The organism is Pseudoalteromonas sp. A25 (assembly GCF_009176705.1).
Lineage (GTDB): Bacteria > Pseudomonadota > Gammaproteobacteria > Enterobacterales > Alteromonadaceae > Pseudoalteromonas.
Genome location: NZ_AP021846.1, coordinates 799,042 through 856,712 on the forward strand (window position 1 = coordinate 799,042; position 57,671 = coordinate 856,712).

At 42.5% G+C, this 57,671-nt stretch carries 50 protein-coding genes and 11 tRNA genes (2 of these 61 only partly in view); 49 read left to right on the forward strand and 12 right to left on the reverse strand.

Annotated features, from left to right (window positions below):
- The 8 genes in view from GDK41_RS03585 to ung are tightly spaced (at most 19 nt apart) and all read left to right on the forward strand, a layout consistent with a single transcriptional unit that may run on beyond the window.
- A protein-coding gene (locus GDK41_RS03585; protein ID WP_152085129.1) for a FecCD family ABC transporter permease crosses the window boundary here: on the forward strand, nt 1–935 show its 3' portion. It extends 58 nt beyond the left edge of the window; 935 of the gene's 993 nt are visible here — the last part of the coding sequence; its start codon lies beyond the left edge, outside the window; the stop codon is at nt 933–935.
- Between the two features lie 19 nt (nt 936–954).
- On the forward strand, nt 955–2,022 hold the full coding sequence (gene cobT / locus GDK41_RS03590) for a nicotinate-nucleotide--dimethylbenzimidazole phosphoribosyltransferase (protein WP_152085130.1): 1,068 nt from the start codon (nt 955–957) through the stop codon (nt 2,020–2,022).
- Between the two features lie 13 nt (nt 2,023–2,035).
- Nucleotides 2,036–2,788, forward strand: coding sequence for an adenosylcobinamide-GDP ribazoletransferase (locus GDK41_RS03595; RefSeq protein WP_152087503.1), 753 nt, complete (start codon nt 2,036–2,038; stop codon nt 2,786–2,788).
- A complete protein-coding gene (gene cobU / locus GDK41_RS03600; RefSeq protein ID WP_152085131.1) occupies nt 2,785–3,330 on the forward strand; it encodes a bifunctional adenosylcobinamide kinase/adenosylcobinamide-phosphate guanylyltransferase in 546 nt (181 codons plus the stop codon). The genes GDK41_RS03595 and cobU overlap by 4 nt, the downstream gene beginning before the upstream one ends.
- Nucleotides 3,327–4,826, forward strand: coding sequence for a cobyric acid synthase (locus GDK41_RS03605; protein ID WP_152085132.1), 1,500 nt, complete (start codon nt 3,327–3,329; stop codon nt 4,824–4,826). Before cobU ends, GDK41_RS03605 begins: the two co-directional genes overlap by 4 nt.
- On the forward strand, nt 4,823–5,434 hold the full coding sequence (gene cobO, locus GDK41_RS03610; RefSeq protein ID WP_152085133.1) for a cob(I)yrinic acid a,c-diamide adenosyltransferase: 612 nt from the start codon (nt 4,823–4,825) through the stop codon (nt 5,432–5,434). The genes GDK41_RS03605 and cobO overlap by 4 nt, the downstream gene beginning before the upstream one ends.
- Nucleotides 5,434–6,276, forward strand: a complete 843-nt coding sequence (locus GDK41_RS03615; RefSeq protein WP_152085134.1) for a cobalamin-binding protein — start codon at nt 5,434–5,436, stop codon at nt 6,274–6,276. Before cobO ends, GDK41_RS03615 begins: the two co-directional genes overlap by 1 nt.
- A gap of 11 nt (nt 6,277–6,287) precedes the next feature.
- Nucleotides 6,288–6,947 carry a uracil-DNA glycosylase gene (gene ung / locus GDK41_RS03620; RefSeq protein ID WP_152085135.1) on the forward strand — a complete coding sequence of 220 codons (660 nt, stop codon included), beginning with the start codon at nt 6,288–6,290 and terminating at the stop codon, nt 6,945–6,947.
- 230 nt (nt 6,948–7,177) lie between these two features.
- Here the strand turns inward: ung and GDK41_RS03625 are convergent, their stop codons facing one another.
- Together GDK41_RS03625 and tal are read right to left on the reverse strand one after the other, a co-directional pair.
- Nucleotides 7,178–7,369 (reverse strand): DUF3545 family protein, encoded by a 192-nt coding sequence (locus GDK41_RS03625; protein ID WP_152085136.1) that lies wholly within the window; start codon nt 7,367–7,369, stop codon nt 7,178–7,180.
- 208 nt (nt 7,370–7,577) lie between these two features.
- Complete coding sequence (gene tal, locus GDK41_RS03630; RefSeq protein WP_152085137.1) at nt 7,578–8,528, reverse strand: transaldolase; 951 nt, start codon at nt 8,526–8,528, stop codon at nt 7,578–7,580.
- Nucleotides 8,529–8,795: 267 nt separating this feature from the next.
- Here tal and yaaA point away from each other — a divergent pair, with 267 nt between their 5' ends.
- The 4 genes from yaaA to GDK41_RS03650 all read left to right on the forward strand — a co-directional run bounded on the left by yaaA (nt 8,796) and on the right by GDK41_RS03650 (nt 15,082).
- Nucleotides 8,796–9,575: a peroxide stress protein YaaA gene (gene yaaA / locus GDK41_RS03635; protein WP_152085138.1), complete on the forward strand. Its 780-nt coding sequence runs from the start codon at nt 8,796–8,798 to the stop codon at nt 9,573–9,575.
- 243 nt (nt 9,576–9,818) lie between these two features.
- Complete coding sequence (locus GDK41_RS03640) at nt 9,819–10,988, forward strand: MFS transporter (protein WP_152085139.1); 1,170 nt, start codon at nt 9,819–9,821, stop codon at nt 10,986–10,988.
- Between the two features lie 143 nt (nt 10,989–11,131).
- Complete coding sequence (locus GDK41_RS03645) at nt 11,132–12,418, forward strand: ABC transporter substrate-binding protein (protein WP_152085140.1); 1,287 nt, start codon at nt 11,132–11,134, stop codon at nt 12,416–12,418.
- Between the two features lie 9 nt (nt 12,419–12,427).
- Nucleotides 12,428–15,082, forward strand: a complete 2,655-nt coding sequence (locus tag GDK41_RS03650) for an ATP-binding protein (protein WP_152085141.1) — start codon at nt 12,428–12,430, stop codon at nt 15,080–15,082.
- A 43-nt stretch (nt 15,083–15,125) separates the two neighbouring features.
- On the opposite strand, the gene srmB is transcribed toward GDK41_RS03650, so the two are convergent.
- On the reverse strand, nt 15,126–16,358 hold the full coding sequence (gene srmB / locus GDK41_RS03655) for an ATP-dependent RNA helicase SrmB (protein WP_152085142.1): 1,233 nt from the start codon (nt 16,356–16,358) through the stop codon (nt 15,126–15,128).
- A gap of 68 nt (nt 16,359–16,426) precedes the next feature.
- Between srmB and GDK41_RS03660 the strand changes: the two genes are divergently transcribed.
- Together GDK41_RS03660 and GDK41_RS03665 are read left to right on the forward strand one after the other, a co-directional pair.
- A complete protein-coding gene (locus tag GDK41_RS03660) occupies nt 16,427–17,128 on the forward strand; it encodes a tRNA1(Val) (adenine(37)-N6)-methyltransferase (protein WP_152085143.1) in 702 nt (233 codons plus the stop codon).
- Nucleotides 17,129–17,156: 28 nt separating this feature from the next.
- Nucleotides 17,157–17,651, forward strand: a complete 495-nt coding sequence (locus tag GDK41_RS03665) for a hypothetical protein (protein WP_152085144.1) — start codon at nt 17,157–17,159, stop codon at nt 17,649–17,651.
- Between the two features lie 16 nt (nt 17,652–17,667).
- Here the strand turns inward: GDK41_RS03665 and fldB are convergent, their stop codons facing one another.
- On the reverse strand, nt 17,668–18,189 hold the full coding sequence (fldB, locus tag GDK41_RS03670) for a flavodoxin FldB (RefSeq protein ID WP_152085145.1): 522 nt from the start codon (nt 18,187–18,189) through the stop codon (nt 17,668–17,670).
- Between the two features lie 80 nt (nt 18,190–18,269).
- Between fldB and xerD the strand changes: the two genes are divergently transcribed.
- From xerD to GDK41_RS03720, 10 genes are all read left to right on the forward strand, one after another.
- On the forward strand, nt 18,270–19,193 hold the full coding sequence (gene xerD / locus GDK41_RS03675; RefSeq protein WP_152085146.1) for a site-specific tyrosine recombinase XerD: 924 nt from the start codon (nt 18,270–18,272) through the stop codon (nt 19,191–19,193).
- 63 nt (nt 19,194–19,256) lie between these two features.
- On the forward strand, nt 19,257–20,009 hold the full coding sequence (gene dsbC / locus GDK41_RS03680) for a bifunctional protein-disulfide isomerase/oxidoreductase DsbC (protein WP_152085147.1): 753 nt from the start codon (nt 19,257–19,259) through the stop codon (nt 20,007–20,009).
- A gap of 77 nt (nt 20,010–20,086) precedes the next feature.
- Nucleotides 20,087–21,814 (forward strand): single-stranded-DNA-specific exonuclease RecJ, encoded by a 1,728-nt coding sequence (recJ, locus tag GDK41_RS03685; protein WP_152085148.1) that lies wholly within the window; start codon nt 20,087–20,089, stop codon nt 21,812–21,814.
- Nucleotides 21,815–21,937: 123 nt separating this feature from the next.
- A protein-coding gene (prfB, locus tag GDK41_RS03690) for a peptide chain release factor 2 (RefSeq protein ID WP_152085149.1) occupies nt 21,938–23,036 on the forward strand; the annotation gives its coding sequence in 2 pieces (ribosomal slippage) (nt 21,938–22,012 and nt 22,014–23,036; 1,098 coding nt in all).
- 27 nt (nt 23,037–23,063) lie between these two features.
- Nucleotides 23,064–24,605, forward strand: a complete 1,542-nt coding sequence (gene lysS, locus GDK41_RS03695) for a lysine--tRNA ligase (RefSeq protein ID WP_152085150.1) — start codon at nt 23,064–23,066, stop codon at nt 24,603–24,605.
- A gap of 209 nt (nt 24,606–24,814) precedes the next feature.
- Nucleotides 24,815–24,907 (forward strand) — tRNA-Ser (locus GDK41_RS03700).
- Between the two features lie 212 nt (nt 24,908–25,119).
- Nucleotides 25,120–25,196, forward strand: a tRNA-Arg gene (locus GDK41_RS03705).
- Between the two features lie 60 nt (nt 25,197–25,256).
- Nucleotides 25,257–25,333, forward strand: a tRNA-Arg gene (locus GDK41_RS03710).
- A 230-nt stretch (nt 25,334–25,563) separates the two neighbouring features.
- Nucleotides 25,564–25,640, forward strand: a tRNA-Arg gene (locus GDK41_RS03715).
- A gap of 59 nt (nt 25,641–25,699) precedes the next feature.
- Nucleotides 25,700–25,776, forward strand: a tRNA-Arg gene (locus GDK41_RS03720).
- A gap of 817 nt (nt 25,777–26,593) precedes the next feature.
- On the opposite strand, the gene GDK41_RS03725 is transcribed toward GDK41_RS03720, so the two are convergent.
- The gene (locus GDK41_RS03725; protein WP_152085151.1) at nt 26,594–28,309 is read right to left on the reverse strand and encodes a HEAT repeat domain-containing protein; all 1,716 of its coding nucleotides are present in this window, start codon (nt 28,307–28,309) and stop codon (nt 26,594–26,596) included.
- Nucleotides 28,306–30,186 carry a hypothetical protein gene (locus GDK41_RS03730; RefSeq protein WP_152085152.1) on the reverse strand — a complete coding sequence of 627 codons (1,881 nt, stop codon included), beginning with the start codon at nt 30,184–30,186 and terminating at the stop codon, nt 28,306–28,308. Before GDK41_RS03730 ends, GDK41_RS03725 begins: the two co-directional genes overlap by 4 nt.
- A 293-nt stretch (nt 30,187–30,479) precedes the next feature.
- Between GDK41_RS03730 and GDK41_RS03735 the strand changes: the two genes are divergently transcribed.
- Nucleotides 30,480–31,634, forward strand: a complete 1,155-nt coding sequence (locus tag GDK41_RS03735) for an exo-beta-N-acetylmuramidase NamZ family protein (RefSeq protein ID WP_152085153.1) — start codon at nt 30,480–30,482, stop codon at nt 31,632–31,634.
- Here GDK41_RS03735 and GDK41_RS03740 read toward each other — a convergent pair.
- Nucleotides 31,631–32,479, reverse strand: coding sequence for a MurR/RpiR family transcriptional regulator (locus GDK41_RS03740; RefSeq protein ID WP_152085154.1), 849 nt, complete (start codon nt 32,477–32,479; stop codon nt 31,631–31,633). The genes GDK41_RS03735 and GDK41_RS03740 overlap by 4 nt on opposite strands.
- Nucleotides 32,480–32,706: 227 nt before the next feature.
- On the opposite strand from GDK41_RS03740, the gene GDK41_RS03745 reads away from it, so the two are divergent.
- The gene (locus GDK41_RS03745) at nt 32,707–34,083 is read left to right on the forward strand and encodes a Na+/H+ antiporter NhaC family protein (protein WP_152085155.1); all 1,377 of its coding nucleotides are present in this window, start codon (nt 32,707–32,709) and stop codon (nt 34,081–34,083) included.
- Here GDK41_RS03745 and GDK41_RS03750 read toward each other — a convergent pair.
- The 3 genes from GDK41_RS03750 to GDK41_RS03760 are packed head-to-tail and all read right to left on the reverse strand — an operon-like array spanning nt 34,080 to nt 35,877.
- Nucleotides 34,080–34,670 carry a hypothetical protein gene (locus GDK41_RS03750; RefSeq protein WP_152085156.1) on the reverse strand — a complete coding sequence of 197 codons (591 nt, stop codon included), beginning with the start codon at nt 34,668–34,670 and terminating at the stop codon, nt 34,080–34,082. The two genes, GDK41_RS03745 and GDK41_RS03750, sit on opposite strands and share 4 nt — an antisense overlap.
- Nucleotides 34,660–35,205 (reverse strand): RNA polymerase sigma factor, encoded by a 546-nt coding sequence (locus GDK41_RS03755; RefSeq protein WP_152085157.1) that lies wholly within the window; start codon nt 35,203–35,205, stop codon nt 34,660–34,662. Before GDK41_RS03755 ends, GDK41_RS03750 begins: the two co-directional genes overlap by 11 nt.
- A 36-nt stretch (nt 35,206–35,241) precedes the next feature.
- On the reverse strand, nt 35,242–35,877 hold the full coding sequence (locus GDK41_RS03760) for an energy transducer TonB (RefSeq protein ID WP_152085158.1): 636 nt from the start codon (nt 35,875–35,877) through the stop codon (nt 35,242–35,244).
- Between the two features lie 127 nt (nt 35,878–36,004).
- Here GDK41_RS03760 and GDK41_RS03765 point away from each other — a divergent pair, with 127 nt between their 5' ends.
- The 7 genes from GDK41_RS03765 (at nt 36,005) to csrA (ending at nt 42,723) form a co-directional block, all read left to right on the forward strand.
- A complete protein-coding gene (locus GDK41_RS03765; protein ID WP_152085159.1) occupies nt 36,005–36,511 on the forward strand; it encodes a DUF3087 domain-containing protein in 507 nt (168 codons plus the stop codon).
- 122 nt (nt 36,512–36,633) lie between these two features.
- The gene (locus GDK41_RS03770) at nt 36,634–37,260 is read left to right on the forward strand and encodes a GTP cyclohydrolase II (protein WP_152085160.1); all 627 of its coding nucleotides are present in this window, start codon (nt 36,634–36,636) and stop codon (nt 37,258–37,260) included.
- A gap of 94 nt (nt 37,261–37,354) precedes the next feature.
- Nucleotides 37,355–38,152: a BPSS1780 family membrane protein gene (locus GDK41_RS03775; RefSeq protein WP_152085161.1), complete on the forward strand. Its 798-nt coding sequence runs from the start codon at nt 37,355–37,357 to the stop codon at nt 38,150–38,152.
- A complete protein-coding gene (locus tag GDK41_RS03780) occupies nt 38,152–38,616 on the forward strand; it encodes a regulatory protein RecX (RefSeq protein WP_152085162.1) in 465 nt (154 codons plus the stop codon). The genes GDK41_RS03775 and GDK41_RS03780 overlap by 1 nt, the downstream gene beginning before the upstream one ends.
- A 4-nt stretch (nt 38,617–38,620) precedes the next feature.
- The gene (gene alaS / locus GDK41_RS03785) at nt 38,621–41,224 is read left to right on the forward strand and encodes an alanine--tRNA ligase (RefSeq protein ID WP_152085163.1); all 2,604 of its coding nucleotides are present in this window, start codon (nt 38,621–38,623) and stop codon (nt 41,222–41,224) included.
- Nucleotides 41,225–41,227: 3 nt separating this feature from the next.
- A complete protein-coding gene (locus GDK41_RS03790; RefSeq protein ID WP_152085164.1) occupies nt 41,228–42,430 on the forward strand; it encodes an aspartate kinase in 1,203 nt (400 codons plus the stop codon).
- Nucleotides 42,431–42,531: 101 nt separating this feature from the next.
- Nucleotides 42,532–42,723 carry a carbon storage regulator CsrA gene (csrA, locus tag GDK41_RS03795; RefSeq protein ID WP_063359311.1) on the forward strand — a complete coding sequence of 64 codons (192 nt, stop codon included), beginning with the start codon at nt 42,532–42,534 and terminating at the stop codon, nt 42,721–42,723.
- A 38-nt stretch (nt 42,724–42,761) separates the two neighbouring features.
- On the opposite strand, the gene GDK41_RS03800 is transcribed toward csrA, so the two are convergent.
- On the reverse strand, nt 42,762–43,226 hold the full coding sequence (locus GDK41_RS03800) for a YcxB family protein (protein ID WP_332096047.1): 465 nt from the start codon (nt 43,224–43,226) through the stop codon (nt 42,762–42,764).
- Nucleotides 43,227–43,635: 409 nt separating this feature from the next.
- Between GDK41_RS03800 and GDK41_RS03805 the strand changes: the two genes are divergently transcribed.
- From GDK41_RS03805 to GDK41_RS03820, 4 genes are all read left to right on the forward strand, one after another.
- The gene (locus GDK41_RS03805) at nt 43,636–43,872 is read left to right on the forward strand and encodes an OadG family protein (protein WP_152085165.1); all 237 of its coding nucleotides are present in this window, start codon (nt 43,636–43,638) and stop codon (nt 43,870–43,872) included.
- Between the two features lie 12 nt (nt 43,873–43,884).
- Nucleotides 43,885–45,666 carry a sodium-extruding oxaloacetate decarboxylase subunit alpha gene (gene oadA / locus GDK41_RS03810; protein WP_152085166.1) on the forward strand — a complete coding sequence of 594 codons (1,782 nt, stop codon included), beginning with the start codon at nt 43,885–43,887 and terminating at the stop codon, nt 45,664–45,666.
- 9 nt (nt 45,667–45,675) lie between these two features.
- On the forward strand, nt 45,676–46,806 hold the full coding sequence (locus GDK41_RS03815; RefSeq protein ID WP_152085167.1) for a sodium ion-translocating decarboxylase subunit beta: 1,131 nt from the start codon (nt 45,676–45,678) through the stop codon (nt 46,804–46,806).
- Nucleotides 46,807–46,909: 103 nt separating this feature from the next.
- Nucleotides 46,910–47,092, forward strand: a complete 183-nt coding sequence (locus GDK41_RS03820) for a hypothetical protein (RefSeq protein WP_152085168.1) — start codon at nt 46,910–46,912, stop codon at nt 47,090–47,092.
- Between the two features lie 57 nt (nt 47,093–47,149).
- Here the strand turns inward: GDK41_RS03820 and GDK41_RS03825 are convergent, their stop codons facing one another.
- Nucleotides 47,150–49,936, reverse strand: coding sequence for an ATP-binding protein (locus tag GDK41_RS03825; protein WP_152085169.1), 2,787 nt, complete (start codon nt 49,934–49,936; stop codon nt 47,150–47,152).
- 434 nt (nt 49,937–50,370) lie between these two features.
- On the opposite strand from GDK41_RS03825, the gene GDK41_RS03830 reads away from it, so the two are divergent.
- The 12 genes from GDK41_RS03830 to GDK41_RS03885 form a co-directional block, all read left to right on the forward strand.
- Nucleotides 50,371–50,446: transfer RNA gene (locus tag GDK41_RS03830), tRNA-Phe, on the forward strand.
- An 11-nt stretch (nt 50,447–50,457) separates the two neighbouring features.
- A tRNA-Thr gene (locus GDK41_RS03835) sits at nt 50,458–50,533 on the forward strand.
- Nucleotides 50,534–50,651: 118 nt separating this feature from the next.
- A tRNA-Phe gene (locus tag GDK41_RS03840) sits at nt 50,652–50,727 on the forward strand.
- Nucleotides 50,728–50,738: 11 nt separating this feature from the next.
- Nucleotides 50,739–50,814: transfer RNA gene (locus GDK41_RS03845), tRNA-Thr, on the forward strand.
- Between the two features lie 25 nt (nt 50,815–50,839).
- Nucleotides 50,840–50,915 (forward strand) — tRNA-Phe (locus GDK41_RS03850).
- Nucleotides 50,916–50,966: 51 nt separating this feature from the next.
- Nucleotides 50,967–51,042, forward strand: a tRNA-Thr gene (locus GDK41_RS03855).
- Nucleotides 51,043–51,380: 338 nt separating this feature from the next.
- Nucleotides 51,381–51,737: a ribosome hibernation-promoting factor, HPF/YfiA family gene (hpf, locus tag GDK41_RS03860; protein ID WP_152085170.1), complete on the forward strand. Its 357-nt coding sequence runs from the start codon at nt 51,381–51,383 to the stop codon at nt 51,735–51,737.
- 97 nt (nt 51,738–51,834) lie between these two features.
- A complete protein-coding gene (glsB, locus tag GDK41_RS03865; protein WP_152085171.1) occupies nt 51,835–52,752 on the forward strand; it encodes a glutaminase B in 918 nt (305 codons plus the stop codon).
- A gap of 394 nt (nt 52,753–53,146) precedes the next feature.
- On the forward strand, nt 53,147–54,394 hold the full coding sequence (locus GDK41_RS03870) for a hypothetical protein (protein WP_152085172.1): 1,248 nt from the start codon (nt 53,147–53,149) through the stop codon (nt 54,392–54,394).
- 9 nt (nt 54,395–54,403) lie between these two features.
- Nucleotides 54,404–55,306, forward strand: a complete 903-nt coding sequence (locus GDK41_RS03875) for a hypothetical protein (RefSeq protein WP_152085173.1) — start codon at nt 54,404–54,406, stop codon at nt 55,304–55,306.
- Between the two features lie 18 nt (nt 55,307–55,324).
- Nucleotides 55,325–55,984 carry a phage tail protein gene (locus GDK41_RS03880; RefSeq protein WP_152085174.1) on the forward strand — a complete coding sequence of 220 codons (660 nt, stop codon included), beginning with the start codon at nt 55,325–55,327 and terminating at the stop codon, nt 55,982–55,984.
- Nucleotides 55,985–56,121: 137 nt separating this feature from the next.
- A protein-coding gene (locus tag GDK41_RS03885) for a beta strand repeat-containing protein (protein ID WP_152085175.1) crosses the window boundary here: on the forward strand, nt 56,122–57,671 show its beginning. Its footprint extends 8,026 nt past the window's final position; 1,550 of the gene's 9,576 nt are visible here — the first part of the coding sequence; it begins with the start codon at nt 56,122–56,124; its stop codon lies beyond the right edge, outside the window.

Sequence of the window (57,671 nt, forward strand, 5' to 3'; positions counted from 1 at the left end):
GTGCACTTAGTTTTGGTGCCATCTCGGTTGATTTAGCACAAGTTTGGCAAGCGTTGTTTATGTATGAACCGGATAATTTGACACACCGTGTAATCGTTGAACTTAGGTTGCCACGCTCTATACTCGCCTTTATTGCAGGCAGCGGGCTTGCCATGGCAGGGCTTATTTTACAAACAGTCACCCGAAACCCCTTGGCAGATCCATACCTATTTGGCGTATCTTCAGGTGCTTCTTTTGGGGTGGTAACGCTGTTTGCATTAACCGGTGTTCAGGCTGGTTTAGCGCTTTCTGGAGCAGCATTTTTAGGATCGTTGCTTGCTATGAGTGCGCTGCTTATTGTTGCTCGCTCACAGCCTAATCAACAAGTGGAGTCGATGTTATTGGCAGGTGTTGCACTGTCGTTTTTATTCAGCGCGGCAACGAGTCTAATTTTATATTGGAGTGACCCTCAAGCGATCAGTGCCATTGTTTTTTGGACTCTGGGGAGCTTTGCGCGAGCCGATTGGCAAACACTTTGGCTACCAGCACTGATAGTGTGCATCAGTCTATTTTGTATGCTGTTGCTAAGGCGCACACTCAATGCTCTGCTACTTGGTGACGAGAGTGCCACCACCTTAGGGGTTAATGTATCCAAACTGCGTCTTGTCATGCTGGTGTTAAGTTCATTATTAACAGCAGTCTTGGTGGCCATGTGTGGTGGTGTTGGGTTTGTTGGTTTGATGATCCCCCATATTGTGCGCTTTTTTATCTCTCAAGCGAGTTTTGCCGGTTTGTTTATTACTGCACTCAGTGGTGGTGTGTTTATGTTATGGGTTGATGTTGTTGCTCGTTCAGCATTAAACAATCAAGAGCTGCCGGTGGGGGTTATTACCGCCGCAATAGGCAGTGTGTTTTTTATCTCGTTGTTGATACTACGTAACCGCAGTATTGCATAAAGTAAGGATGCCTTAGATTATGACTATCTCACCTCTGAACAGGCAATTTGAACAACAAATTCAACAGAACATAGATTTAAAAACGAAGCCTATAGGTGCGCTTGGGCAATTAGAAGCGCTTGCTAAACAGGTGGTATTAATTCTGTCGCAGAAGATGAGCGGATCACAGCTGGCAGATGCTGAGTTTAAAGTGATTGCACCACAACTGATTATTTTCGCCGCCGACCATGGAATTGCCCAGCATGGAGTCTCGATTGCTCCCAGTGATGTGACAGGGCAAATGGTGGCAAACTTTGCGACGGGTGGAGCTGCCATTAATGTGTTGTGTAGGCAGTTTGGCTGGCAGCTCAGCGTGGTTGACTGTGGAATATTGACCGCGCCCAGTAAAGAGCTTGGGGTAATATCACAGCGTTTGGGCAGAACAACACGTTGTTTTGCTCAAGATGAAGCGCTCACTCAAACCCAGCTAGAGCAAGGGCTTGAATATGGTAAACAACTTATTGCCAAGCAAGTAAAGCAAGGCGGCAATGTCTTTGCTTTTGGCGAGATGGGGATCGGTAATACCAGTGCGGCATCGGCTATTTTCTCTGCTTTAACCGGCTTATCTGCAAAGGAAACTGTTGGTAGAGGTACGGGGATCCCTGAAGATATTCTCATTAAAAAACAACACTTATTAGAACAGGCTCTTACTTATCATCAGGGTAATTTAGACAGCGCATATGACATACTACGTTGTGTTGGCGGATTTGAAATATGCCAAATGGTGGGAGCGATATTAGAGGCCGCTAAGTTACAGCGTGTGATTGTAATTGACGGCTTTATTGCCACTGCCGCGGCCATGCTTGCAGTTAACATGTGCGATGCTTGTAAAGACTATATGGTGTTTGCTCATTGCTCGGGCGAGCAAGGTCACCAAAAGATGCTCGATGCGCTTGCTGTCACACCACTCTTAAATTTAGGCTTAAGACTAGGTGAAGGTACAGGTGCTGCACTTTGCTTACCGCTGATACAAAGTGCTTTGGCACTTTACAATGAGATGGCCAGCTTTGAGCAAGCGCAGGTTACTCAGGTGGTGACGTGTGAGTAACTCTTCTTTGTTAATGGCTATGGTATTTTTAACGCGCTTACCGATCAAAATAAACGCCACGGTGAACGATGAATTGCTTAATGATGCTAGTCGACATTTTGCACTTGTTGGGTTGTTTATTGGTTTGGGGTTAGCGCTTATTTATATTGTTTCACATAGCCTATTCCCAGTTTCTGTTGCCGTGATTTTGACGTTAGCGGCAGGGGTTTTGCTCACGGGCGCATTCCATGAAGATGGTTTTGCAGATATCTGGGATGGTTTTGGTGGCGGTTGGTCTGTTGAGCAAAAGCTAAGCATTATGAAAGACTCCCGTTTAGGCACATATGGTGCATTGGCGCTGTGTTTACTCATGTTATTAAAGTTCCAACTGCTTGTATTGCTGGGCTCAGTTTGGTATTTGCCATGCGTTGCGTTGATACTTGCGCATACCCTTAGTCGCGCAATGGCAACGAGCTTAATTGGGCTGTTACCTTACGTACAGCTAGATAATCAAAGTAAAGTTAAGCCTGTGGTAAGGGGGTTATCGCAAAGCGCAAAAGAAAGCCTGTTTGTATGTGCTTTAAGTGTGTTGCTACTTACTTGGGTGTTAGGCTTTTTGAGTTTTTGGTATGCCATAGTGATGGTTATATGTTTATGGCTGATCCGCAAATTGTGCGTGGTTTGGTTTAACAAGCAGTTAGGTGGCTATACAGGAGACTGCTTAGGAGCTGCTCAGCAAATTGCAGAAGTAAGCGTTTACTTGGTTTGTTTAAAGGCGTGGCTATGAACTCAAAAATACAGCTTATTTTAGGCGGAGCTCGTTCAGGTAAAAGCCGCCTAGCAGAGCAAAGAGCTGAACAGTTACTTGCAGACGGTAAAGTGAAGCGGCTTGTGTATGTGGCAACGGCACAGGGTAAAGACCCTGAGATGCAACATCGTATAGCACACCATAAAACGCACAGAAGCGCAGGTTGGCAGGTGGTTGAAGAACCTTGGCGGCTTGATGATGTGGTCATATCACACAGCGAACAAACCTGTATTTTGATTGACTGCTTAACGCTATGGCTAACATATGGCTTGTGCGAATTGGGCTTTGAGGCTGTTGAACAAAAGAAACAACAGCTTATTGCGTCATTAAAACAAACTACGGCACGTGTGATATTGGTAAGTAACGAAGTAGGGCATGGCATCGTTCCATTGGGGGAGCTAAGTCGACAGTTTGTGGACCAAGCAGGATGGTTACACCAAGATATTGCGGCGTTGGCAAGTCGCGTAGACTTTGTTATTGCCGGGTGTTTGTTACCACTGAAACAGGAGCACATGCTTTGACAACAATGATGATACAAGGCACTACTTCGGATGCAGGTAAAAGTACTTTAGTCGCTGGATTATGTCGCGTGTTGGCTCGCAGAGGGATAAGCGTCGCCCCTTTTAAACCGCAAAATATGGCACTCAATAGTGCGGTAACCCCCTGTGGTGGAGAAATTGGTAGAGCACAAGCTTTGCAAGCGGTGGCGGCAAAGGTTGCGCTCAGTACCGACTTCAATCCCATATTGCTTAAGCCAAATAGTGATACGGGTGCACAGGTGATCATTCATGGTCGCGCAATTAGCAATATGGAAGCCGCCAAATACCACGACTACAAAAAAGTGGCAATGCAGGCCGTGCTGGCTTCTCATCAACGGTTAAAGGCGCAATATCAAGCAATACTGGTTGAAGGTGCTGGTAGCCCAGCAGAAATTAATTTGCGTGAAAATGACATCGCCAATATGGGGTTTGCGTGTGAAGTTAACTGTCCTGTTATCATCGTTGCAGACATAGACAAAGGCGGCGTATTCGCGCACCTGGTAGGGACCTTGGCGCTATTAAGTGAAGCGGAACAAGCTTTAGTTAAAGGTTTTGTGATCAACCGTTTTCGTGGCGATATTGGCTTGTTGCAATCAGGGTTAGATTGGCTTGAGGCGCACACCAACAAGCCAGTTTTGGGTGTTATGCCTTATTTGCACTCACTTAATCTTGATGCTGAAGATGCGGTGACGGTTGAAAACCACGTAACAGATAAACAACTCAGTGTTAGGGTGTTGCTATTGCCGCATATTAGTAATCATACCGACTTTGATAGTTTGCGTTTACACCCAAATGTTGATTTGCGCTATGTACGCCATGGTGAGCAAATTGGCGCTGCTGATTTGATTATTATTCCTGGTAGTAAAAATGTGATAAGCGATTTAACGTTTTTGCACTCACAGTCTTGGCAGAGCGAGATCATGCGTCACTTGCGCTTTGGTGGCAAAGTACTCGGTATATGCGGTGGCCTGCAAATGCTCGGTAAGGCTATTTTTGACCCCAATAATGTAGAATCAAACCAACAACAAATTGACGCATTAAATTTAGCCGACTTTACAACCACACTAACTGACAATAAAACCCTCACTCAGGTTTGTGGAGAATGCCTGCTGTCAGGTGCTTTTGAGAGCATCGAAGGCTACGAAATTCACTGTGGTGTGAGTGAAGGGCCCGCACTAGAAAGCCCGTTTATGCTTTTTGCTGAACACCCGGCAGGGCATGTTAGAGATGGTTTTATATCACAAGATAGGCAAATTGTTGGCACTTACTTACATGGTCTTTTCGACAGCCCAAGTGCGGCACAAGCAATACTGGCATGGGCCAGTGACGGTCGCTTGCAAACGCCAGGTTTTGATTTAGCAAAGCACCGTGAACAACAATTAGAGCGTCTTGCTGACACCTGTGAACAACACCTAGATATCGATAAAATTTTAGCGCTATTGAACGATGATAAAAATGATAGAGAGAGTAATTTATGAGCGACTCACAAACGAACAAAGATCAGCAAAAACACCAGCAACGACAGCAAAAGGTAAAAGAACAAGTTGATGCCAAAGTTGCCTCAGCCGATAAAGTACAAGGCATTTTTCAAGTAATAACAGGTAACGGAAAAGGGAAGTCGACTTCAGGGTTTGGCGTGGTAGCTCGATGTGTTGGCCATGGTAAAAAAGCAGTGGTTGCACAGTTTATAAAAGGAATGTGGGAATGCGGTGAGCGCAACCTACTAGAAAAAGCAGGTGTCCCTTTTGAGGTTATGAAAACAGGGTTTACTTGGGAGACGCAAAACCGAGAAACCGACACCATAGCAGCGCAACAAACTTGGCAAAAAGCCAAGGAGTGGCTTACAGACGAAAGCATCGACTTAGTTTTATTGGACGAGCTGACTTACATGGTCAGTTATGACTACATCGACCTAGAGGAAGTGCTTGAGGCTATCGCCAAGCGACCAAAAATGCAGTCTGTGATTATTACTGGGCGCGGTGCGCACCGCAAGCTGACAGATTTGGCAGATACAGTGAGTGAAGTGCGTAATGTTAAGCATGCTTTTGAGTCTGGCGTGAAAGCGCTTGAAGGGTTTGATTTTTAATGAAATTACATTACTTTCTATGGATGCTGGTGCTATGTGGGAGCGGTGTAGCTCAAGCGCAAGAGGCGAAACGTATTGTGGCGCTTGCCCCGCATATTGTAGAGAACTTATTTGCCATTGGAGCGGGGGAGCGCATAGTCGGTACTGTTGAATACGCCGATTACCCCGCAGCAGCGAACAATATTGAACGCATTGGCGGTTATAACGGTATTTCACTTGAAAGGGTATTAGCGCTGCAACCTGACTTGGTCATAGCTTGGCAATCTGGTAATAAAAAGGCGGATCTCGACAAGCTGCAAAAGCTCGGCATAAAAGTAATTTATAGTGATACCAAAGATATACACAAGGTCGCTGATGAGCTGCGTTTGTTTGGCAAACTAACAGGGCAACACCAACAAGCAGAGCGCTTGGCAGAACAGTTTTCAGCGCGTTTTGCAGCCTTAAAAGCACGCTACAAAGGCAGCCAGCCTTTACGCGTGTTTTATCAATTGTGGCCAGAGCCTATGATGACCATAAATCAAAACACTTGGCTGCATCAGTTACTTGAAGTCTGCGCCGTAGAAAATGTGTTTGCAGATAATTCAGCTGACTATCCGCAAATCAGTATTGAAAATGTATTGAAAACCAAACCTCAAGTGATTGTACTACCCCGCGAGAAAAGCAAAAAAGAGGTGCCGACTATAAACTGGCAGGCGTGGCCTGAGATCCCCGCGGTAAAACAACAGCAGTTTATAAACGTTGATGCGGACTTACTCCATCGTTACAGCACCAGAGTGCTTGATGGAGTCACAGACTTATGTGATAAACTGCAACAAGCACGCTCGCATTATTACAAAGGTTGAAGGTTACTAACATGACAACGTGGGAAGATTTACTCGCTCAAGAAAAACAACAAAGCTATTTGCAAGAAACCTTGAGCTATGTGGCGCAAAGACGCAGTGAAGGTGTCACGGTATTCCCGCCGCAAGAGCAGATATTTGAAGCATTCAAGATGACTCCTTTTGATAAAGTGAAGGTCGTGATTTTAGGGCAAGATCCCTATCATGGGCCTAATCAAGCACATGGTCTGTGTTTTTCTGTACTACCGGGAGTCAAGCCTCCGCCCTCATTGGCAAACATGTATAAAGAGCTAGCGCAAGATATCGCGGGTTTTACTATACCTGAGCACGGCTATTTGCGCGCATGGGCTGAGCAAGGGGTACTGTTACTTAATACGGTATTGACGGTTGAGCAGGGCAGCGCACACTCACATAAAAAACTAGGATGGGAGCGCTTTACAGATGTGGTCATTGAGCAGATAAATGCACACAGCGAGGGAGTGATATTTTTACTTTGGGGAGCACACGCTCAGAAAAAAGGCAAAAACATAGACGCTCAGCGCCATCATATATTGCATGCTCCACACCCATCTCCTTTATCTGCCCATCGTGGCTTTTTTGGTTGTCAGCATTTTTCAAAAACTAATCATCTACTGCAAAATATGGGAAAGCAGCCTATTAACTGGCAGGTATAATACCAACCAGCAATAAGACTTAATAATTTTTAGGGACAAACCCAAACACTCGCTGCGTTAGTAATTTCTCATTTAGAGTAACTAAAGAGCGGTATTTTTGCCTTGCTGTCGATAGGCTTTACCGCCTAAAAAGAGCACGCTTAATTAAGCAAATTGTTATAAAAAGTGGAAGATAACAAATAAGTTAGTAAATAAAAAAGGCTCCTAGGAGCCTTTTTTATTTAAATGACTTAAATAAAGTCCAAGTCATCTAAATCTAGGTTGTCTGCGAAGTAATCTAATTCCTGTAATTCTTTGCGAAGACGCTGTTTATCTTTTAGCGCTTCAATTTCACGCCACTTTCGTTTTTGCTTTTTTTGAGAGGTTCGTTTTGTTGTTTCAGGACCTTCTAATACCGCAATAATATCGTCTAGGCTATCCATGAATTTCTCCTATTGATTATTAACCTCAATAACGCTCTCGCACTTAAAACCGCGCTGCAAGCAACTTTGGTATATCACAACTGATGTGAAAATAAAATAAAAATGTGTCGGTTAGGTTAAACTGAGGTGACAGTTTGATTAAAATCAATTGAGAGAAAGGAAATAAAAAACGCCGCAATTGCGGCGTTTTAGAAAGTTGGCGTATAAATTAGAGCGCTTTAAAGCGTGCTTCTAATTCTTCTTGCGCTTTGGCAAATGCGCGAATACCTTCAGCTAGCTTTTCAGTCGCCATAGCATCTTCGTTGTGTAACCAACGGAATTGCGCTTCAGTTAATGGCGCAGGTTTTGCTTCTACTTGATAGTTGCTTTCAAGCAAATATTCTTTTGCATCAGTTATTTCACCAAGCTCTTCAAGCAGAGCTGGGCTAATGGTCAACTTGTCACAGCCAGTAAGAGCAATGATTTCACCGGTGTTACGGAAGCTAGCACCCATTACCACTGTTTTGTAATCATGACGTTTGTAAAACTCATAAATGCTACGTACTGATTGCACGCCCGGATCAGCAAGTGGATCAGTTGGTTTGGCAAGGCCGTTGGCAACATGCCAATCTAAAATACGACCAACAAAAGGAGAAATTAAGAAGACGTTAGCGTCTGCACAAGCTCTGGCTTGGGCTTGGCTGAACAGGAGTGTTAAGTTACATTTTATGCCTTCTTTTTCTAACTGTTCGGCTGCTTTAATGCCTTCCCACGTAGAAGCTATTTTGATGAGAATGTTATCTTGGCTTACGCCTTCTTTTTGATAAAGCGCAAGTAAGGTTTTTGCTTTTGCAATAGTCGCTTGAGTATCAAATGATAAGCGAGCATCTACTTCAGTAGAGATATAACCCGGTACAATATCCGATATTTCTTTACCTATCAGTACTGCAAAATAGTCGCATGCAAGCTCTAGTTGCTTGTCTGCGTCTGTTTCTGCACTTTTAGCATAATCCCATGCTTTGTTCAGATAGGCTTGGTATGCTGGCATTTCGCTGGCTTTTAGAAGTAGTGACGGGTTGGTTGTCGCGTCCTCAGGTTGGTGTTTGCGAATGGCTTCTATATCGCCGGTGTCAGCAACAATCGAAGAGTGTTGTTTTAGCCTATCTAGTGCTGATGTCATTGGTTTTCCTCATTCCTATTTTGCAGCAAAAATTCATCAAAAATTCTAGAGCGCCTATGTTGCAGTACCATGACGGCCTTTAATAGGTCAATTGTCCGTATTTACTCGGATAACACAGTCGTTAGGTGTTAAAGGGTAGCAACGCAGCAGCTTTTAGAATTGAATTGTGGTTATTCCTCATGATTTCAAGGGTTATTCAATACTTGAAGTCATTAAAGGATAGTGTTGAAATTGACACTAAACATATTTTAAGTCAATAGGCCTGCAATGATCACGGTAATCTCACCCGCAAAAAACTTGGATTTTGAAACCCCTGCGACTGTCACACAATTTACTCAGCCCGAGTTATTGGAGCACAGCGAAGAGCTGATTAAAGTCTGTCGGACATTATCGCCGCAGCAAGTGGGCAGTTTGATGAAAATCAGCGATAAGCTTGCGGGGTTGAACGTGGCCCGCTTTAGTGAATGGTCGCAACCATTTACTGTAACTAACGCAAAGCAAGCAGTACTCGCTTTTAACGGTGATGTTTACACAGGTCTTGATGCCAGTACATTAAGCACTGAAGAACTTAACTATGCACAGAGCCACTTGAGGATTTTATCTGGCTTATATGGCGTGTTAAAACCACTCGACTTAATGCAAGCGTACCGACTTGAAATGGGCACTAAGTTAGAAAATAGTCGAGGTAAGAACTTATATGAGTTTTGGGGGAGTATCATTGCTGAAAAACTCAATGAGGCACTAGTGCAGGCTCAAGCAACACAGCTTGTTAACTTAGCGTCAAATGAGTATTTTAAAGCGGTTGATAAAAAATCGCTTAAGGCGGATATCATTACGCCAATTTTTAAAGATTGTAAAAATGGACAATATAAAGTGATTAGCTTTTATGCCAAAAAAGCACGCGGCATGATGGCAAGGTATATCATGGAGCAAAAAGTAACCTCACTAGAAGAGTTAAAGCGTTTTGATGTTGCAGGTTATTATTATAGTGAAGAAGCAACCATTAAAAATAATGAGCCTGTATTTTTAAGGGCAGAGCAAAACTAGTTAACCTGAACTCGGGATAAACAACATGCTACAGCACTGCACTTTTTGCGTACTTCTGTGTTGAATTCGCTAGCAATCGCTCGCTATTACGTACGCGAACTCGCCTTGAACTGCACAAAAATAGCAGCACTGTATGATTTGCTCTGGTAATGGACTGATATAACTAACTTTGTCATATCCATTATCCCGAGTTCAGGTTAGTTAATCATTTGGCCTAATAAAAAGCCAATAAACGGAAGCAGTATGAACAAAAATGTATTGTTATTGGCTATTTGTCAGGGGTTAATTACGACGGGCAATATTTTACTCGTCACTATCGCTGCGTTGGTAGGGCAGGCGCTAAGCCCTAGCGAAGGATTTACGACATTTCCGATTGCAACGCAAATGTTGGGTTTGTTATTTACCACAATTCCTGCATCTTTAATCATGGCCAAAATGGGTCGCCGCGTTGGTTTTTCTTTAGGTAATTTAATCGGCATTAGTGGCACGGTATTAGGCTTTTATTCTTTAACTAGCAGCGAATTTTGGTTGTTTAGCTTGGCTACTTTCTTAATTGGAATTGGCATTGGCTTTGCGACTTTGTACCGTTTTGCGGCCATTGAAGCCAGTGATAATCCAGCAACAGCCATATCAACCATTATGGCAAGTGGGGTTGTTGCCGCTGTGTTAGGCCCGAATATTGCGGTTTGGGTTAACCATTATTTTGTATCAATCAACTATGCCAATGTGTTTATTGCCTTATCTGCGCTGTATTGTCTTGCTTTAGCGCTCCTTCAAGCGGTTACGTTTAATGAAGTGGATCGTAAAAAAACACAACCCCACTCGCGCTCTTTGAAGCAGATCATTAGTCAGCCCAAATTTATTACCGCAGTTTTGGTGGCAATGGTCAGTTATACAACAATGAATTTGCTAATGACCGCCACACCACTGGCGATGCATCGTCATGGTTTTGACTTAAGCGCTTCGGCATTGGTGATTGAGTGGCACGTTTTGGGTATGTTTGTGCCTTCATTTTTTACTGGTAAATTGATCACAAAATTTGGACAAACGCATGTTATGACCGCAGGTGCGTTAGTCGTATTGGGGTGCTGTGTTGTTAATTTGCTTGGCGTTACTCATTGGCACTTTTTATTAGCGTTATGCTTGTTGGGAGTGGGGTGGAACTTTATGTTTATCTCAGCCACTCATATGGTCAGTGAGACCTACCAAGAACATGAACGTGCCAAGGCACAGGCTAGTAATGAGTTTTTAGTGTTCAGCATGGTGGCTGTGTCTTCTTTAGCTGCAGGCTGGCTAGAAGCAGTGATTGGTTGGCAGGCACTAAACTTTGTGGCCATACCCATGATGCTTTTCATTTTGTTGATAGTCAGTTTTTATAAAATGACACTAAAACGCTTCGCGATATCCCATTAATAGGTATTGCAGAGCTTACTCATTCTTACGTGTTATCTCAGTACTTAATAATTCTCAGCACGACATGTTAAATAGTTATCCCTCTTCTATACTTGATTAAAATTAAAGTAAAAAAACGCTAAACGCATTTTTTAGGAAAGGGTATGGCAAATAAATCTTTGCGCAGTGGGGTTGACCAAAACAAGAGAAAACTACTTAAACAAGCCGCCAGCGTGGGGGCTTTCGGTGTTTTAGGCTTTAAAGCGCCCTATGTTTTTGCAAAAAAAACGCACACTGTTCGAGTGCTAGGCACGCATGTTACGCTGCAGCAAGCGTTGCGAGAACAAGCTCAAAAAGATTTAGGTATCAATTTAGTTTATGAGCCAAAAGGCAGTGCAGCTGTGCTGCAAAAAGCGGCAATGGCACCTGAATCATTTGATTTGTACGAGCAATGGTCAAACAGTATCAATGTTTTGTGGTATTCGGGCTCTATACAGCCTATTGAGAAAAAACGACTGACATACTGGGATGAGATAAATCCTTTGACAAAAACGGGTCGCCTGCAGCCAAATGCAAAAATTGGTGCTGGGGATGCGCCATATAAACTACTTCATGTTCAAGAAGATCAAACACTTTCTGACAAAGAAAGCGATTTTATTAGTTATCTTCCCTATGTCCACAATGTTGATTCTTTTGGATATAACACGCAAGTGATACCCGCTGGCGTGCCTTATAAAACGGAAAGCTGGGGATGGTTACTTGAGCAAGAGTATCGCGGCAAAGTAGGTATAGTGAATGCGCCAACAATAGGTTTGTTTGACTTGGCCTTAGCTGCACAGGCTCAGCGGTTAATGAGTTTTGCAGATATAGGAAATATCACCAATGATGAACTAGACAAGTTATTTAGGATACTCGGTGAATATAAACAACAAGGGCATTTCAGTGGTTTTTGGACATCTGTCCCTGAGTCTGTTGATTTTATGAAAAGTAACCGAGTGGTGATTGAAAGTATGTTTTCACCTGCAGTATCGGCATTAAATGGGCAAAATGTACCTGTAATTTATGCTGCGCCAAAAGAAGGATATCGAGGTTGGCACGGGGTGATGTGTTTATCTTCTGCGACGACAGGCGCGGTTAAAGATGCCGCATATGAATATATGAACTGGTGGCTGTCAGGTTGGCCTGGTGCCTTTATCGCAAGGCAGGGTTACTATATTTCGAACCCTCAGCGTGCTAAGTCTTATTTGTCTAAAGCTGAGTGGGATTATTGGTATGACGGGTTGCCAGCTGCGCAAAATTTAACTGGAACCGATGGGAAATTATCGGTTAAACAAGGAGAGGTGCGCACAGGCGGAAGTTATTTAACCCGTTTTAGTAATGTTGCTGTGTGGAATACCGTTATGCCTAGTTATGATTATAGCTTACAAAAGTGGTATGAATTTATTAGCTAGGAGACGTGCATGACGTTTTATCGCTCTCTAGCATTTCAGCTGAGTTTAGGTCTGTTGTGTATCAGTGTATTGGTACTTTCATCGGCGTACCTGACTAAAATTAGCTACAAATTACTTGCCTACAGGGATAGTGAAATTGCCAACTCTACAGAGCTGGCAGAAAGAGCCTATTTGTTAGAGTTGTCGGTAATAGACTTGCAACGTAATGTATTAATTTACAAGCAATCGGCCAGCTCGGCAGCGATGAATCGCAGCAATGAATTAATCGACAAGTTAGAAGCTGTCTTAGCACAAATTGACCAAGCGAGCCAACAAACGCAAGACGTCAGTGATATGATAGCAAGAATGCAAAGTCACCTTGCTGACTATAAAGATAATTTAGCGGTGGCTGTTGCTGGTAGAGAAAAACGCCAGTCTTTATATCAAGATGAGTTTTTAGCTGTTATTAATACCGCTCAGGATGTTATCAATCAAGAGCTTGAAACCACTCAAAAAGCCCAAGCAACACTCTATTTAACCAAGGCACACAACGCCGTACTAACTTATTTGATGACCCAAAATGCCGTACATGTAAACGTGTTTAATCAACAAATTTCACTGGCAAAGTCGCAATTGACCAATACTGTGGTCAAAGCACACTTCCAAAAAATAGCGATGGCTTTTAGAAAATTACATCAAACTATCCGAGGGTATCTGTATTTAACCAATGTGGTTTTACCTGGGACGGCCAACGAAATTCTTCACCTGTCATCTACCCTTCGTGCTCTAGAAGAGCAGCAAATGCAAGATAAGATTACCTCGGCAAAAGAAACGACTAGCTCTTTACAGGGTCGCAGCGAGTTATTCACTTTACTAAGTATTATGTTAGTTGCTCTTTACGCTGCTTTTCTGATTCTAAGGGTGATCAGGCCAATTCGCTCACTTACAGTGCTTTTTAAGCGTTTGAGTAATAATTTGCATGTTGACGATATTCCATACCTTAAAAGAGAAGATGAAATAGGTCAGCTATCAGTGGCAGCTAGCGTTTTTCATAATAAAAACTTGCAAACCACAGAGCTCTTTGAGCGAACAAAAGAGCTAGTAATTGAACAGAAGTCATTAAATGAAGAGTTAGCTGCGAAGCAACAAGAAGCAGAGCAAGCAACCATATCCAAAAGCTTATTTTTAGCGAATATGAGCCATGAGATTCGCACACCAATGAATGGCATCATTGGCTTGATAGAGCTACTTAAAGCGTCAAACTTGGAGGCTGAGCAAAGAGAGTGTATCGAAAAAATTGATTACTCCAGCGGTGTTTTGATGGCGGTGATTAACGATATTTTAGATTTCTCAAAAATTGAAGCGGGCAAGTTAGACATTGAGGAAAAAGAGTTTGAACTTGATCAAATGCTCGACAATATTTTAGCTTCGGTTAGTTTGCGAGCTACCGAGAAAAACCTTTATTTTCGTTGTGTTAGCCCTACACAGGAAAGTCATTTAGTTGGCGATGAAGTGAGGATCACACAAGTGATCCTCAATTTATGCAATAACGCGATTAAATTTACATCGCTGGGCGGTGTTGAGCTGAGAGTATCTACTTATGATAGCGCCACGGGTGAAGTGATTTTAGGTATAGAGGTTGAAGATACTGGAATTGGCATGACGCTGCAGCATCAAAGTGATGTGTTTGAACAGTTCTCTCAAGCGGACGTATCGACTAGTCGAAAATTTGGCGGTACCGGGCTTGGATTAGCGATTGTTAAGCAGCTATGTGAATTGATGAATGGTAGTGTCAGCGTACATTCAGAAGTTGATAAAGGCTCCGTTTTCTCTGTTATGCTTAAACTGCATAGAGCGACTCAGCGGCAAAAAAGTAAACTACCAGTAAACCATAACTTCGCTGTATCTATTGTGTGCCAGCGCCAAATAAATAAAGTAACAAAGATCATAAGTGATTATTTTGCTTTTAATAATTGCAAAGTAACTTACTTAGAATTACACAAGGTTGCTGCCATGACACAGCAAGAGTTAAGTGCTCTAAATATTGTGCTGGTATTAGATCATCAAATGTCTGAATCTATCTGTTTGGCAGATATAGCCTCATTGCAATATTACAGTGCGGGCTTGTGTGTTGTCATAGATAAGCGAGACTCAGTATTACTAACTCGCGCTGGCATCGCGCGAGATACGCTGGTGCTCGAAATGCCGTTCACGTATAGTGCATTTTACAACCATATATGTAAGTTGTTTAAGCATGATGTTGTACCGACTCATAAAGCAGAAGCGAAAGTTGAGTTACGCTTGAAGGGGCGGGTTTTGCTTGTAGAAGACAATGCGGTTAATCAAATGGTTGCTGAAAAATTACTGGCTTCACTGGGGCTAGAGGCAGATATTGCACAAGATGGCCGTCAGGCGGTTGATAAGCTTAGTAATACACCTTATGCGTATGACTTAGTATTAATGGACATTCAAATGCCTGTTATGGACGGCTTCACAGCGACTGAATATATTCGCAAAGAGTTGCAATTAAATATGCCAATATGCGGGTTATCGGCGAATGCAATGTCGGAAGACTACGATAAAGCGATAGCCAGCGGTATGAATGATTTTATGACAAAACCAATAAAAATGGAGCAGCTTAAAATGGTATTGCAACAATACTTAGAGCAAGATATTTCAGCCTAAGCGATGGTCATTATCTATGCTTAGGCTGAAAAGTGCTCAGCAATTACTTCTTTTTCTTTTGTTTTGTTTTTAACTTCTTTTTAGCCTTCATTTTTACCGGATCTTTTTTCTTCTTCGGTGGCTTCGCTTCTTTATGCTGTGGTTCAAGCCCTTTAATTACGCGTCGTTTTAAGCTTTGCTCTGTGTAACGTTCTACCTTTTTCAAAATAGCAGCATCATGTGCTTCTACCATTGAAATTGCAGTGCCTTTTTTACCCGCACGCCCAGTTCGACCAATACGGTGTACATATACATCGGCTGTTCGTGGCATATCAAAGTTAATCACATGGGTGATATCCGGAACATCAATACCTCTCGCCGCTACATCAGTGGCAATTAAGATGCGTGTTCGGCCACTATGAAAATTCGCCATAGCGGTCATACGTTTATCTTGAGGCATTTCGCCACGTAGCCACGTTGTTTTTATGTCTTGAGCATAAAGCTCGCCAACAAGTTGTTCTAAACGCTCACGAGTTTTAACGAATACAATGGCTTTTTGTACTTCTTCTTCGTTTTGTAGAAGGTGAGTAAGCATGGCCAATTTATGTTTGTAATCATCAGCTAAGTGTATCCACTGGTGAATTTTGGCTTTTTCTTTACGCGACGACTCAGCTTCTAATAGCGCTGGGTCTTTGAGAATTCGCTCTGCAAATAATTCAACGCTGTCACCTTCTAACGTGGCTGAAAACAAAAAGCACTGGCGGCGGTTTTTGGCTTCATCACAAATGCGCAACATTTCTTTTTTGAACCCCAGATCTAGCATGCGGTCAGCTTCATCTAAGATTAGCAATTCTACGTTTTCAGCATGAAAGTTTTCGGTTTCGAGATATTCCATCAAGCGACCAGGTGTAGCGATAAGAATGTCGTTGTTCTTTTCAAAAATCTCTTTGTGGCTGCCGTAGTTAATGCCACCTGTGACCACTCCAATGCGTAAATGAGTATTGGCAGCAAGTAACTGACATTGCTCATGCACTTGATAAGCTAATTCACGAGTTGGCGCCATAATTAGTACGCGCGCAAACCCTGGATCTCTGCGAGGAAAATCAAGTAAATACTGAATTGCGGGGATCAAGAATGCAGCGGTTTTACCCGTACCGGTTGGTGCAGAGGCTAAAATGTCGCGACCTAGTAAGGCCTCTGGAATAGCCAATTGCTGAATACTCGTGGCTGTATCGAAGCCCATTTTGTTAATGGCGGTTAAAACTTTTTGATCAAGATCGAATTCAGAAAATTGCATAGTGCATCATAAATAAAGGACAATGTTAGCAATTATACGCGTGATGGCTATTTTGGAAAAGGTGAATCATGTCTGGGTTTGCATTTAAACAATTTAAGGTACAACAATCGAACACTGCAATGAAGGTGTCGACCGATGGTATTTTATTAGGTGCTTGGACAAATTTAAGTGAGGCCAAGCGGTTATTGGATATTGGTTGTGGAACTGGACTGCTCTCATTAATGTGTAAGCAGCGCGTGCCAAACCTTGAAGTTGAAGCAGTTGAAATTGATGAAGGCGCGTATGAAGATGCCTTTGCGAACATTTGGCACAGTCCATGGCCTGATATCCAATTACATCAAGGGGATATTCGCACATTTAACAGCACAGATTTGTTCGATGTGGTGATTTGCAATCCGCCTTACTTTAACGGCAGCTTAAAAGGGCCGAATCAAGCTCGAAATACCGCCCGTCATACAGATAGTTTACCCTTTGGAGCGCTAATAAATGCCTTTACTCGGCTAAGTCATCCAGGTTCGCGATTGGCACTGATTTTACCCTGCACTGAGGCTGAACAGTTTAAATCGTTGGGTGAGAGTGAAGGATTAGTGTTGCAACGAGAGTGCTTAGTTGCGACGACCGAGTATAAATCGCCGACTCGAAGTCTGCTAGAATTTGGCTATGACGGAGCACAACTAATAGCGACTGACTCATTATGTATACAACGTTCTGATGGTGGCTATAGTGCTGAGTTTATCGCTTTGTGCCGAGATTTTTATGTAAAAATGTAGGGTGAACGGGTGATTATTAAGGATGACTATGCAAGAGCAAACGCAACAGATCCTGTCTTTTTTAAGGCAAATACAGCTGCCGTTCGAGTTAAAGTGCTTTTCTAACAAAAAGACATTTTTACCGGGATTAAAACTACAGCAAGGGGTGCTGCAAATTGACCTTGCAAGCTTGCTTTATCCAGGAGATATATTGCACGAAGCTGGTCATGTAGCAGTGTGTGAACCCAAAGAGCGACACCTACTCAGTGATAATGTGTATCAAAGCGGTCGCAATAAAGATTGGATGCATGGCGAGGAAATGGCTGCTATTGCTTGGTCCGTTGCGGCAGCGAAACACATAGGTTTGCCTTTAGAGGTTGTGTTTCATCCGAATGGATATAAAGGGCAAAGCGCGCACTGGGTAGAGGTATTTTCTAATAGTGCTGGTTTTGGTTATCCACTTTTAGGAGTATGGGACATGCTAGACCCAGAGCGAGGCTTTCCTCATATGCGTTGTTGGATACGAGAGGTGTCTTGGGTCTAACGTGATAGTGAAAATGCTATAGCGTTTCACTATACTCAGTCATGATCTGGGTTATCCAAGTGGCTATGCGTTCATCACTTTTGTCGTATTGACTGTCTTCATCTAGCGCAAGGCCAACAAAGTATTTTTTGTCATCGGTCAATGCTTTAGAGGCCTCAAATTCATAATCAGGTGTATTCGGCCAATAACCAAGAAATTGTACGCCTTGTGGAGCGATTTTGTCATGTAGCATACCTAAAGCATCTTGAAACCACTGACCATAGCCTTGTTGATCGCCCATACCAAATAGCGCGATGGTTTTTCCTGTAAGGTTCACCCCATCAATATCGTCCCAGCAAGATTCCCAATCTTCTTGTAACTCGCCAAAATCCCAGGTTGAAATACCAAAAATTAAAAAGTCATACTGTTGGGCGTTGGCAAGTGGTTCATCTTTTATATTGTGCAATGAAACTATGTCACTACCTATAATGTCGCGCATTTTCTCTGCGGCCATTTCTGTATAACAAGTAGTTGACCCGTAAAATAACCCTATCTGCATGCTATTTATCACTTTTAGATTGACTGTTATGATAGGCGCGAAGTCTACCTTATGACGCAGTAAATTGATACAGGAAGCCTGTGAGCGAACAACAACCAGTGGTGCCGTTAAGCGGTGAAAATGCAGACTATATAGAGCAGTTTTTAGACTCATTATTTTTAGAGCAGGGATTAAGTGAAAATACTTTGGCGGCTTATCGCAGTGATATAGAAAAGTGCGCCCATTTTATCCAAGCGACGTTTGATGTGTCATTATTGTCTGTTGATAGCGCTCATATCGAAGCGTATTTGGCGCATCGTCATGATTTGGGGTTAAAAGCACGCAGTACAGCAAGAGCGCTTAGTGCATTGAAAAGGTTTTATTTGTATTTTGTGCGAGAAAAAAGAATATCAAATACACCGTTACTAAATATTGCACAGCCTAAAACGACCCAGTCTTTGCCTAAAACATTAACTGAACAAGAAGTTGAAGCATTACTAGAGGCACCTAATTTAGAAGAGCCCATGGGACTTAGAGATAAAGCAATGTTAGAGCTGCTTTATGCAACAGGACTGAGGGTGACTGAACTGGTAGGATTGCGAATGGAGCAGCTTAATTTGCGACAGGCAGTGGTGTTGGTGAAAGGCAAAGGAGGCAAAGAGCGCTTGGTGCCTATGGGAGAAGAAGCATTACATTATATCGAGCTGTTCCTGCGTGTAGGGCGCCCTGAAATGGTAAAGCATGCCACTGATTTTGTGTTTCCATCTAAAAGAGGTACAGGTATGACGCGGCAAACTTTTTGGCATCGTATTAAACACTATGCTATTTTGGCTCAAGTAGTGTCGCCATTATCACCACATACACTACGTCATGCTTTTGCAACACATTTGTTGAATCATGGCGCTGACTTAAGAGTTGTCCAAATGATGTTAGGGCATAGTGATTTGTCGACCACTCAGATTTATACACATGTTGCTAGTGAGCGTCTGAAAAGCTTACATCAGCAGCATCACCCTAGAGCTTGATGGAATTTTATTGCATATTCTCGGTCTACTGGGGAAATAGGATAATAACTTTAAGAGATAGATATGAAAAAATTAATGTTAGCAGCGGCGATGGTTTGCAGCTTTTCAACGTTCGCAAATACTGAAGTAGACACCGCATCAGAATCAACTTTGATGGCGCCGTTATCGGTTGATCCAATAAAAGAGAGCTTTGCTAAGTTAGGCGTGTCGGTTAAGAGTGTCGAAAGTAGCCCGATTGAAGGCTTGAAAACGGTATTGACTGATAAAGGCGTACTATATGCTTCAGCAGATGGTAAGTATTTGATGCAAGGTAATTTAATTGACCTTGAAAACCGTGTAAATGTGACTGATCAAGCACTTAGTGGTGTACGCAAAGAAGGTGTTGCACAGTATCAAGATTCAATGATTGTATACAAGGCTGAGAATGAAAAGCACCAAATCACGGTGTTTACAGACATCACTTGTGGCTACTGTCGTAAATTACACCGAGAACTAGAAGATTATTTGTCGGCGGGAATTACGGTAAAATATTTAGCTTATCCACGTGGTGGCATTGGCAGTGGCGGTTACAGCGATTTAATGAACGTTTGGTGTGCTAAAGATGCCGCTCAGGCGTTAACAGATGCTAAAGCTGGGCAAAAAGTGGCTAAGGTTGAGAATTGTAGCGCGCCTGTTGCTGAGCATTATCAACTTGGTCAGAGTTTTGGTTTATCAGGTACTCCTGCAATTATTTTAGATGATGGCACTTTGATCCCCGGTTATCAACCTGCAGACTCATTGGCAAAAATGTTAGAAGATAAAAGCAATAAATCATAATAGCGGATATAATATAGAGCTGTTAAAAAAGGCCGTTAGGCCTTTTTTATTGCGTCAGATTTAAGGTTGTGTACTTCATGAATACCCATATCAAAGCTCGTCAACGTGTCGACGATAGTCATTTGCCCAGTCACTTACACCCCGTTATTAAACAAATTTATGCAAGTAGAGGTGTGCAAACGGCAACTGAACTTGATAACCGAGCTACAACGTTACTCGACTTTCGGTTGTTTAAAGATATAGAGATTGCATGTGACATATTGCAATCAGCATTATACGCACAAGCAAGAATATTGATTGTAGGAGACTTTGATGCTGATGGGGCAACCAGTACTGCGGTTTTGATGGAAGGGTTGACGCAATTTGGCTATCAGCACGTAGACTACTTGGTTCCAGATAGGTTTAGCCTTGGTTACGGTTTAAGCCCAGCGCTTGCTGAACAAATTGTTGGGCTCAAGCCTGATCTTGTGATCACGGTAGACAATGGCATTTCTTGTATTGCTGGAATAGACATTGTTAAACAAGCGGGCATTCAAGTGATTGTTACCGACCACCATTTACAAGGCGAACAGTTGCCCAATGCAGATGCGATTGTTAACCCTAATCAGCATGGTTGTCAGTTTCCCTCAAAGTCAATTGCGGGTGTCGGGGTCGCATTTTATGTCTTAGTTGCACTGCGTCATCATTTACGCGCGCAAGGCTACTTTACTGACTCAGGGCAACCAGAACCGAATTTAGCATCACTGCTGGATATCGTAGCGTTGGGGACTGTGGCGGATGTTGTGGCATTAGATGCGAACAACCGAACGTTGGTTTATCAAGGGTTAGCCCGCATTCGAAATGGCCATACACGCCCAGGTATTGAAGCGCTTATTGAAGTGTCTAATCGCAATGCCGCAAGATTGAATGCCAGTGATTTCGGTTTTGCTTTGGCTCCACGACTCAATGCCGCAGGCAGATTAGATGATATGAGCCTGGGGATCGCGTGTTTGCTGTCAAAAGACATCAACCAAGCACGACGCATTGCCGGTGAATTGGATAGCTTAAACCATGAACGACGTGAGATAGAGCAGGGTATGCAGCAAGAGGCGCTTGCTGTATTAGAGCGTTTGGTAATGAGCACACAAGTTGTGCCTGATGCGCTATGTTTGTATCAAGATGATTGGCATCAAGGCGTGATTGGTATTTTAGCGGGTCGTTTAAAAGAGCAGTATCATCGTCCCACAGTGATATTTGCCCAAGGTGATCATGGTGAGCTCAAGGGATCATGCCGCTCTATTGAAGGGATTCATATGCGAGACTTGTTAGAGTCGCTCAATACGCAATACCCAGATTTGATAGTTAAGTTTGGTGGCCACGCCATGGCGGCTGGATTGACGATACAAGAGTCAAATTTTGAGCAATTTAAACGGGTATTTGTCAGTACCGTTGGTGACAATTTATCTGAAGAGCACAAACAGAGTGTGCTCTTGACCGATGGCGCGCTTCCTAGTGAGTGCTTTTCTATGGAGTTTGCGCAATTGTTGCAACAAGCAGGGCCATGGGGGCAGCATTTTCCTGAACCTGTCTTTTATGGCGAGTTTGAGCTTGTACAGCAACGTATTGTGGGGGAAAAGCATCTAAAACTAGTGTTAAAGCATGCCTCTGGCAAGTTGGTGGATGCTATTGCTTTTAATGTTGATGTTAAAGCTTGGCCTAATACACAAGCACTTTTAGCTCAGGTCGCATATCAATTGGATATTAACGAGTTCAGAGGCAAGTTTTCATTACAGTTAATCGTGCGAGAAATCAGCGCAATTACCTAATAAAGGCATTTATAGCGACCACAAATTTTGCTACTATGGCGCGTTTAATAATTGGGCGTGCTGATCGGTCTAGTAAGAAACGGCAGCAGCCATAAAAATCGAGCAATTTTTGGAGTAATGTGCATGTTTGAAGTGAATCCTGTGATTAATCAAATCAAGGACATTCGCGAACGTACTGAACTGCTTCGGGGGTATCTTTGACTACGCTCATAAATTAGAGCGCTTAGAAGAAGTTAATGCCGAACTTGAAGATTCAGCCGTGTGGAACGAGCCGGAAAAAGCACAAGCACTAGGGCGTGAAAAATCAGCCTTAGAAGCGGTTGTTGAAACGATAGATGAATTAGTTTCAGGTGCCGATGATGTTGAAGGGCTTGTTGAACTTGCTGTTGAAGCAGAAGATCAAGATACCTTTGATGAAGCACAGCAAGAGCTAGAAGTGTTGGTTGCATCATTGGATAAACTAGAGTTCCGTCGAATGTTTTCGGGTCCACATGATGACAGCGATGCATACTTAGACTTGCAATCGGGCTCCGGTGGTACTGAAGCGCAAGATTGGTGCAACATGTTGCTACGCATGTACTTACGATGGGGCGAAGCTAAAGGCTTTAAAGTTGAATTGGTTGAAGCCACTGACGGAGATGTTGCAGGCATAAAAGGCGCAACGGTTCGCTTTGTCGGTGAGTATGCTTACGGTTGGCTTCGCACTGAAACAGGTGTACATCGATTAGTTCGTAAAAGTCCGTTTGACTCAAGTGGTCGTCGCCATACTTCTTTTGCTTCGGCATTCGTTTACCCAGAAGTTGACGATAATATTGAAATTGATATTAACCCCGCCGATTTACGCATTGACGTATATCGTGCATCGGGTGCTGGTGGTCAGCACGTTAACACCACCGAGTCTGCGGTTCGTATCACACACGTACCAACCAATACGGTTGTACAGTGTCAAAATGAGCGTTCGCAGCACAAAAACAAAGCGCAAGCAATGAAGCAGTTAAAAGCCAAATTGTTTGAGCTTGAAATGCAAGCGCAAAACGCAGAAAAGCAGTCTCAAGAAGACGCCAAATCTGACATCGGTTGGGGTAGTCAAATACGTTCTTATGTATTAGATGACTCGCGTATTAAAGATTTACGTACTGGTGTTGAGAACCGAAATACACAAGCTGTATTAGACGGTGACTTAGACAAATTTATCGAAGCTAGCCTGAAATCAGGCCTTTAATCAACAAGCTAAACTAAGAGCTAAAAAATGACAGATCAAATCCAAGACGAAAACAAACTCATTGCTGAGCGTCGTACCAAGTTGGATGCGATTCGCGAGAATTGCAATGCCAATGGCCACCCTAACAGCTTCCGCCGTGAAGACTATACGGCTGATCTACAGGCTAAGCTTGGTGATAAATCGAAAGAAGAGTTGGTTGAATTAGACTGCCAAGCTGCTGTTGCTGGCCGTATTCTTGCTAAACGTGGCCCTTTCTTAGTATTGCAAGATATGAAAGGCCGTATTCAGGCATATGCTTCAAAAGATGTACAAAAAGATTTAAAAGCGAAGTATGGTCAATTAGATATTGGTGACATCATTGGTGTTAAAGGACCTGTGCACAAATCTGGTAAAGGTGACCTGTATGTAGATATGGTTGAGTACGAGCTACTAACCAAGTCTTTACGCCCTCTACCTGAGAAGTTCCACGGTTTAACAGACCAAGAAGCAAAGTATCGTCAGCGCTATGTTGATTTGATCACTAATATGGATACCCGTGAAACGTTCCGTATTCGCTCTAAAGTAATTGAAGGAATTCGTCGCTTCTTAGCTGAGCGCGATTTCATGGAAGTAGAAACACCTATGCTTCAGGTTATACCTGGTGGGGCAACGGCACGTCCATTCGTAACGCACCACAATGCGTTAGATATCGACATGTACTTGCGTATTGCGCCAGAACTTTATCTTAAGCGCTTGGTGGTTGGTGGCTTTGACCGCGTGTTTGAAATTAACCGTAACTTCCGTAATGAAGGTCTTTCGACGCGTCACAATCCAGAGTTCACCATGATTGAATTCTACCAAGCGTACGCAGATTACAAAGATCTCATGAACTTAACCGAAGACATGCTACGCACGGTTGCACAAGACGTATTGGGTACTACAACGATTGTGAATACGACTAAAAATGCTGATGGGGAAGTGGTTGATACGATTGAGTATGACTTTGGTCAACCGTTTGCGCGTTTATCAATGGCTGATGCAATTATTGAACACTCTGCAGATGCTGCGGCAAAAGCGCATATCTTCAAAGACCCTGAAAACCATTTTGAAGAGCTAAAAGCCTTTGCTAAGCAAATTCACGTTAAAACGCCAGAAAACTGCGTTTGGGGCCCTGGTAAGTTCTTGTGTGAAATCTTTGAAGAAGTGGCAGAGCATAAACTTATCCAACCGACTTTCATTACCGAGTATCCATGGGAAGTGTCTCCATTAGCGCGTCGTAACGATGAAAACCCATTCATTACCGATCGTTTTGAATTCTTCGTTGGTGGTCGTGAGCTTGCTAACGGCTTCTCTGAGCTTAATGATGCAGAAGATCAAGCGGCACGTTTTGCGCGTCAGGTTGAAGAAAAAGATGCCGGTGATGATGAAGCAATGCACTTTGATGATGATTACATTCAAGCACTTGAATACGGCTTACCACCGACTGCTGGTGAAGGTATTGGTATTGACCGTTTGGTGATGCTATTTACTGACTCACCAACGATTAAAGACGTAATCTTGTTCCCGCATATGCGCCCGCAAGCAGACTAATTTAAATGATGCTAAAAAGCCGCTCAATGAGCGGCTTTTTTGTAGACTTATCTCACCTTTGTATTATTTTTAGTCTTAAAGTGTAGAAAAGTTAAACGCTGTCAAATAAATGACTTATAAGCTGAGCATTCTCTGAGCATACTGAACATTTTTGCCATAAAAGTGTTTGACTTATTTTCTCAAGCCTTTATTATACGCATCCACAAGACGGAGAGGTGGCCGAGTGGCTGAAGGCGCTCCCCTGCTAAGGGAGTATAGGGTTTGTAGCCCTATCGAGGGTTCGAATCCCTCCTTCTCCGCCATTTTTAACTAAATGGTTTCTTGTAACGGACGCGTAGCTAAGCTGGATAGGTTATTTAGCAATGATGGCTACGAACAGGTTCGCATCTCATAAGTGAAGATGTAAAAGATACTTAAATACGGACGCGTAGCTAAGCTGGATAGGTTATTTAGCAATGATGGCTACGAACAGGTTCGCATCTCATAAGTGAAGATGTAAAAGATACTTAAATACGGACGCGTAGCTCAGCTGGATAGAGTACCTGGCTACGAACCAGGCGGTCGGAGGTTCGAATCCTCCCGCGTCCGCCACTTTTCTCAAGTGGTAAAAATAATAGAGATATCTTTAAGAGATATAAAATTTTAAACGACGGACGCGTAGCTCAGCTGGATAGAGTACCTGGCTACGAACCAGGCGGTCGGAGGTTCGAATCCTCCCGCGTCCGCCACTTTTCTTAAGTGGTTAAATATAAAGAATTGCGATGCAGGCGGTCGGAGGTTCACTCTTACAAAAACGTCCCGCATACGCCACTTTTCTTAAGTGGTTAAATATAAAGAATTGCGATGCAGGTGGTCGGAGGTTCACTCTTACAAAAAACGTCCCGCGTCCGCCACTTTTCTCTAAGTGGTTAATTAAAAGAGCATCTGGTAAGTAAAGATGTAAAACACACTTAAATACGGACGCGTAGCTCAGCTGGATAGAGTACCTGGCTACGAACCAGGCGGTCGGAGGTTCGAATCCTCCCGCGTCCGCCACTTTTCTCTAAGTGGTAAAAAATAGAGATATCTTTAAGAGATATAAAATTTTAAACGACGGACGCGTAGCTCAGCTGGATAGAGTACCTGGCTACGAACCAGGCGGTCGGAGGTTCGAATCCTCCCGCGTCCGCCACTTCTTAAAAGAAGTGAGCAATCAGCCGACATGTTCTGAAAAGACAGTCGGTTTTTTTGTGCCTGAAATTAGGTTAGGCGGTGATTAAGCGTGAAACCTAGGCCGACAGTGCGAGGCTGAAAACCAAGCAATCAAAGGTTCACAATTACAAAATACGTCCCTCCGCCACTTCTTACCATGAAGTGAGCAATCAACCGACATGTTCTGAAAAGGCTGTCGGTTTTTTTGTGCCTGAAATTAGGTTAGGCGGTGATTAAGCGTGAAACGTATGCCGACAGTGCGAGGCTGAAAACTAAGCAATCAAAGGTTCACACTTACAAAATACGTCCCACGTCCGCCACTTCTTACCATGAAGTGAGCAATCAGCCGATATGTTCTGAAAAGACAGTCGGTTTTTTTGTGCCTGAAATTAGGTTAGGCGGTGATTAAGCGTGAAACCTAGGCCGACAGTGAGAGGCTGAAAACCAAGCAATCAAAGTTTCACACTCACAAAATACGTCACGCGTCAGCCACTTCTTATCATGAAGTGAGCAATCAGCTGACATGTTCTCAAAGACAGTCGGCTTTTTTGTGCCAGAGGCTTGTGTTGTGGTGACGGTACTGGGTTGGATAGCACTAATTTGCAATAATATTTAAGCCCTTATAGAAAAAACAGGTACTCGCTGTGCTAAAAAATTTTCATTTAGGGCAGGTGAATAGAGATGTTAGCCGTGCGCTCGATAGCTTTTCTCGCTTAAAAAGAGCTCACTTAATTAAGCGAATTGGTATAAGAGAAGTGTAGTGGCCCCAATTTATGGAGCCACTATTTTGCTTTTACTCAAAAATTTGGTTGATTGGAGGTTTTGCCATCTTTTGCATGCAACAATTCAACAATTGCTTTAAAGTTCCGACGAGAGGTTTCTGTCGATAAGGCTTGGCGCAATATGGGTTTTATCCCTGCTTGATCTTTTTGCTTAGCTAGTGCTGAAATAGCGGCGTAGCGAACGCCATCATTACTATCGTTTACAGCAATATTTAAAACTCTGTCACTGGCTTTGGGGCTCATTTGGTAGCGACCTAGAGCGCTAACTAGTGCTTTTTTATTTCGTTTTTCTGAGTCAAAGAAGTGGCGCTCTAAATTTTGGTAAGCGTTTGGCGTTTGCATCATTCCAAGTGCCCGAATAGAGGCCTTTTCAATGCGTGCACTTTTACTACTTAGGTGCTCAGATAATAACGCTTCATGATCCGGAGATCGGCTATTGCCTAATGCACTAATGAGACTGGCAGTTTTAACTTCGTTTTCGTTTAGCACTATCTGCTCGGTGATAGCTTGTCTGAGCTGTTCACTATTATCTGAGCTGGGGCGATTATACAGTAAAGTACCCAATGTCATATAAAAGCTGGATTCCACCTCTGCATCAAGTGTGATAAAGCCATTGTTTAACATTTCTAAAAGGAGTTGATTTGTTTGCTCTGATAGCGCTGCGCTTCCTTGGCTAAGTGCGCGAAGCGCCCTAAATTGTGTTTGTGGCTGCTTATGCGCTTGTAAGATGTGCCCTAACAGTATTTGGCTTGACGCTGAGTCAAGCTGGCCGAGAGCATTGAATAGGCGCATTTGTGCAGCGTCAGATAACTGCGCTGATAGAATAATAGGCTTTAATGTGCTTATCACAGAGTCATACTGCTTAAGTAAGGTTGCTAATGTGTGTGCATCTATCGCAGTGATGTCTTGCGTTGTTATAAACTGATGCAGAGCCTTGGCTAGGCGTGCTTTCTCTTCTTCGCTTAGTTGGACGCTGCTAGTTTGCCATTGTGTTACATCTTCACTCATATCAAAAAGAGTGCTTTGAAACCCACTATCAATCTTGGTAATTCGATAACTTTGGTTTGAGCCAAAGTTAAGTTCTTGGCCTATCAGCTCTAGTACTTCTGAACCTTTTCTACTTTTTAAAAAGCATTTACTAGGTGTGATGTTATGTTCAGAATGGATAATATTTATCCGGCTGAAGGTAGACAGTTGGGTTTGATCAAACTGTGCATAAGTTTGTTTGCTCATTTTCAACTGGTTTTGATTGGACTGGTAGGTGGGTTGATAGTAGCCTAGGGTATCAGGCTCTACTTGAATACTTGAAGTGTCTTTTTGGTACTGAAAGTAATATGCAAGACCTTTTAGTTTATCCTGAGTTTGTTTATCTATATTCTCAAAAAAATAGAAAGCTTTGATCAGGCCATTCTTATTTAATTTAAATGCAAAGGGATATTCGTAGCTGGGTAAGGGTGTTGTGCTTTGGTTAAATACAGAGACTACATTATCAGCTTTAATTGCCCACCAATTCTGCTCTTCTCCATTTCTTGCAGGTTTGATTGATATCGCTCCCTGTAAACGTACCGTTGATGTTTGCGGTGGGCTTTGTAATTTTACATAGTTAAAAGAAGTGTGTGCCTCAATATCAAACTGGTATTGAGGCTGGCAATCGTTTTGAGCTGATAAGTAAAAGCTTGTCAGCGCCACTAAGGGCGCTGACAGTTGTGCTAATTGATATAGAAACTTCATATCTCTATATCACCCTCTGTAGAATAGAGTGTCCAAGATTTGTTAAATACGCTGTTGGTTTGGTATAACCATAAGTCGTAATGGTTCGTCTTTTTACCACAAGGGTATGGGATCCCAAACTTTTTACACCATTTTACGCCAATAGTTTCAGCGTATAAGCCAAATTTACCGGAGATCACATCTAAGTCGTTTTTCAACTCAAGAGCATAATAGATATGAGGCTTATTAACCTCGCTACTTACAAAAGCAAAGCCTGCTTTTGACTCCATTGCAAACGTGTTGTCTATCAGAGTTAAAATTGCTTGAACACCTGCAGATACTAGGCCTAAATTCACTCCGCCGCGACCAAATGCACCAAAGTCAACGTGGAAAAGGTTACCTTCAGCGTAAAGCTCTGCGTTATAACCTACTGTTAAGGCAAAGCCTAGGCCACCAGAAACCCCAGCCTCAACGCTCATAGGAACAGGACCAATTGTAAAGCGTGCTTGTGCAAGTACTTTGTTTTCTTCCCAAGACTTTTCCCATGCTTTTTCATATTTTGCCGTGTAACTTTCATCTTCAAACACGATGTTATTGAAAATAATCATTTCAGAAGCGTAGCCTGTGTTTTGGCCACTAACATACGCACTGCCGTCATAAGAGATTTTGAATAAAGTATTGTGTGCATTAAAGAAATAAGCTTCTACCACACCCTCACCGGTAATACGGCCGCCGGGATCACCAGTAGGCACAATAAACAACTGTCCACTGAGGTCTACGCCTACGCTGAATTTTGATTGGTCACCATATGACTTATCATAGGACTTTTCAAAATTCAGATTAGCCAATCCTACAGATGCGATACTCGCTCCAGAGCGAGCTAACTGCTGTACTACGGGTTGACTATCGTTATTAAAAAAATACAACGGTAATTGTGCTTCAACGACGTTATTATTGGTAACTGTTTCAGCATTTTGGGCTAAATCGGTCAGCGTAAAACGTACCTGTAGTGACTGGGCTTGTGCAGGGTCATAGCTTTGATAGATCTGACTCACTAGTGCATCGTCTAGCGCGATATCAAAACCAATATGTTCGTCATGCAAGCCTTCGGTAAAGCTATGATGCATTTGCGCCTCGTAGCTTTTGGTATTCGCATTCCAAAAGTGCGTATCTTGCCAATTACCATTGATGAGTATTTGTGCTGTGATGACCGTATCACCTAAATTGTTACCTTCATAATCGGCCTCTAAATAGCCAACCAGATCTGAATGATGCTCACTTGTTCCTTCGCTAACATCGGGTTTATCTAAAATTAGCGTTTGCTGACCAAATTCGGCTTTTAGTAATTTGTAATCGTGGTTCTCTAAAACTCGGACATGCAAATCAGCAAAGGGGAAGTTTCCATCTGCAAATGGACTGTGTTCAGTTGATGGGTGATTGTCTTCTTCAATGTCCTCTGCATGTGCATCATGGGGGTCTATTTGGGCTATTAAATGATATTGACCACCCAGTAATTGATTAGGAATAGTGATATGAGTATCAAAGCTATGAGTACCCTGGGAGACTTTGGTTAACTCTAATGCGCCAACTTTATGTACTTCAGTAATTTCGGTTTCTTGTTCATTAGATGAGCTTAATTCATCGGCATGGATAAGGTAAAAGTGGACATCAACGTCAATATTGTCAAAACCTACAATGTCGACATCATAGTAAACTTGTACGCTCGTATTTGGTTCAAGTGTTTCTAATGGACCTGTCGATATTTTGACAATACTAATGTTTTTTTCTTCGCTTGGTGTGACCACTTCAGTTTGGTTTTTATCGTTGCTACCAAGTTGACAGCCAGACAAACCCAACAGCATTGCGGTTGCTAATAAGGAATGTGTAATTTTTTGCATGGGAAAGCTCGTTGTTCAGTTTTGTTCAATAACATATTATATCGCAAAAATGTGGAGAGAATATGAGGTAGCTCATTATATTTCACAGTGATAAAGCTTTGGTTAAGTCGCACGCTTACCTGTAGGTCAGCTAGTAAGAGTTATTTCCACGACTCACTTAGCGCTATTTTTACAAGTATTTATCCCCAGTCTAGAAGTTAAACATACAGTCTTTTAACTTTGTTTTACGATTTAGTATTGCATCTAAGGTTGGTTTTTCACATTATTAGGTAAAGTTTCTATCCTTGTTAATTATGCGCCCTGTAACCATCTTCGCTACCTTATTCTTGTTTCTCGTTCCGTATATATCATCAGCCTCACAAGTCGGTGCTGAGCGCTACGACCAATACCTTCCTTTATTAACTAACCAACGAGTCGCTTTGGTCGTCAACCAGACCGCACAAACGCAAGATGGCCATTTACTTGATAGCCTTTTGGCTAGGGGGGTGAATGTACGAAAAGTATTTGCACCTGAGCACGGCTTTAGAGGTGACCATGATGCAGGGGCGAAAGTTGACTCTAGCAAAGATAGTAAAACTGGGTTGCCAATAGTGTCTTTGTACGGCAAAAACAAAAAGCCAACGGCTGAAGCGCTTGAAGATATTGATATTATTATTTTTGATATCCAAGATGTGGGCGTACGCTTCTACACTTATATCAGCACCATGCACTATGTAATGGAGGCCGCGGCTGAAAACGACAAACAACTTATTGTATTAGATAGGCCTAATCCCAATATTGCCTATGTTGATGGGCCAATACTTGAACCCGAGTTTCGCTCTTTTGTGGGGATGCACCCCATTCCTGTTTTGCATGGCATGACCGTGGGAGAGTTAGCAAAAATGATCAATGCAGAGGGATGGCTAAGTAGCAACAAAGCACTCGCTCTGAGCGTTATTCCTGTGGCTGATTATAGTGCGGCTGTTCGCTATGACTTACCCATAAAGCCAAGCCCTAACTTGCCCAATGCTCAAGCCATAGCGCTTTACCCATCGCTGTGTTTTTTTGAAGCAACGCCTGTATCGGTTGGTCGTGGGACCACCATGCCTTTTCAAATGTTTGGCCACGATAAGGTTAAGCTGGGAAAGTTTAGCTTTACTCCTCGTCCAATCCTGGGGGCTGCAAGTAACCCAAAACTCAATGGTAAGGTGGCGTATGGTATGAACTTGACAGAGGTTGAAACGCAAGGGTTAGATCTGACATGGTTTATTAATGCGTATCATGCTTTTGACAGTAAAGACGAAACTTTTTTTACGCACGCTAAGTTTATGGATAAATTAGCTGGCACCGATAAGTTGAGACTGGCTATCGAAAGTGGTCAATCATTAGTAGAGATAAAGAAAAGTTGGCAGGCTGACTTAGCTAAATTTGAGCGCCGTCGTCAGCCTTATTTACTTTATGCGCGCTAAGCATGACGAATATCATACATGTGTTCGTTGGCACGTTCTGCACGTTTTTGCCAGCGCAGATTTGATTGCGTAAGGCCGGTAAAAAGTACGTCGATTAAGTAACTTTGTGAGGTACGCGTTAAAATAGACGCGTGTTTTACGGGTTCATCGCCAATGACATTAAATAATTGGATACACGACATCTCATTTAAAGGGTTGTTACCGTAGCGCGATAGAGATAACACTGTGCAGCCGTTATTTTTGGCTTGCTTTGCTACTCTGAGTACGGCTTTGCTTTGTCCAGAATCACTAATGGCGATGAGTAAGTCATCTTTACCCATAGTTGCCATATAACTGGCTGCAGACAATTCATCGGTCTGCGCAATGGCTGGTAATCCAAGCTTTTGCAATTTGAGTGCAAAGTCTTGTGCCATAGGAAAACTCCCTCCAACAGCACATAGCAGGATTTTTTTTGCAGACTTTATTGTGACAATGGCTTTTTCAAATTGCATTGCATCGTTAAGTTTGTGCGTTTCATGCAGGATGTTTTGCTGGTTTGATAGTAGCTTCTTGGCTATCAGTTCAATGGGATCAGAATGTAAAATCTGCGTGTTGATAGACTCAGGTTGCAGAGCTTGTAGGTTTAAATCATCAATAACCGCAAGTTTAAAAGCAGGAAAACCTTTATAACCAAGTTTTTGAGCAAATTTAACGACACTCGATTGACTTACACCTGCTTGTCTTGCCAACTCAACAGAAGACAAAAAGCGGATTTTTGACCCAGAATTTAGTGTGAAATCAGCCAACTTCGCTTCGCTGCTTGAAAGGCTAGGCTTGAGCGCTTTTATTTTTACAAATGTCGACATTTCGATACTTCATGGTTGCTAATTTGTTTGCATTATAGGTTCAAATGATAGGGAGTGATAGTCAGTACTTTAATTATTGTGTTTTTTTCATATTTAAGGCTCTTTCTGGGTACAAATGTTGCCAAGCTGATTATAAAAATGCTAGAGGTCTTGTTTTTGATGCTGAACGCTTTAAGCTACTGACCCACAATTAATATAACTTAACCGTCTCTACTGTAAGGGAAAGTATGACTTGGTATTCGATTTTACCGCCTTTGATCGCTATTTTAGTGGTGTTTTGGCGAAAAGAAGTGATTTTAGCATTACTGCTCGCGTTAATTTCTTCTGAGTTTTTGTTGCTTATGCAACATAATTATAGTCAACTTTTGATGACACCCGTAAACAGTATTGAACGCATAATAGCCGTAGTTACTTCGTCAGGAAATGCTAGGATCCTCATTTTTAGTTTAGTAATTGGCGCATTACTGGCTTATATCCGAGAGTCAGGCGGCGTTGCTGCAACTGTGAATATGTTGATGAATAGAGGCGTTGCTAAGAATAAAAGGCAAGTCGGCTTATTAACCATGTTTACCGGGGTCGCGGTGTTTATCGAGTCTAATATGAGTGTCTTAACATCGGGTATTGTCTCCCGCGGGCTTTTTGATAAGTTTAAAATGAGCCGCGCACGTTTGGCGTACATTATCGATAGTACCAGTGCACCAGTGTGCATTCTGATTTTACTAAATGGTTGGGGCGCGTATGTACTTGGCCTTTTGAGTAACTATGAGCTTGAACAATCAGCGGTGAGTATTTTATGGGGCAGTGTTGCTTTTAACTTTTACGCAATAATTGCGCTGCTAATCGTACTTTATACTATTGTGTTTGATAAAGTGCATGGCCCGATGAAAGAGGCCGAACAACAGCTACAAAAACAACAAGTTGAGCTAGATTCAGGCCCCAAAGCAACGAAAGCACGTTTTATGCTGCTACCCTTAATTACGTTAGTGGGCTCTATGATTGGTTTTATGTTTTGGACGGGTAATGGAATACTGGCCAATGGTAGTGGCTCGAAATCAGTTCTCTATGCTACGGTACTCGCTACCGCGCTGGCATATGTTTTATTATTAGGGGCTAAACGTTTTACACATCAACAGCTTGTTGATGTGGGCTTTAAAGGGATGGGTGAACTGCTTCCTTTAGTGACCATTGTGCTATTGTCGTTGACGCTGGGGGCGAGTTTAAAAGATCTTGGCACTGGCGTATTTGTGGCATCGCTGGTTGGCGACTACTTACCTATTTATTTTATTGTGCCAGTGCTATTTTTGGCAGGCGCAGTTATGTCTTTTACCACAGGGACATCATGGGGGACATTCGCTATTTTGATCCCCATAGGCGTGCCGCTTATTCAAGCATTGGGGTTGCCGCCTGCGCTCGTGATGGGCGCGATACTCAGTGGCGGAATTTTTGGCGACCATTGTTCACCCATTTCAGATACCAGTGCAGTTTCAGCACTCGCATCGGGTTGTGACTTACTCACTCATGTTAAAACTCAATTACCTTATGCTTTAGTTGGTGGTGCTTTGGCTTTGATATGCTTCTTCATTGCAAGTGTGATCATGATTTAACCGCACTGTTGTACCTTGCCAATATCTAGGGCAGCTAAACTCACCAGCTGCCCTTTAAAGTTTTTCTCAAACGCTACCATGGTGCCGACTTTATTCTCTTCAAAAGCATTATGTTTTGTTAATTGTGCAACCAATTGGGCGCTCACCTCGAGTAATGTTTGCTGCTGACAATCAGCAATAACCCATGTATTGGTATGTTTTTCTATTAATTGACCACGTCCACTATAGAGTTGTTTTAACGTCTGTGTGTCTTTGGCTAGGCTATCATCTAAATGTTGTTTTGCCGTGACGCGAGATAAACTGTATTGACCATTTTTTATCGTATGTATTTCAACCTGTTGGTAGTCATTCAGGTTCAATGTATGCAATGGGTGAACCGTTTTATCGTATTCGCTATACAGCAGATGGGCCAAAAATATAGCGCCAATGCTTGCGCACACCCACTGCATAGTTGCCCAAGGTGATTTATCTTTGGGTTTTTTACATGCAGTTTTAAACTGAGCAAGTTGCTTTTTTGAAAGCTTGTTTTGCCTTTTTTGAGCATCGAACTCTTCTTTTAAAAGTTTGTCTAGTTGCTCATCGTTCATGGTTCTCTCCAAGTACTTGCTTGAGCTGTTGCCGTGCATAGCGCAAGCGCGTTTTTATCGTTTCGATATTACTTTGCGTGATCTGCGCAATCTCTTTGAGTGAAAAGCCTTCGAGTTGCAAAGACAGCGCTTCTTTTTGCAAAAAAGGCAGTTGTGTAATGGCAGTACTTAAATCAGTTGCAGGCTCAAAGATTACTTGGGTGTCTATTAATGTGTGCTCATCTAACGCACACCCTCTGCGTTGCCTTCTTACTTCGTCAACCAGCGCGTTGCGGGCAACTTTAAACAGCCAAGCTTTAGGGGAGTGTGAAGCTTCATAATGGTGTTTTTTCTCCATAATAGTAAGCCAAGTTTTTTGACAAATATCATTTGCTAATACGTCATTGGAGTGACTGCGCAAAAAATGATAGAGGTCTTGACTATGTTGCTCTATTAGCAGCTCTAAATATTTATTATCGCCACTTTGTTTATAGGCTAAAAGCGCGTCATCAGGGGGCGCTTGGTCAACAAACCAAGATTTTAAAGCTATTAGCATAGGCACTCTCTTAGGGGGCTTGTAGCCCCTCAATTATTACTGCTGAGCTAAGTTAAACTCTAACACAACATTTTGATTGGTTTGCAATGTAGCTTGTCCATTTTCTATTTTAGGGCGGTATTTCCAGCGTTTTAATGCGGCAATTGCTGAGCGTTCAAATACGCGTTTTGGTTCTGCGTCGAGCACGTTTATGTCAATCACCTCACCGTTTGGTGAAATTGAAAAAGCCAGTTTTACCCAACCCTGAATGCCGTCTCTTGCTGCGGTAATTGGATATTTGGGTTCAACTCTAACTATCGGAGTTGCATTACCCTCGGTTGGCATCATTGTTGGTGGCGATAGCGTCATTTTTGGTACAGGTACTTGTGGTGCATAAGGTGTAGCTGTCGAAATCTCTGTTGTTGGCGGCGTATTATTCACCACTTTAGTTGGTGGTGGCTGTATTTTAGGTGGCTCTGGAAGTTTCGGCTTTTCTTCTGGCGGTGTATCTTTTTTTACTTGCCCAAGCTCAATAGGGATAATTGGCTTTGGTTGTGCAATATGGATTTCATCTTGCGATACAAGCTGCTCCATAAATGCAAACGCTGCAGCAGTCATTGCCGTACCTCCAAGTACTGCAACAAGTAACTTTTTATAATTGAGTGAGTCATTTTGAGCTTCAAATACATACATAGTGTGATCCTATTTGTGGTTTTTCCTATACAACGAAGCAGAATCTAAAAAGGGGTGAATGATTTTTTAAAATTCTTTTCTGAGTAAGAAAGCGCTACAATAGTGAGCCAGTTTGCAAGAGGTTATTATGCAGTTACAAAAAATAGATAAAGCGCGCTATCGCAATCATTTAAATAAAGTCATTGTGGCGTGTGTTGCCTCTTTAACCATGGGCAGTTTAGGGATTTCTCAAACACTCATTGCTTTGTTCCCCGACCCCGATGGTAGCCATTTCCACTGGAACTTACTGGGTGTTATCGTCAGTGTTGTAGTTATCGGTTTTGTTTTAAAAAAGTACCGTACTCATCCATTTATGTATGAAGTCAACTATGTGTGGGAGCTCAAGCAAGCACTTAACAAAGTGACGCGCAAAATGCCTAAACTAAAAAAAGCGGCGCAACAAGGGGATGTTGAGGCGATGTTAGCCATGCAGTTCAGCTATAGTGGCTCAAAACAGCTGTGGGAGTTAGACGACAACACTATCACGCTTGATGATTTGAGTATTTGGCAGTCGCAATTAGATACGTTGGCGGCTCAATATCACGTGCAGCTTAACTTGGCACAGTACAATGAATCTACACTTAAAAAGTTTTAACGGCCCTGATCACGGCTGATATGTAGAGTACTTGTTTTTTAAATTTTAAATACCATCTCTATGTTATCACGAGCGAAATGTGATAATGTAACAATTATATTTATTTTAAGGTCTGAGAAGTCGTGGCAGAAGTAAGAGCGAGAGTGCAGTTAAACGTAGGGCAGCATAGTCATATCCCTGCGGAAATAGTTTCTTTTAGTGGTCTTAAAGATGGCCACGAGCATGTGGCGCTGATTTTTAATAAAGCGGATACAGAACAAACCACACCGCTTATTAGAATGCACTCTGAGTGTTTAACTGGTGACGTATTTCACTCTTCTCGTTGCGATTGCGGCGAGCAACTCAATGAGTGTATTGAGAGCATGCACAAACAAGGTGGCGTGCTTCTTTATTTACGCCAAGAAGGCCGCGGTATTGGTTTGTATAACAAAATAGATGCGTATGTTTTACAGTCTCAAGGGATGAATACCTATGAGGCCAATAACCATCTAGGGTTTGCTGATGACTTAAGAGATTTTTCTGATGCTGTACTTATGCTCAAAGCGCTTGGTTTGCATCAGGTTAAGCTAATGACCAACAACCCCAATAAGCTGAATGCGTTGCGCGAAGCTGGCATTGAAGTTGAGGCGGTAATTGGCACTCAAGCGCACGTAAAATCCGGGCATGTAGGCAATCGCAGCTACCTCGAAACCAAGGTTAAGCATGGTGCGCACATGTTAGATATTAAAAAAGTATCTAAACCTAAGTAATACAGTACCCACTGCAGTTATAAGTGCGACCAGTTGGTCGCATTTTGCGTTCTAATCGGTATAATCACAGTGTTTTTATCAACGTAGAGTTAATATGTCTGCCAAGTTTAGAGTGTTTAAAGCTGCCATGGGTGTGCAGTGGTTAAAAGCGGGTTGGGAAATATTTAAAACCCAGCCGATGACATTTATTGTGATGCATATATTTATGATTGCTGTGGCGTTATTACCTTTGGCTATGCCTCCACTGCAATTGGTAGCGGCCTTTTCGGCACCATTTTTAACTGCAGGTTTTTATCTGGCAGTACTAAGTAAGCAACAAGGTAAAGTTATTTCTCTGGCTAGTATATTGGCTGCTTTTTCTGCTAAAGGGCGTCGATTGCATCTGTTTCGTTTGGGGTTATATCAGCTTGGCGTAGTGATTTTACTTACTTGGGGAGCTGGGTTGATGTTTGAAGAAGCGTTGAGCATCATGGAGAGCGCAACCCCACAGCAATCACCAGAGCAACTCATTAGCGCTATAATGGCGAGTATTTCATTGGCAGATGTTATGTTATTTGTTGTTGCACACTCTCTTAATATGATGGCATTTGCTTATGCACTACCACTGGTATTCTTTAAAGGTGAAACAAAAATTATAAAAGCTTTAATGCAATCTCTGAAGGTGTTTTTTGTGAATATGGCTCCGTTAGGTGTATATAGTCTGCTGATCGGTATTCTTATTGCAGCTGCGGTTCCTTTGAGTATGGTGCCATTGCTGATCATAATGCCTATCGCTTACATCAGCTTTTTTGTGTCGTTTCAGGCTATTTTTATGCCGCAAGAACAGCAATCTGATGAGACATCACAAAGTGCGACCAGCACTTCAGGTGACACAGGGCGTTTTGACGCCTAATGGATGAGAGTGAACAGCAAAAGCTTAAAAACTATGTACTTTGGCTATTGGGTAGGCAGGAATACTCTAAAAAAGAACTCAAGCAAAAGTTAAAGGCGAAGCAGGCAGACGACGATTTTATAGAAAACTTACTCCAGTGGTGTGAATCGCTTGGTTATGTCGATGATAATCGGTATTGTGAGAGTTTTCTAAGAAGACAGCTAAATAAAGGGCTAGGGCTTAAACGAGTGCTAGCCGAAGCGGGGAATAAAGGGGTTGATCGAGCCCTCTTAATGGAATTGATTGAGACACAAGAAGTTGATTGGTTTGAACTGGCATTAGATGTTTATGTTCGAAAGTTCACTTCGACCCCGAAACAACTCGATTATAAAGAAAAAGCAAAGCGCGTGCGTTATATGATGTATCGCGGCTTTAGCTATGAAGAAATAGATTTTGCAATGCAAGCAGCAACAATGGGTGAATAATCACATGCAGCACATGACTACCGCACAGATCAGGCAAGCGTTTTTAGACTACTTTGCCAAACAACAACACCAAGTTGTGCCTTCAAGCTCGTTGATCCCGGGCAATGATGCCACATTGTTATTCAACAATGCCGGTATGGTGCAATTTAAAGATGTTTTTTTAGGCGCTGAAAGCCGCCCTTACAGCAGAGCAACCAGCTCACAGCGATGTGTGCGTGCAGGTGGTAAGCATAATGATTTAGAAAACGTAGGCTACACGGCGCGTCACCATACCTTTTTTGAAATGCTAGGTAACTTTAGTTTTGGTGACTATTTCAAGCAAGATGCAATTAAGTTTGCTTGGCAGTTTTTGACTGACGTTTTGCAACTTCCAAAAGAGAAGCTGTTGGTCACAATTTACCATAGTGATGATGAAGCCTTTGATATTTGGCATAAAGAAGTGGGTATTGAGGCAGATAAAATTATTCGCATTGATACTGCGGATAACTTCTGGTCAATGGGTGATACCGGCCCATGTGGCCCTTGCTCAGAAATTTTCTACGATCATGGTGAACATATTTGGGGCGGTCGTCCGGGTACGCCTGAAGAAGATGGCGATCGTTTTATCGAGATCTGGAACCTTGTATTTATGCAATACAACCGTCATGCCGATGGCACGATGGAGCCTCTACCAAAGCAATCGGTTGATACTGGTATGGGTCTAGAGCGTATTTCTGCCATTATGCAGGGCGTGCACTCAAACTATGAAATTGATTTATTCCAAGGTTTAATCAAAGCGGCTGCAGAAGTCACAAATGCACAAGATTTAGAAGATAAGTCGCTACGTGTTGTAGCCGACCACATTCGTTCGTGTGCATTCTTAGTGTCTGATGGCGTGATGCCATCTAACGAAGGTCGTGGTTATGTGCTACGTCGTATTATTCGCCGAGCTGTGCGCCATGGTAATAAATTGGGCGCAAAAGGGGCGTTTTTCTATAAGTTGGTAGCAGCATTAATTGAGCAAATGGGCCAAGCTTACCCTGAACTTGCTAAGCAACAAGCAATCATTGAAAAAGTACTGCGCATTGAAGAAGAGCAGTTTGGTAAAACGCTTGACCGAGGGTTGGCGATTTTAGAAGAGAGCTTGGTAGGCATCGAAGGGGATGTTATTCCTGGCGAGCTGGTATTTAAACTGTACGACACTTATGGTTTTCCTGCGGATTTAACGGCTGATGTAGCGCGTGAGCGTTTCATGACCATCGATGAAAAAGGTTTCCAAGAATGCATGGAAGTGCAGCGCAAGAAAGCCCAGCAAGCAGGCAAGTTTGGCGCAGATTACAACGAGCAGTTGAAGTCTGAAAAAACCACAGACTTTAAAGGCTACGATGCTGTGCATTACTCTGGCACGGTTGTGGAGTTGTTCCATGAAGGTCAAGCCGTATCTGTGTTAGAAGATGGTCAGCAAGGTATTGTTGTTCTTGACCGCACACCATTCTACGCTGAGTCGGGTGGCCAAGTGGGTGATACGGGCGCATTGAAAGTGGCCAATGGTGAATTTGTTGTCACAGATACCACCAAACTAGGTAATGCATTTGCACATCACGGTACAGTGACTGGCCGCATTAGTGTGAATGAGAAAGTTGAGGCTCAAATTGATGCATCGCGCCGCGAAGATATCAAGAAAAACCACACTGCAACGCACTTAGTTCATGAAGCGCTTCGTCAAGTATTGGGTGAACACGTGGCACAAAAAGGTTCGTTGGTAATGCCAGATCGCTTACGTTTTGACTTCTCGCATTTTGAAGGAGTAACAAAACAGCAGCTGCGTGAAGTAGAGAAAATGGTTAATGCGCAGATCCGCGCTAACTTTGCTCTAAATACAGAGCTAATGGACATCGATGCAGCCAAAGAAAAAGGTGCAATGGCACTATTTGGTGAAAAATATGATGACGAAGTACGCGTTGTATCAATTGGTGATTATTCAATTGAATTGTGTGGTGGTACCCATGTTAAGCGTGCTGGTGACATAGGTCTGTTCAAGATTGTTTCTGAAGGCGGTATTGCTGCAGGTGTTCGCCGTATTGAAGCGGTGACAGGTGCTGAAGCATTTAACTATGTGGCAGAGCAAGAACAACAACTTAACGACATTGCTGCCTTATTAAAAGGGGATATGAGCAATGTGCTTGATAAAGTAACTAACTTATTAGAGAAAAATAAAGGCTTAGAGAAGCAGCTCTCACAGCTTAACGATAAGTTGGCAAGCGCTGCAGGTGCCTCATTACTTGAATCGGCAGTTGACGTTAACGGCATTAAGCTACTTGTTGCTAACGTAGCAGGTACAGAGTCAAAAGCGCTGCGTGGCATGGTTGACGATTTGAAGAACAAGATGGGCTCAGGCGTTATTGCTTTGGGTGTTGCTAATGGTGACAAAGTAAGCTTGATAGCTGGTGTAACTAAAGACTTAGTGGGTCAAGTTAAAGCTGGTGAACTTGTAAATCACATGGCTGCACAGGTGGGTGGTAAGGGCGGTGGCCGTCCTGATATGGCACAAGCTGGTGGTTCTGAACCACAAAACCTTGATGCTGCACTTGCAAGCGTTACTCAATGGGTTGCTGAGAAAACTCAGTAACTCGTGGCGTTAATTGTACAAAAATTTGGCGGCACCTCAGTAGGCTCAATAGAGCGTATTGAGGCCGTCGCCGAGCATGTCATTAAAACCCAACAGCAAGGCCATCAAGTGGTCGTTGTTGTTTCTGCCATGTCTGGCGAAACTAACCGTTTATTAAATCTTGCAAAGCAAATAGATGAAGTGCCCAGCGCTCGCGAGCTTGATGTGCTCTTGAGTACTGGAGAGCAGGCAAGTATCGCCTTGTTGGCCATGGCTATTATTAAGCGTGGACATTCTGCGGTGAGCTTATTGGCCGACCAAATAACGATAAAAACAGACAATATGTTTGGCCGTGCGCGCGTAGAACACATTGACACTCAGCGCTTAAAACAAGAGCTTGAACATAACCGTATCGCGATTGTTGCTGGTTTCCAAGGGCGAGATAGTGAAGGAAACATCACAACGCTTGGGCGTGGTGGTACTGATACTACAGCTGTTGAAGTCGCTGGCGTATTACATGCGGATGAGTGCCAAATTTATACTGATGTTGACGGTGTATATACCGCTGATCCACGCATGGTAAATGATGCTCGAAGGCTCTCGAAAATCAGCTTTTCTGAGATGCTGGAGCTTGCAAGTTTAGGTGCTAAAGTGTTGCATCTGCGCTCAGTTGAAGCTGCTGGACGTTATCAAATTCCATTGAGAGTGTTATCGAGTTTTAAACCAGATCAGGGTACTTTGATAAGTTATAAGGAACAATGTATGGTTGATAGCGCTGTTACAGGAATAGCGACAAACAAAGATATCGTGTTATATCAGTGTAGTATCAGTGAGCCCGCAACATTGAGTCAATTTCTCAGTGCACTAGCAAAATTGCAAGTTGAAGTTGATATGTTACATCAATGGTGTCGCCAAGCGGATATTTTAGGCTATGCTTTTACTGTGCATCGCAATGATCACCTAGCAGTTTTGGCGTTATTGCAGTCAGAGCCGTTTGCACACACCATTAATGATGTTGTATTTGAATTAAACCAAGCAAAAGTGTCGTTGGTTGGGATGGGTATCAAGTCTCACCCAGAAGTGTTGGCAAGTGCATTAACTGTATTAGCGGATCAAGACATTTATCCCAAGTTAATGAGTACAGCTGAAATTAAGGCGTCATTCTTAGTGTCAGAAACACAGCTGCACGGTGCTGTTAATCAATTACATGTAACATTTTTGCGCTAAAGTGAACTAAAGCTAGGTTTTTGCTTACTTTTACGTTCACTTTTCATTAAAATGACTCTGACGCGGAATCTTTTTAATTATTGGAATACAGGAGCAAGAGAATGCTAATACTAACTCGTCGAGTCGGTGAAACTCTCATGATTGGTGATGAAGTAACCGTAACTGTGCTAGGCGTAAAAGGTAACCAAGTGCGCATTGGTGTAAATGCACCAAAAGATGTATCAGTGCACCGTGAAGAAATCTACATGCGTATTCAGGCTGAGAAGTCGAACCCATCGACTGGCAACATGTAAGCCACACACCTTATAAGATAAATATAGCCACGATGTGGCTATATTTTTGTCTGCTCTAATATATAGTCAAAACTCTCAGGGCTAATTACAGCTTTGGAAATATACTGCATTCCATGTTTTGTTTTTAATACCACACCTTTATTAGTTTTATGTGCTTGTTGAACATCTTGCCACGTGAGTTGGTATTGTTTATAGGGGTTAACAGCGCTGATACCGCGTTCATCTATTTGCAAAGTGACTAAACTACCTGATGCTCTTGAAAGCATTTGCCTCGTTATCCACCACGGTTTTCTATATACAAAAGCCACAACTTCCAACAAGGCGACTAACGCTATAAAACTGGCGACATAGGGCTTTTCGAGCACAAACCATGCTAATCCACTTAACAATATTAAAAATACTAATAATGGATATTTGGGTTTAGCTTTATCACTGAACGCTACTGATTCTTCAAAACACTCGGTAAAGTAGTTTTTATCTAGGGTGAATTTTTCAGTGAACATCAATAGCTCCAAACATAGCTCAAAAGGGGCATTGTAGCTCATTCGGCGTATGAAACCACTAGACAATTGACTTGCAATTCACGGGGTAGAATAAAGGAGTAATTGCTTTTTGGTAAGACCAATTTAATGTTGACGAGTGTGGTTGTTATCATGTTTGTGGGTTGACATTTTTTGTATTATTTTTAGTTGCTATTCTGAATATTTTTCATATTTATAAGCGAAATTTAGCGTGTTTAACTGTTCTGTTGTCATAACACCTTGAATATTAGTTGTTTAATTGTTTTGGTAAGACCAATTTACAATGTTATTTACATGTCAAATTCTTTTGTTATGATGGTGCATAAATATTTATAAAAAATGACTAATAAAGCATGGTGCGCTGTGTGTCAGCGTCTGTAGGGGGAACAGCATGGATATTGTGAGTTTATTATTACAAGCAGCCAACTTAATGCTCACAGGTATGGTTGGTGTGTTTGTATTTTTGTCTATTTTGATTTTTGCAGTAAAAAATTTAGCTAAGTTAGCTGGATCGGAATTATCCAATGATACGCCGACTAAAGCCACAAGTAAGTCATCAGCAGGGGTGTCTAACGCTCATATCGCAGCGATTTCCGCAGCCGTTGCGCAGTACAGAATAAAAAAATAACAGGGGTCTAAAATGTCACAACTAAAACTTACTGAGCTTGTACTCAGAGACGCACATCAATCTCTTCTTGCCACGCGCATGCGTTTAGAAGACATGCTACCTATTGCTGAGAAATTAGATAAGGCCGGTTATTGGTCCGTTGAGTCGTGGGGTGGTGCAACATTTGACTCTTGTATTCGCTATTTGGGTGAAGACCCTTGGTATCGTATCCGAGCATTAAAAGAAGCAATGCCAAATACCAAACAACAAATGTTGTTGCGAGGGCAAAACTTACTAGGCTATCGCCACTATGCAGATGATGTAGTTGAAAAGTTTGTTGAACGTGCTCATCACAATGGTGTTGATGTATTTCGTATTTTTGATGCCATGAATGATATTCGCAATTTAGAAACTGCGATCAGGGCAGCTATTAAAGTGGGTGCACATGCTCAGGGTACCATTTCATACACGGTCAGCCCTGTGCATACCTTGGATATGTGGTTAGAGCAAGCGAAAAAGCTTGAGGAAATGGGGTGTCATTCTATCTGTATTAAAGATATGGCGGGTTTATTAAAGCCTTATGATGCTGAACAATTAATTAGTGGTTTGAAAAGCACTGTGTCGATTCCAATTGCCATGCAGTGTCATGCGACCACAGGGCTGAGCACAGCAACATATCAAAAAGCGATAGATGCAGGTATTGATATGCTAGATACCGCGATTTCATCGATGAGCATGACATATGGCCATAGCGCAACTGAAACTATGGTCGCCATTACGGAAGGAACCGCACGTGATACGGGTTTAAACTTGGCCCAGCTTGAAGAAATTGCCAGCTACTTCCGAGAAGTTCGTAAAAAATATGCCGCATTTGAAGGTAGTTTAAAAGGTGTTGATGGGCGTATTTTGTTAGCGCAAGTGCCTGGCGGCATGTTAACTAACATGGAAAACCAATTAAAAGAGCAAGGTGCAGAAGATAAATTAGACGCGGTGCTCAAAGAGATCCCAAGCGTGCGCGAGGACCTTGGCTTTTTGCCTTTAGTGACACCAACTTCGCAAATAGTTGGTACGCAAGCGGTGCTTAACGTGCTCACAGGCGAGCGATATAAAACTATTACAAAAGAAACTGCAGGCGTGCTCAAGGGCGAGTATGGTGCCACACCGGCTCCAGTGAACGCTGAATTGCAACTTAAAGTACTAGATGATGCACAAGCTATTACATGTAGACCTGCTGATTTAATTGAGCCTGAGCTAGACAGCCTTGAAACTGAGCTTCTTGGCTTAGCTAAAGGTGAAGAATTGCAATTAGCAGATGCACACATTGATGATGTTCTAACTTATGCATTATTTCCGCAAGTTGGCTTGAAGTTTTTGAAAAATAGAAACAACCCAGATGCATTTGAGCCTAAGCCAAGCCTCGTTAAAGCGGCAGAAGAGCAAGCGCAAGCATCAGCTTCTAATTCTTCTAATAAAGCCCCTGAGCGCTACAGTGTTCAAGTGGATGGAAAAGTATATGACGTAGTCGTTGCTCCAGGTGGAGAATTACAAGAAGTGAAGGTGAAAGACAGTGAGTTGATCCCTCAATCTGCGTCTGTCAGTTCATCCGAAACAATGAATGCGCCTCTTGCTGGTAATATTTTCAAAATTAAAGTGAAGCCCGGAGATCAAGTTGATAAAGGCGATGTCGTTTTGATCATGGAAGCAATGAAAATGGAAACTGAAGTGCGAGCCACACATTCGGGCTGTGTGTCTCAAGTGCTGGTAAGAGAGGGTGACTCGGTGGCAACGGGTGACGCTATCTTGGCATTGTCATAAGGGGGCACTATGGAAGGTTTATTAAATTTGTGGCATGCCACAGGGGTTGCTAACTTTACCATTCCTGCATTAGTGATGATGGCAGTGGGTTGTGGTTTATTATATTTGGCCATTGCCAAAGGCTTTGAACCGCTTTTGCTTGTGCCAATTGGCTTTGGTGCAATATTAACGAATATCCCCGTTGCGGGATTAGCTGAACCAGGCGGCCTGTTGTATTACGTATACTATATAGGTATTGATAGTGGGGTGTTTCCGCTGCTGATATTTATGGGTGTAGGTGCTCTTACTGACTTTAGTGCATTGATTGCTAACCCAAGAATGCTGCTGTTAGGAGCTGCTGCGCAGTTTGGGATTTTTGCGACTTTGTTTGGCGCAATCGCATTAAATTATGTACCTGGGTTTGAGTTTACTTTACAAGATGCTTCGGCGATAGCCATTATCGGCGGAGCAGATGGGCCTACTGCTATTTTCTTGGCGTCAAAATTAGCCCCTGAGCTGTTGGGCGCAATTGCTGTTGCGGCGTACTCGTATATGGCTTTAGTGCCAATAATTCAACCGCCGATCATGAGAGCACTAACCTCAGAACAAGAGCGTAATATAGAAATGCCGCAACTTAGAGTTGTGTCAAAGAAAGAGAAAATCTTATTTCCTATGGTTGTTTTGAGCCTGACTATCATGTTTTTACCTGCAGCGACACCCTTGGTAGGGATGTTTTGCTTGGGTAATTTAATGCGTGAATGTGGCGTGGTAGATAGACTGAGCAATACTGCACAAAATGAGCTAATCAATATTACAACAATTTTCTTGGGGCTAGCGGTGGGCTCGAAACTTGCGGCAGATGAGTTTTTAACGGTAGAAACCTTGGGTATTTTAGTCCTTGGGGCATTGGCTTTTTCAATTGGTACGGCTTCCGGGGTATTTATGGCAAAGCTAATGAATCGCCTCTCGAGTAACCCAATCAACCCACTTGTGGGCGCAGCGGGGGTATCTGCAGTGCCAATGGCAGCACGAGTAGTCAATAAAGTTGGTCTTGAATCTAACCCACATAACTTTTTATTGATGCATGCGATGGGACCTAATGTAGCGGGAGTTTTAGGCAGTGCAGTGGCAGCAGGTATCTTGTTAGCGCTGGTAGGTTAAAAGCAACGTATTCTTCCAACCGACTGCGCAGCGTAAGCTGCGCTTTTTTTGTTGGGTTAAATCATGATATAACAGCGATGGCTTAGGAAGGATCGGTTACGCTATGAATATCATCGTTATTTTGCTTTCTCTCATTATTGCTTTAGTTATTTTGGTGCCACTACTTGAGCGCTATCAGCATCGTTTAGGGCTCGATAAAATGCAACGTTATGGTAAGTATGTATTGCCACTTATTATGGTGTCATTGGTGATAAAACTACTTTATATGCTTTGGTATGAAGGGTAGTGGCGAGAGATTAATCAAAGAGGTGCTCAAAGCTGGCACCTCTTTGATATTAAACTGTTAACCTTCTGATGCTGCCGACTCTAAGTATTTTTGAATAAACTCAGTCGCTTGTGTATATGCTTTGTCTAACTTGTTGCGAAGCGCAATGAGCTCATCAGAAGACAGTGTATTTGCCTTACACTGTGATTCGAACTCTATCGCTATCTCAGCCACTTGCTCAGCCCCTATGGTTTTAGAAATGGACTTAAGCTGGTGACATGATTCAATAATTACTGATTGCTCACAGGATATGACGGCACCATATATTTCGCGGGTGAGTTGGCTACTCTGCTCTAAGTACATTTTAAAGAATCGGCGCTGTTTGGCTTCGTCATGATTAACGTACTTGCTGAGTGTTTCAAGATCTATTGGCTGAGCTTCTTGCGATTGCTCTGCGTGTCCATCAACTTCAAATAGTTCGTCATCGTCTTGCTCGTCGCTGTCAGTCATTTCATCATTTGGCAGTGTTTTCAGGTATTTTTGTAACGTCTCTTCGAGTACGTTGAGTTCAACTGGTTTGGTTATATAGTCATTCATACCAGCACTGAGGCAGCGTTCTCGCTCTCCTTTTAATGCATTGGCTGTGACCGCGATAATGTATGGTTGCGCATTGATATCTTCGCTTTGCTCGGCAATATCGCGTATCTCTTTGACCATGTCATAACCAGACATTTTGGGCATGTGTAAGTCGGTTAAAATGACGGGGTAGTGGCCACCTTTCCAGATCTCTAGGCCTTGTTCACCATTTTCAGCGACTTCAACGCCATACCCCAACAAATGGAGCTGATCGGTAAGTACTTGCTGATTTAAAATGTTATCTTCAACGAGCAAGACTAATTTGTTTTCTTCTTTAGCTTGTTCAACGCTTAAATAATTATTTAAAGTGCGTGTTGGTTTTAACTGCTTAGGTTTGTGCAAGCCAGCAGCCACCAAAATAGCGGTCATAAAGCTCGTTTTACATAGTGGTGCAGCATTGAGATAAAAAATATTTTTATGGTTAATTGCGGCATCGTCCATGGTGCTCAACACAACGATTTGTTGATTATTGTTTTCTAATGAATACAGTAGAGCACGAAGCTGATCGTTGATTTTCTCCATACTATCTAAGCCATCGAGCACCCAAATAATTGAGCTTTTATATTGATATTCGTCGATATTAGCTGATGTGCTAAGTACAGAAACCTTGGCCCCCATAAAGGACAAATAACGCGAAACGGTTTTTTGTCTACTCGTGTCGTCTGTCAAAACAACGACTTCTTTTTGGTTTAACACCGCTTTATTTGCATATTTTACTTGGCCAGAGGTACTAAAAGGGAGCTCAACTACAAACTCGCTACCCATCCCGATATCACTAGTGACATTGATTGAGCCAAGCATCAGTTCAATCAGGCTCTTACATATCGATAAACCAAGCCCGGTGCCTCCAAACTCACGAGTGATAGACCCTTCGGCTTGTATAAAGGGATTGAAAATCTCACGCAATTGCGATTGGTTCATGCCTTTACCGTTGTCGACCACTTTGAAGCGTAAGGTATAGTGTTCAGATGTATTTTGTGCGACCTCTGCAGATATTTTTACATAGCCTTGCTTGGTTTCATCGGTGCTGGTGAATTTAATCGCGTTACTGCACAGGTTATATAACACTTGCCTGACCCTGACTGTATCGCCCACTAAATTTGTTGGGATATCCGGGGCGATAGAAAGCTGCAAATCTAGCTTTCTTTTTTTGGCAACCGATGACAACACTCGAGCAACTTCTTCAACCGTTTCTGTTACTGAAAATGGGCTGCTATCTATCTGTAACTTGCCTGCTTCAATTTTTGAAAAATCTAAAATATCATCGAGTATACCCAGCAACGAAAAAGCGGAGTCTCGTATTATTGTACTCAAGCGGTGTTGGGCACCATCTAACTCGGTTTGCCTTAGCAAATCTATAGTACCAATAACGCCGTTCATTGGTGTTCTAATTTCATGGCTCATTGTTGCTAAGAAAGTGGTTTTGGCTTCGCTGGCACGCTCTGCGTTGAGTGTCGCTTTTTCCAGTGCCAATGTACGTGCTTGCACTTCTGTTTCTAAGCTGGTTTGAAGCTGCTTAAGTTCTTTATGTACAGCTTGATCACTGTCAATTGCGGTTTGTATTTGTTCAAGCAAAAGGTTGATAAGCTTTGCGATATTATCAAGCCCTAAGCCTAGGTCGGCGCTAATGTGTGTACGATAGTCTTGGTTATCAATAATACGTTGCAGTTCATCTTGGATCTGCTGGTTATGTTTTATTAGGTCTCGGCCTATGCAGCGGTTACTAAACCAAGCCATAAAAATGGCCAAAAGTAGTGCCACAGCAAAAGCTAAATAGCTAAGCCACGATAATGTGGACGACTTTGCTTTTTGATATCGCAGCACCAGTTCACCAACTAGTTGCCCGTCCATGTATAAAGGTTGATGGGTTATTATTTGCTGTTTATCGTTAATGGTATCTAACCTTGATAAAGCTGGCACGTTGTTTGGTGATGATTGGTAGACAAGTGTGGGTTCGCTTACACCTGTATTACTATATAAGAAGTACTCAACATCATTTGAGGCATATTCGATGCTTTCTAGCATTTTTTTCGCATCATCAAAACTGGATTTGACCATCAAACTAGTGATAGGTGAAGAAATTTTAGCTGCCTGAATTTCAAGTTGGGGAATGGGTCTGTTTTCAGGTAATAAATAACTTGCAACGGCACAAATCGCACCCGTAAGAATTGCAGTGGCAATGATCAGTGGGGTTAACCCAGATATTTTTATTCGAGCAGAATTTTGCATTATTGATGTATTCCAGTTTATCTATTCAACGTTGAATAGAGACAAAGCTATTTAGCATCTCAATCCTAACACTCAATCCGGATAATTTCTCTACGTTTTTAGAGTCACACTAGTATAGCTATTGATGCGAGAGGTTAGCGCTAGATACCAACAGGGTGATGAAAAGTTCAACAAAAAAGCGTTATTTTGTCCACTCTGTCTGAAAACTGTGCAAACGAACATTGGTTTTAAAAAAAGGGTTGACTTAAAAGGGCAAAACCCGTTTAATACGCCGCACGCCCAGATAGCTAAGTAAGTAGAGCTGTTGGGGGGTAGCATTGAAAATCCTAGTTGTTTTTTAATGTGATATAAGGTTTGCCCAGATAGCTCAGTAAGTAGAGCTGTTAGGGATAGCATTGAAAATCCTAGTTGTTTTTTAATGTAACATAAGGTTTGCCCAGATAGCTCAGTCGGTAGAGCAGAGGATTGAAAATCCTCGTGTCGGTGGTTCGATTCCGCCTCTGGGCACCATTTTTAGGTGCGCCGACTTAGCTCAGTTGGTAGAGCAACTGACTTGTAATCAGTAGGTCATCCGTTCGACTCGGATAGTCGGCACCACTTCCTTGCTAGGAATTAAAATATAAGCAAAAATTGTGTGCTCAAATAATTTTATTTTTGTAAAATTATTTTGAGGGCAGAGAAAATACGTTTCGTGTTTTTCTAAAAATAAGTTTATGCCCAGATAGCTCAGTCGGTAGAGCAGAGGATTGAAAATCCTCGTGTCGGTGGTTCGATTCCGCCTCTGGGCACCATTTTTAGGTGCGCCGACTTAGCTCAGTTGGTAGAGCAACTGACTTGTAATCAGTAGGTCATCCGTTCGACTCGGATAGTCGGCACCACTCCTTTAAACTTATACTAAAATATGCCCAGATAGCTCAGTCGGTAGAGCAGAGGATTGAAAATCCTCGTGTCGGTGGTTCGATTCCGCCTCTGGGCACCATCCTTTTGATTACCAAAATCAATAAACCGAAAGGTTTTAAAAAATTAGTGTGCCGACTTAGCTCAGTTGGTAGAGCAACTGACTTGTAATCAGTAGGTCATCCGTTCGACTCGGATAGTCGGCACCATCTTTATCATTCTTAGTTTTTCCTATTCGGTCTAGCCATCACTTCATTAGCGGATTTTATATCTTTTGCTCAATTATGCTCCGTTTAGGGTGATTGAAGGTTGGTCTTTGAAAGATTTTTTTGTTTTGAGCTATTTGCTATTTTCACTGTCAGCTTCATCTTAATTAGACTTTTTATTCAAAACCTTATCGTGTATTTGCTTTTTTGAGCGTTCGTTCCTTTTTTGTGATCTAACTCATTGTTTTCAAATTTATGAAAATTATCTGACATTTTACCCTTGAGGTTTTAGCAAATGGCCTCAATACTGTAATTGAGGTAAACAAGAAAAGGATAAATATATGAAGATAAATCTTTCGGGCCACCATGTGGATATTACAGACGCAGTAAGAGCTCACGTTCAAGAAAAGTTTGCCAAAACAGCGACACACTTTCCGTCATTATTATCGCTGGACATTATAATTAGTAAAGATAACAAAAAATTTAACGCTGAAATTTCAACAACCTATTCAGGCGTGCGTATTGGAGTTAAAGGGGAAGGCGATGTAATGTACCCCGCTATTGCCAATGCAGCTAAAAAATTAGATGCCTCACTAAAACATAGAAAAGGCCAATTGAAAGCGAATTTACACGATAAGCCGGTAAGCACAACACCGGAAATTGCACACGAAATTATTCAAGAAATGGATTTACGCTAAGCAATCAGGCTTAGTTGTAACACATACAAAGGGCCTTAACAGGCCCTTTTTTTATGCTAGACTGGGCAACAATTTCAGTTGTTATAAAGTTGTTTTAATGCCTAATTATCAAACTGTTCTCGATGCCACTTTTACTCATGTACAACCTTTACTTAACAAAGGCAAAGTCGCTGATTATATCCCCGCATTAGCTGAGCAAGAGTTAGGACAGTTTGCGATGGCATTGCATACCAATGATGGGCAAACCTTCACAGCTGGTAATTGTAATGCTCGCTTCACGGTGCAATCGGTATCAAAAGTGATGACTTTAACCATGGCACTGCAGCGTTATGAAGATGAACTTTGGCAAAGAGTAGGTAAAGAACCGTCAGGAACTGCGTTTAATTCTCTTACCCAATTAGAGTTTGAAAATGGCATTCCTCGCAACCCATTTATCAACGCGGGGGCTATTGTTACTTGCGATGCGCTATTCTCTCGTTTGAGCGCACCAATCCATACCATGTTGGAGCAATACCGCAGTCAGTCAGGCAATGAAAAAGTGGTGATCAATAAGCGGGTTGCACAGTCGGAGTTTGAACACCGATACCGAAATGCGGCTATGGCCTACTTAATGAAATCATTTGGTAACTTCACCAATGATGTAGAAGAGGTGCTTTGGTCATATTTTAATTATTGCGCCATTGAGGTTAATTGTACTGAACTTGCGCGTACCTTTTCTTATCTATCAAACCACGGTTTTTGCTCGCAAAGCCAGCAGCAATTGCTCAGTGCCAAGCAAACTAAACAGCTAAACTCTCTACTCTTTACCAGTGGCTTATATGATGCAGCGGGTGATTTTGCTTACAGAGTGGGTATGCCCGGTAAGTCGGGCGTATCGGGTACGATAATAGCGGTGGTACCGGGCCAGTTTACGGTCGCTGTTTGGTCGCCGGGCTTAGACAAGTTTGGTAACTCTGTGGCGGGGATAGCAGCACTTGAATATGTTTCTGAACAACTAGGCACTGCTATTTTTTAGTCAGTTTGCTGTGGTTGTTTTTTGGCTGAGAGCAGCTATCACCTTCTATAAATGAATTAAATAATCTTACTTATGACCTATTAAGGAATGATTTATAAGTAAATTATCGCATTTGTAATGCGTTGTAATTGACTTTAATTAAACAATCAGGTCAAATTCAAACTAACTCAAAATTTCTGTTTTTTTCATACAATTCATAGTGTTAAAGCTATGTTAATTGTTTGGGTGCTGTCACGGTCTTTATTTAGAGTTTATGCACTATTTTCGCTGCGTGTAGTGAAGGGCTGGTTTACTGCCCGTTAGAGTAAACGAGGTGATGACAATAACTGCCCATAAATAGAGCTTATGAGTTTACAAAGAGGTTGGTATTTTTATTTGTTTAAGGTCTGAGAGCATGGCAAGCAACAGTAGAGAAACTCAAAGTTTAATGAGTAAAACACATGAGTTGAGTTCTATCGACCCCAGTCTTGCAAAATTATTAAATCAGTCATTGCGTGACCAGTTATCGCGACAATTAAAAGGTGACGCGTTTGCAAGCTCCGAAGTATTAATTAAGCATTGTTGTAAGCTGGTTGAGTGTTTGCTTGCTAAAACTCAAACGCATGAGCAGCTTGTTGAATGTTTTGCTGATTTTTCACAATCACTGATAGAGCTATACCAAAGTTTAGAACTCACCGAACAAGAAACCACGCACTCCTACGTTAACGCCACCGGTTTAGTGATGGCGGTTAAAGATGCTGTGTCGACGGTCAATGATATTTACCGTGTTAAAGCTTTTATTCGCGCGCTTAAGCACACATTAGATGATGCCGAGTCTCAAAGCTCACAGCCGCTACATCTTGTTTATCCAGCCTGCGGACCATTTGCACCACTCGTTTTGCCTTTGTTGTGCTACGTAAAAAAACACAATACTCATCAACGGCCCCTTAAAATCACCTTAATCGATATTCAACCTGGCGCTGAAAAGGTGCTTAAGCGTACCGTTGAGAGCTTGGGGCTAGACTTGCACAGTGTGGACGTGTTGTGCATGGATGTGATGGATTATAAGCCCAGCTTGCCAATCGATATTTTGGTGATTGAAGCGATGCAACATGGCTTGAGCAAAGAAGGGCATTTGAGCTTTATGCGCCACCTTACGCCATTTTTATCTGAAGATGCTTATTTGCTGCCAAAGGAAATTGTGGTTGAGGCGATGCTTGCCGTTCCGCAGCGTGAATTTGTTGAACAGTGGCAAGAGCAAGAGCGCAGCCATTCCAGTTTTATCAATGAGCAAATTGAAGCTGAGCGCATCAATCTAGGACCTATTTTTACGCTTAATTTAGACACGCTAAAACATATAACGACCATGCCACTTGGCAATGGTTTTGATTTGATTGAAGCCGGTCAAGTCACGATTCCACAAAATGTACACGATATGCCAAAACGTATTTTATTACTGAGCGCCAAACTGCATGTGGATGGGCAAGAGCAAGTTGCACAATATGACTCGGGGATCACCCATCCACTTGCTGATATGTCGGTATGTATTGATTTTAAACCACATGCTTCAGAGCCGGATGACTTATTGGTAAAAGGTGGCGATAAATTGAAGTTTTACTACAAGCTGTGCGGCATGCCGAGCTTTTTACCTACCATAGCATAAGGGAATTGCATGAAAAAAATAGTTTTAATTGCCTGCTCGGCATCGGCAACGCCTGCGATTGAATGCTTGGCGCAAATGAACGCCCTTGCGGGTGTATTGAGTGTACATTGCCCTGAATCGGTTGCTCAGCAACATATGGCCGTTGCGCAGCATTTTGGTGTGCCTCACGCTTTTCAAGGCAACTTGAATGGGGATGTATTGTCCTCGGCCAAGCAAAACTGGCAAGGTGATGAGTTTATTAGCTATCACTTGCCGTATGAACTGTTACGCAATGTACAAAGTGAGCAAAATGTGGTGCAAGTTCAAGTTGCACAATACAGTAACGCAACGGTTGAGCATGCCTTGTTTCAAACCATTCATAGCCAACAGTCTCATTGTGTTCTTAGCGCTGTAAGTATTAAGCATCAACAAGTTTTACTGAGTCACAGCGTGGTTGTGGAGAGTGAGGATACTGCGGGTACTTTACATAAAAAGCTGCTCACGCAGTTACCTAGTTTGTTACAGCAGCTTGTTAGTGAATTCGATAGCTTGTATGACACTCAGCCATTTGTGCAGTTTGCACCAGAAACTTTATCTTCACTGGACGAATCACACTTATTTGCCAACTTACAGACCGATAGCGCAGAGCGAATTATTAATTTAACCCGAGCGGCAAACCCATATTTTGGTGGTGCCCGCTTGCGCATCGGCAAAGCTGTTTGCCAATTAATGCAAGTCTCCTTACTTGATCAACCCACCTTTGGGGTGAAAGCCGGTACCGTGGTTGCGCTATCAAAATCAGACGGGTTAATCATAGCACTTAGCAACGAGCAGGCGCTGAAGCTTGATGTAGTAAGCAGTGCAGAGGGCATATTTGACGGTTATCGCTTTGCTATGCAAGCCAAACTGCAAGCAGGTATGAATTTAAAATAATAAAGAAGGAAGAAAAACATGAGTGCAGAACCAAAAATTGGTGATATCGAAATGGTGGGCTACCACTTTGTACCACGCGGTTATTTTCCGTGTACGGGGGCGCAAGTAAATATTGCTACTGAATCTACGTTGTTTTCTTTATTGAGTACAGCTTATGGCGGTGACGGTCGAGTAACTTTTGGTTTGCCCGACTTTCGTGGTCGTGCTGCGGTGGGTGATGGTTACGGACCAGGCTTAACGCCTAGAGTACAAGGTAACCTATATGGCGTTGAACATATCCATTTAGACGTTTCTCAGATGCCGTCACATACTCACTTGGCCGTAGCGGATGCACAAGCTACAACTGCAGTGGAAGGCTTTGCTGGTACTTTAACAGTGAATGCTAAAAACGGCTTGGGTGATACTGATAAAGCAGAAGGGGCTTATTGGGCAACAGGTGAAGTTGTAAATGGTTTAGCTAAAACACCAATCAGTAAAGCTTATTCAACTACCTCTGATGTGAAAATGGCGCAAGATGCTGCGGAAATATCTGGGACTTTTCATGGCGTACGAACTGCTGTGGAAGTGGACGTGAGATTGGAAGATACAGGTGGAACAATGCCTATTTTTAATTGTCAACCGAGCTCAGTCACAAAGTTTGTAATTGCCAATATAGGGCTTTACCCAACACGTAGTTAATGTTTTTTGGCGCTTAATTCTGAGCGCCTTCTTTATTTTTTGATTTTTGAGGAAATCTATATGTATCTCAGCTGGATGAAGGTGGGCTCTTTTGAGCTCGGCTTGATTGAACATATGCATGAAAAAGGAGGTTTTCAATGAACGTTAAACAAATGTTTAATGTGTTAAGTGCCTTGATTTTTGCGTCAATCTTTCTTGTTGGTAAGGCCTACGCTGCGCAAACAATTAGTTTTGATAATATAGGTGAAACCGACTCCGGCGGCACTGGATTTAGAACCGTGACGGGTCATAGCGGTTATTTAGTACCCAACAGTTTAATAGATTATGGTATTAAAAGCATTAACCCTTATATTGCGGGGTCACCACAAACTTTTATATTTAAAGCCGACGGCAACAATGTTACACACTTTGATGTCACCGATATTAAAATACATGCTTATGGTTCAATACTAGTCGAACTGACTAAAGCTACTCAAGTCGTTTTTAAAAATGCCAATGGTGATACGCTTTCAACGCTTAAATTGTCGGATAAAACTCGGCTTTCAAACAGTACTTCGGCTGGTTTAGCTGACCTTTTTGGCTCTTTCGATCCAGTTGCTGGCGTCTCTTCTATTGAATTTACAGTATTCGAGTCCGGTCAAGGGAATTTGATTTATAACGTCTCATTCCTCAGTTTGGTTGTTGACAATGTCAATGCGCAATTAAACTCAGCACCCACAGTATCTGGCGCACCATCAGATATTAGTGTGTTAGAAGATACCACAACTAACCTTAATCTATCAGCGGTTGAATTTGCTGACGCTGAAAGCGATGCGCTCACCGTGACTTTAACTGTCAATAACGGCACATTTGAAAGCTTATCGAGCGCTGGTACGTTAACTAGCCGCGCACTTTCGAGCGATAAAAAAATGATCACCCTCGTTGGCAGTGCTGCGAATATTAACGCCTTTTTAGATACCGCAAGCAATATCACTTATAAATCAGCAGCCGATGCCAGTGGTGACAACCAAGCGCTGATCACCATAACCGCCAACGATGGTACTAATAACTTGGCGAGCAACCCAACGGTTAACCTTGATATTACCGAAGTGAATGACGCGCCAACGCTGAGCTTGGGTAGCAATATTTCAACTGGTGGAGACGCAGCAGCGGGTAATCAGCAAGTGGTTGCTAATTTTGCGTCAATGAGCAGCGATGGTGATGCGAACGCAGTACAATCGGTCAGTAGTTACCTGGTGAGTGAACAAAGTGACGCCAATAATGTGGTGTCAAATATATCAATTAACACAAGTGGGCAATTATCTTATACACCAGCTGTGAATGTGAGTGGCACTGCCACTATCGCGGTGCAAGTACAAGATAATGGTGGTACGGCCAACGGTGGGGTGGATACCTCTGCTGCAAAAACCTTTACCATCACGGTTGATACGGTTAAGCCGACGGTAAGCTCGGTGACTACCTCACCTAATGCAAGCTATAAAGCCAATGACAACATAGATTTTGTGGTCAATGTATCGGAAGCGTTGGACGTAATCACAACCTCCGGTACCCCGCGTATCGCCCTAAAAGTGGGGAGCACAACAAGGTATGCAAGTTACCATAGTAGTAACAGCAGCAAAACGGCCCTAACATTTAGATACACAGTACAGGCTGGCGATAATGATACAGATGGCCTAGAGCTGGGCAG

Coding starts and splice junctions, on each gene's coding strand:
- cobT (WP_152085130.1), top strand. CDS start 955: ATGACTATCTCACCTCTGAACAGGCAATTTGAACAACAAATTCAACAG.
- GDK41_RS03595 (WP_152087503.1), top strand. CDS start 2,036: ATGGCTATGGTATTTTTAACGCGCTTACCGATCAAAATAAACGCCACG.
- cobU (WP_152085131.1), top strand. CDS start 2,785: ATGAACTCAAAAATACAGCTTATTTTAGGCGGAGCTCGTTCAGGTAAA.
- cobO (WP_152085133.1), top strand. CDS start 4,823: ATGAGCGACTCACAAACGAACAAAGATCAGCAAAAACACCAGCAACGA.
- GDK41_RS03615 (WP_152085134.1), top strand. CDS start 5,434: ATGAAATTACATTACTTTCTATGGATGCTGGTGCTATGTGGGAGCGGT.
- ung (WP_152085135.1), top strand. CDS start 6,288: ATGACAACGTGGGAAGATTTACTCGCTCAAGAAAAACAACAAAGCTAT.
- GDK41_RS03625 (WP_152085136.1), bottom strand. CDS start 7,369: ATGGATAGCCTAGACGATATTATTGCGGTATTAGAAGGTCCTGAAACA.
- tal (WP_152085137.1), bottom strand. CDS start 8,528: ATGACATCAGCACTAGATAGGCTAAAACAACACTCTTCGATTGTTGCT.
- yaaA (WP_152085138.1), top strand. CDS start 8,796: ATGATCACGGTAATCTCACCCGCAAAAAACTTGGATTTTGAAACCCCT.
- GDK41_RS03640 (WP_152085139.1), top strand. CDS start 9,819: ATGAACAAAAATGTATTGTTATTGGCTATTTGTCAGGGGTTAATTACG.
- GDK41_RS03645 (WP_152085140.1), top strand. CDS start 11,132: ATGGCAAATAAATCTTTGCGCAGTGGGGTTGACCAAAACAAGAGAAAA.
- GDK41_RS03650 (WP_152085141.1), top strand. CDS start 12,428: ATGACGTTTTATCGCTCTCTAGCATTTCAGCTGAGTTTAGGTCTGTTG.
- srmB (WP_152085142.1), bottom strand. CDS start 16,358: ATGCAATTTTCTGAATTCGATCTTGATCAAAAAGTTTTAACCGCCATT.
- GDK41_RS03660 (WP_152085143.1), top strand. CDS start 16,427: ATGTCTGGGTTTGCATTTAAACAATTTAAGGTACAACAATCGAACACT.
- GDK41_RS03665 (WP_152085144.1), top strand. CDS start 17,157: ATGCAAGAGCAAACGCAACAGATCCTGTCTTTTTTAAGGCAAATACAG.
- fldB (WP_152085145.1), bottom strand. CDS start 18,189: ATGCAGATAGGGTTATTTTACGGGTCAACTACTTGTTATACAGAAATG.
- dsbC (WP_152085147.1), top strand. CDS start 19,257: ATGAAAAAATTAATGTTAGCAGCGGCGATGGTTTGCAGCTTTTCAACG.
- recJ (WP_152085148.1), top strand. CDS start 20,087: ATGAATACCCATATCAAAGCTCGTCAACGTGTCGACGATAGTCATTTG.
- lysS (WP_152085150.1), top strand. CDS start 23,064: ATGACAGATCAAATCCAAGACGAAAACAAACTCATTGCTGAGCGTCGT.
- GDK41_RS03725 (WP_152085151.1), bottom strand. CDS start 28,309: ATGAAGTTTCTATATCAATTAGCACAACTGTCAGCGCCCTTAGTGGCG.
- GDK41_RS03730 (WP_152085152.1), bottom strand. CDS start 30,186: ATGCAAAAAATTACACATTCCTTATTAGCAACCGCAATGCTGTTGGGT.
- GDK41_RS03735 (WP_152085153.1), top strand. CDS start 30,480: ATGCGCCCTGTAACCATCTTCGCTACCTTATTCTTGTTTCTCGTTCCG.
- GDK41_RS03740 (WP_152085154.1), bottom strand. CDS start 32,479: ATGTCGACATTTGTAAAAATAAAAGCGCTCAAGCCTAGCCTTTCAAGC.
- GDK41_RS03745 (WP_152085155.1), top strand. CDS start 32,707: ATGACTTGGTATTCGATTTTACCGCCTTTGATCGCTATTTTAGTGGTG.
- GDK41_RS03750 (WP_152085156.1), bottom strand. CDS start 34,670: ATGAACGATGAGCAACTAGACAAACTTTTAAAAGAAGAGTTCGATGCT.
- GDK41_RS03755 (WP_152085157.1), bottom strand. CDS start 35,205: ATGCTAATAGCTTTAAAATCTTGGTTTGTTGACCAAGCGCCCCCTGAT.
- GDK41_RS03760 (WP_152085158.1), bottom strand. CDS start 35,877: ATGTATGTATTTGAAGCTCAAAATGACTCACTCAATTATAAAAAGTTA.
- GDK41_RS03765 (WP_152085159.1), top strand. CDS start 36,005: ATGCAGTTACAAAAAATAGATAAAGCGCGCTATCGCAATCATTTAAAT.
- GDK41_RS03775 (WP_152085161.1), top strand. CDS start 37,355: ATGTCTGCCAAGTTTAGAGTGTTTAAAGCTGCCATGGGTGTGCAGTGG.
- GDK41_RS03780 (WP_152085162.1), top strand. CDS start 38,152: ATGGATGAGAGTGAACAGCAAAAGCTTAAAAACTATGTACTTTGGCTA.
- alaS (WP_152085163.1), top strand. CDS start 38,621: ATGCAGCACATGACTACCGCACAGATCAGGCAAGCGTTTTTAGACTAC.
- csrA (WP_063359311.1), top strand. CDS start 42,532: ATGCTAATACTAACTCGTCGAGTCGGTGAAACTCTCATGATTGGTGAT.
- GDK41_RS03800 (WP_332096047.1), bottom strand. CDS start 43,226: ATGTTCACTGAAAAATTCACCCTAGATAAAAACTACTTTACCGAGTGT.
- GDK41_RS03805 (WP_152085165.1), top strand. CDS start 43,636: ATGGATATTGTGAGTTTATTATTACAAGCAGCCAACTTAATGCTCACA.
- oadA (WP_152085166.1), top strand. CDS start 43,885: ATGTCACAACTAAAACTTACTGAGCTTGTACTCAGAGACGCACATCAA.
- GDK41_RS03815 (WP_152085167.1), top strand. CDS start 45,676: ATGGAAGGTTTATTAAATTTGTGGCATGCCACAGGGGTTGCTAACTTT.
- GDK41_RS03820 (WP_152085168.1), top strand. CDS start 46,910: ATGAATATCATCGTTATTTTGCTTTCTCTCATTATTGCTTTAGTTATT.
- GDK41_RS03825 (WP_152085169.1), bottom strand. CDS start 49,936: ATGCAAAATTCTGCTCGAATAAAAATATCTGGGTTAACCCCACTGATC.
- hpf (WP_152085170.1), top strand. CDS start 51,381: ATGAAGATAAATCTTTCGGGCCACCATGTGGATATTACAGACGCAGTA.
- glsB (WP_152085171.1), top strand. CDS start 51,835: ATGCCTAATTATCAAACTGTTCTCGATGCCACTTTTACTCATGTACAA.
- GDK41_RS03870 (WP_152085172.1), top strand. CDS start 53,147: ATGGCAAGCAACAGTAGAGAAACTCAAAGTTTAATGAGTAAAACACAT.
- GDK41_RS03875 (WP_152085173.1), top strand. CDS start 54,404: ATGAAAAAAATAGTTTTAATTGCCTGCTCGGCATCGGCAACGCCTGCG.
- GDK41_RS03880 (WP_152085174.1), top strand. CDS start 55,325: ATGAGTGCAGAACCAAAAATTGGTGATATCGAAATGGTGGGCTACCAC.